This is a genomic window from Clostridium sp. UBA1056 (assembly GCA_002316385.1).
GTDB lineage: Bacteria > Bacillota > Clostridia > Clostridiales > Clostridiaceae > Clostridium_J.
The window spans coordinates 1-57,671 of record DCDL01000024.1 but is presented as its reverse complement, the minus strand read 5'-3'; the positions used below and the strand labels follow the sequence as shown (position 1 = coordinate 57,671).

Annotated in this window: 61 protein-coding genes and 2 tRNA genes (1 of these 63 running past the window's edge); 17 read left to right on the top strand and 46 right to left on the bottom strand. The window is 29.5% G+C overall.

The annotated features are described in order from the left end of the window. The 10 genes from B3W71_RS07230 to B3W71_RS07185 form a co-directional block, all read left to right on the top strand. A protein-coding gene (locus B3W71_RS07230) for an RnfABCDGE type electron transport complex subunit D (RefSeq protein ID WP_346888267.1) crosses the window boundary here: on the top strand, positions 1–618 show its 3' portion. 318 nt of this gene lie to the left of the window's left edge; only the last 618 of its 936 coding nucleotides appear in the window; its start codon lies off the left edge, out of view; it ends in the stop codon at positions 616–618. Next, entirely contained in the window at positions 618–1,157 is a 540-nt protein-coding gene (locus tag B3W71_RS07225; protein WP_346888266.1) for an RnfABCDGE type electron transport complex subunit G, read from the top strand. Before B3W71_RS07230 ends, B3W71_RS07225 begins: the two co-directional genes overlap by 1 nt. 1 nt (position 1,158) lies before the next feature. After that, positions 1,159–1,776: an electron transport complex subunit E gene (locus B3W71_RS07220; protein ID WP_346888265.1), complete on the top strand. Its 618-nt coding sequence runs from the start codon at positions 1,159–1,161 to the stop codon at positions 1,774–1,776. Positions 1,777–1,791: 15 nt separating this feature from the next. Continuing rightward, complete coding sequence (locus tag B3W71_RS07215; RefSeq protein WP_346888264.1) at positions 1,792–2,370, top strand: electron transport complex protein RnfA; 579 nt, start codon at positions 1,792–1,794, stop codon at positions 2,368–2,370. Between the two features lie 14 nt (positions 2,371–2,384). After that, positions 2,385–3,275 carry an RnfABCDGE type electron transport complex subunit B gene (locus tag B3W71_RS07210; protein WP_346888263.1) on the top strand — a complete coding sequence of 297 codons (891 nt, stop codon included), beginning with the start codon at positions 2,385–2,387 and terminating at the stop codon, positions 3,273–3,275. Positions 3,276–3,342: 67 nt separating this feature from the next. Beyond that, on the top strand, positions 3,343–3,759 hold the full coding sequence (locus B3W71_RS07205; RefSeq protein ID WP_346888262.1) for a SoxR reducing system RseC family protein: 417 nt from the start codon (positions 3,343–3,345) through the stop codon (positions 3,757–3,759). Between the two features lie 115 nt (positions 3,760–3,874). After that, positions 3,875–4,543 (top strand): deoxyribose-phosphate aldolase, encoded by a 669-nt coding sequence (gene deoC, locus B3W71_RS07200; protein ID WP_346888261.1) that lies wholly within the window; start codon positions 3,875–3,877, stop codon positions 4,541–4,543. A 236-nt stretch (positions 4,544–4,779) separates the two neighbouring features. Then, complete coding sequence (locus B3W71_RS07195) at positions 4,780–6,267, top strand: Na+/H+ antiporter NhaC family protein (protein WP_346888260.1); 1,488 nt, start codon at positions 4,780–4,782, stop codon at positions 6,265–6,267. Between the two features lie 456 nt (positions 6,268–6,723). Then, positions 6,724–8,214 carry a Na+/H+ antiporter NhaC family protein gene (locus B3W71_RS07190; protein WP_346888259.1) on the top strand — a complete coding sequence of 497 codons (1,491 nt, stop codon included), beginning with the start codon at positions 6,724–6,726 and terminating at the stop codon, positions 8,212–8,214. Between the two features lie 328 nt (positions 8,215–8,542). Then, positions 8,543–10,033, top strand: a complete 1,491-nt coding sequence (locus B3W71_RS07185) for a Na+/H+ antiporter NhaC family protein (RefSeq protein ID WP_346888258.1) — start codon at positions 8,543–8,545, stop codon at positions 10,031–10,033. Between the two features lie 97 nt (positions 10,034–10,130). On the opposite strand, the gene B3W71_RS07180 is transcribed toward B3W71_RS07185, so the two are convergent. The 11 genes from B3W71_RS07180 to glsA form a co-directional block, all read right to left on the bottom strand. After that, a complete protein-coding gene (locus B3W71_RS07180; protein ID WP_346888257.1) occupies positions 10,131–10,388 on the bottom strand; it encodes a DUF1292 domain-containing protein in 258 nt (85 codons plus the stop codon). 173 nt (positions 10,389–10,561) lie between these two features. Further along, positions 10,562–10,759 (bottom strand): hypothetical protein, encoded by a 198-nt coding sequence (locus B3W71_RS07175; RefSeq protein WP_346888256.1) that lies wholly within the window; start codon positions 10,757–10,759, stop codon positions 10,562–10,564. Between the two features lie 55 nt (positions 10,760–10,814). Next, positions 10,815–11,054 (bottom strand): DUF1292 domain-containing protein, encoded by a 240-nt coding sequence (locus B3W71_RS07170; RefSeq protein WP_346888255.1) that lies wholly within the window; start codon positions 11,052–11,054, stop codon positions 10,815–10,817. A 152-nt stretch (positions 11,055–11,206) separates the two neighbouring features. Further along, complete coding sequence (locus B3W71_RS07165; protein ID WP_414631999.1) at positions 11,207–12,571, bottom strand: replication-associated recombination protein A; 1,365 nt, start codon at positions 12,569–12,571, stop codon at positions 11,207–11,209. Positions 12,572–12,792: 221 nt separating this feature from the next. Then, positions 12,793–14,160, bottom strand: a complete 1,368-nt coding sequence (locus B3W71_RS07160; RefSeq protein ID WP_346888253.1) for a sodium:alanine symporter family protein — start codon at positions 14,158–14,160, stop codon at positions 12,793–12,795. Between the two features lie 366 nt (positions 14,161–14,526). Then, the gene (locus tag B3W71_RS07155) at positions 14,527–15,891 is read right to left on the bottom strand and encodes a sodium:alanine symporter family protein (RefSeq protein ID WP_346888252.1); all 1,365 of its coding nucleotides are present in this window, start codon (positions 15,889–15,891) and stop codon (positions 14,527–14,529) included. A 152-nt stretch (positions 15,892–16,043) separates the two neighbouring features. Then, positions 16,044–16,129, bottom strand: a tRNA-Leu gene (locus B3W71_RS07150). Positions 16,130–16,283: 154 nt separating this feature from the next. Continuing rightward, entirely contained in the window at positions 16,284–16,868 is a 585-nt protein-coding gene (locus B3W71_RS07145) for a lytic transglycosylase domain-containing protein (RefSeq protein WP_346888251.1), read from the bottom strand. Then, complete coding sequence (gene coaE / locus B3W71_RS07140) at positions 16,858–17,472, bottom strand: dephospho-CoA kinase (protein WP_346888550.1); 615 nt, start codon at positions 17,470–17,472, stop codon at positions 16,858–16,860. Before coaE ends, B3W71_RS07145 begins: the two co-directional genes overlap by 11 nt. A gap of 1 nt (position 17,473) precedes the next feature. Beyond that, entirely contained in the window at positions 17,474–20,107 is a 2,634-nt protein-coding gene (polA, locus tag B3W71_RS07135) for a DNA polymerase I (RefSeq protein ID WP_346888549.1), read from the bottom strand. A 769-nt stretch (positions 20,108–20,876) separates the two neighbouring features. Then, positions 20,877–21,791 (bottom strand): glutaminase A, encoded by a 915-nt coding sequence (gene glsA, locus B3W71_RS07130; RefSeq protein WP_346888250.1) that lies wholly within the window; start codon positions 21,789–21,791, stop codon positions 20,877–20,879. Between the two features lie 193 nt (positions 21,792–21,984). Here glsA and B3W71_RS07125 point away from each other — a divergent pair. After that, positions 21,985–22,071 (top strand) — tRNA-Leu (locus B3W71_RS07125). Positions 22,072–22,344: 273 nt separating this feature from the next. On the opposite strand, the gene B3W71_RS07120 is transcribed toward B3W71_RS07125, so the two are convergent. The 7 genes from B3W71_RS07120 to B3W71_RS07090 all read right to left on the bottom strand — a co-directional run bounded on the left by B3W71_RS07120 (position 22,345) and on the right by B3W71_RS07090 (position 29,801). Beyond that, the gene (locus tag B3W71_RS07120; RefSeq protein ID WP_346888249.1) at positions 22,345–23,796 is read right to left on the bottom strand and encodes a methyl-accepting chemotaxis protein; all 1,452 of its coding nucleotides are present in this window, start codon (positions 23,794–23,796) and stop codon (positions 22,345–22,347) included. A 205-nt stretch (positions 23,797–24,001) separates the two neighbouring features. After that, positions 24,002–25,171 carry a SpoIIE family protein phosphatase gene (locus B3W71_RS07115; protein WP_346888248.1) on the bottom strand — a complete coding sequence of 390 codons (1,170 nt, stop codon included), beginning with the start codon at positions 25,169–25,171 and terminating at the stop codon, positions 24,002–24,004. After that, positions 25,164–26,858, bottom strand: a complete 1,695-nt coding sequence (locus B3W71_RS07110) for a [Fe-Fe] hydrogenase large subunit C-terminal domain-containing protein (RefSeq protein ID WP_346888247.1) — start codon at positions 26,856–26,858, stop codon at positions 25,164–25,166. Before B3W71_RS07110 ends, B3W71_RS07115 begins: the two co-directional genes overlap by 8 nt. Positions 26,859–27,110: 252 nt before the next feature. Beyond that, on the bottom strand, positions 27,111–27,428 hold the full coding sequence (locus B3W71_RS07105) for a P-II family nitrogen regulator (protein ID WP_346888246.1): 318 nt from the start codon (positions 27,426–27,428) through the stop codon (positions 27,111–27,113). A gap of 14 nt (positions 27,429–27,442) precedes the next feature. Further along, positions 27,443–27,796 (bottom strand): hypothetical protein, encoded by a 354-nt coding sequence (locus B3W71_RS07100; protein WP_346888245.1) that lies wholly within the window; start codon positions 27,794–27,796, stop codon positions 27,443–27,445. A gap of 15 nt (positions 27,797–27,811) precedes the next feature. Next, entirely contained in the window at positions 27,812–29,320 is a 1,509-nt protein-coding gene (locus B3W71_RS07095) for a DUF1538 domain-containing protein (protein WP_346888244.1), read from the bottom strand. 271 nt (positions 29,321–29,591) lie between these two features. Then, the gene (locus B3W71_RS07090; protein WP_346888243.1) at positions 29,592–29,801 is read right to left on the bottom strand and encodes a DUF3006 domain-containing protein; all 210 of its coding nucleotides are present in this window, start codon (positions 29,799–29,801) and stop codon (positions 29,592–29,594) included. 223 nt (positions 29,802–30,024) lie between these two features. Here B3W71_RS07090 and B3W71_RS07085 point away from each other — a divergent pair, with 223 nt between their 5' ends. Next, positions 30,025–30,492: a DUF4883 family protein gene (locus tag B3W71_RS07085; protein WP_346888242.1), complete on the top strand. Its 468-nt coding sequence runs from the start codon at positions 30,025–30,027 to the stop codon at positions 30,490–30,492. A 73-nt stretch (positions 30,493–30,565) separates the two neighbouring features. On the opposite strand, the gene B3W71_RS07080 is transcribed toward B3W71_RS07085, so the two are convergent. From B3W71_RS07080 to B3W71_RS07070, 3 genes are all read right to left on the bottom strand, one after another. Continuing rightward, positions 30,566–31,972: an aminopeptidase gene (locus B3W71_RS07080; protein ID WP_346888241.1), complete on the bottom strand. Its 1,407-nt coding sequence runs from the start codon at positions 31,970–31,972 to the stop codon at positions 30,566–30,568. 215 nt (positions 31,973–32,187) lie between these two features. Next, complete coding sequence (gene hprK, locus B3W71_RS07075; protein ID WP_346888240.1) at positions 32,188–33,099, bottom strand: HPr(Ser) kinase/phosphatase; 912 nt, start codon at positions 33,097–33,099, stop codon at positions 32,188–32,190. Between the two features lie 58 nt (positions 33,100–33,157). Further along, on the bottom strand, positions 33,158–33,373 hold the full coding sequence (locus B3W71_RS07070) for a DUF896 domain-containing protein (RefSeq protein ID WP_346888239.1): 216 nt from the start codon (positions 33,371–33,373) through the stop codon (positions 33,158–33,160). Positions 33,374–33,711: 338 nt separating this feature from the next. On the opposite strand from B3W71_RS07070, the gene B3W71_RS19270 reads away from it, so the two are divergent. Further along, on the top strand, positions 33,712–33,900 hold the full coding sequence (locus B3W71_RS19270; RefSeq protein ID WP_414631998.1) for an aspartyl-phosphate phosphatase Spo0E family protein: 189 nt from the start codon (positions 33,712–33,714) through the stop codon (positions 33,898–33,900). Here the strand turns inward: B3W71_RS19270 and B3W71_RS07065 are convergent. The 6 genes from B3W71_RS07065 to B3W71_RS07040 all read right to left on the bottom strand — a co-directional run bounded on the left by B3W71_RS07065 (position 33,892) and on the right by B3W71_RS07040 (position 40,507). Beyond that, a complete protein-coding gene (locus B3W71_RS07065; RefSeq protein WP_346888238.1) occupies positions 33,892–34,464 on the bottom strand; it encodes a flavodoxin family protein in 573 nt (190 codons plus the stop codon). The two genes, B3W71_RS19270 and B3W71_RS07065, sit on opposite strands and share 9 nt — an antisense overlap. A gap of 6 nt (positions 34,465–34,470) precedes the next feature. After that, positions 34,471–34,863, bottom strand: coding sequence for a hypothetical protein (locus tag B3W71_RS07060; protein ID WP_346888237.1), 393 nt, complete (start codon positions 34,861–34,863; stop codon positions 34,471–34,473). 449 nt (positions 34,864–35,312) lie between these two features. Continuing rightward, a complete protein-coding gene (gene def, locus B3W71_RS07055; RefSeq protein ID WP_346888236.1) occupies positions 35,313–35,786 on the bottom strand; it encodes a peptide deformylase in 474 nt (157 codons plus the stop codon). Between the two features lie 151 nt (positions 35,787–35,937). Next, positions 35,938–36,279 (bottom strand): hypothetical protein, encoded by a 342-nt coding sequence (locus tag B3W71_RS07050; protein WP_346888235.1) that lies wholly within the window; start codon positions 36,277–36,279, stop codon positions 35,938–35,940. Positions 36,280–36,436: 157 nt separating this feature from the next. After that, positions 36,437–38,440 (bottom strand): S9 family peptidase, encoded by a 2,004-nt coding sequence (locus tag B3W71_RS07045; RefSeq protein WP_346888234.1) that lies wholly within the window; start codon positions 38,438–38,440, stop codon positions 36,437–36,439. A 90-nt stretch (positions 38,441–38,530) separates the two neighbouring features. Next, positions 38,531–40,507 carry a cell wall-binding repeat-containing protein gene (locus tag B3W71_RS07040; RefSeq protein ID WP_346888233.1) on the bottom strand — a complete coding sequence of 659 codons (1,977 nt, stop codon included), beginning with the start codon at positions 40,505–40,507 and terminating at the stop codon, positions 38,531–38,533. 1,012 nt (positions 40,508–41,519) lie between these two features. Between B3W71_RS07040 and B3W71_RS19265 the strand changes: the two genes are divergently transcribed. Then, positions 41,520–42,077, top strand: coding sequence for a metal-dependent hydrolase (locus tag B3W71_RS19265; RefSeq protein ID WP_414631997.1), 558 nt, complete (start codon positions 41,520–41,522; stop codon positions 42,075–42,077). Here B3W71_RS19265 and B3W71_RS07035 read toward each other — a convergent pair. Further along, positions 42,074–42,220 (bottom strand): hypothetical protein, encoded by a 147-nt coding sequence (locus B3W71_RS07035; protein ID WP_346888232.1) that lies wholly within the window; start codon positions 42,218–42,220, stop codon positions 42,074–42,076. The two genes, B3W71_RS19265 and B3W71_RS07035, sit on opposite strands and share 4 nt — an antisense overlap. Before the next feature lie 107 nt (positions 42,221–42,327). Continuing rightward, the gene (locus tag B3W71_RS07030) at positions 42,328–43,251 is read right to left on the bottom strand and encodes a DMT family transporter (protein ID WP_346888231.1); all 924 of its coding nucleotides are present in this window, start codon (positions 43,249–43,251) and stop codon (positions 42,328–42,330) included. 261 nt (positions 43,252–43,512) lie between these two features. Between B3W71_RS07030 and B3W71_RS07025 the strand changes: the two genes are divergently transcribed. Further along, a complete protein-coding gene (locus B3W71_RS07025; protein ID WP_346888230.1) occupies positions 43,513–43,776 on the top strand; it encodes an ATP cone domain-containing protein in 264 nt (87 codons plus the stop codon). Positions 43,777–43,832: 56 nt separating this feature from the next. Here the strand turns inward: B3W71_RS07025 and B3W71_RS07020 are convergent, their stop codons facing one another. The 7 genes from B3W71_RS07020 to B3W71_RS06990 form a co-directional block, all read right to left on the bottom strand. Beyond that, complete coding sequence (locus B3W71_RS07020; protein ID WP_346888229.1) at positions 43,833–44,357, bottom strand: biotin transporter BioY; 525 nt, start codon at positions 44,355–44,357, stop codon at positions 43,833–43,835. Positions 44,358–44,582: 225 nt separating this feature from the next. Further along, the gene (locus B3W71_RS07015) at positions 44,583–45,140 is read right to left on the bottom strand and encodes a DUF402 domain-containing protein (protein ID WP_346888228.1); all 558 of its coding nucleotides are present in this window, start codon (positions 45,138–45,140) and stop codon (positions 44,583–44,585) included. Between the two features lie 37 nt (positions 45,141–45,177). Further along, complete coding sequence (locus tag B3W71_RS07010) at positions 45,178–45,720, bottom strand: 2'-5' RNA ligase family protein (protein WP_346888227.1); 543 nt, start codon at positions 45,718–45,720, stop codon at positions 45,178–45,180. 124 nt (positions 45,721–45,844) lie between these two features. Continuing rightward, entirely contained in the window at positions 45,845–46,375 is a 531-nt protein-coding gene (locus tag B3W71_RS07005; RefSeq protein WP_346888226.1) for a 2'-5' RNA ligase family protein, read from the bottom strand. 364 nt (positions 46,376–46,739) lie between these two features. Beyond that, positions 46,740–47,834, bottom strand: coding sequence for a S66 family peptidase (locus tag B3W71_RS07000; protein ID WP_414631996.1), 1,095 nt, complete (start codon positions 47,832–47,834; stop codon positions 46,740–46,742). Between the two features lie 30 nt (positions 47,835–47,864). Continuing rightward, entirely contained in the window at positions 47,865–48,341 is a 477-nt protein-coding gene (locus tag B3W71_RS06995) for an NUDIX hydrolase (RefSeq protein WP_346888225.1), read from the bottom strand. 203 nt (positions 48,342–48,544) lie between these two features. After that, the gene (locus tag B3W71_RS06990; protein ID WP_346888224.1) at positions 48,545–49,426 is read right to left on the bottom strand and encodes a CAP domain-containing protein; all 882 of its coding nucleotides are present in this window, start codon (positions 49,424–49,426) and stop codon (positions 48,545–48,547) included. 247 nt (positions 49,427–49,673) lie between these two features. Here B3W71_RS06990 and B3W71_RS06985 point away from each other — a divergent pair, with 247 nt between their 5' ends. Both B3W71_RS06985 and B3W71_RS06980 read left to right on the top strand, forming a co-directional pair. Then, positions 49,674–50,285: a histidine phosphatase family protein gene (locus tag B3W71_RS06985; RefSeq protein WP_346888223.1), complete on the top strand. Its 612-nt coding sequence runs from the start codon at positions 49,674–49,676 to the stop codon at positions 50,283–50,285. 33 nt (positions 50,286–50,318) lie between these two features. Continuing rightward, on the top strand, positions 50,319–50,849 hold the full coding sequence (locus B3W71_RS06980; protein WP_346888222.1) for a GNAT family N-acetyltransferase: 531 nt from the start codon (positions 50,319–50,321) through the stop codon (positions 50,847–50,849). An 84-nt stretch (positions 50,850–50,933) separates the two neighbouring features. On the opposite strand, the gene B3W71_RS06975 is transcribed toward B3W71_RS06980, so the two are convergent. The 10 genes from B3W71_RS06975 to B3W71_RS06930 all read right to left on the bottom strand — a co-directional run bounded on the left by B3W71_RS06975 (position 50,934) and on the right by B3W71_RS06930 (position 57,494). Continuing rightward, positions 50,934–51,671 (bottom strand): hypothetical protein, encoded by a 738-nt coding sequence (locus B3W71_RS06975; RefSeq protein WP_346888221.1) that lies wholly within the window; start codon positions 51,669–51,671, stop codon positions 50,934–50,936. Positions 51,672–51,769: 98 nt separating this feature from the next. After that, positions 51,770–52,450: an ATP-binding cassette domain-containing protein gene (locus tag B3W71_RS06970; protein WP_346888220.1), complete on the bottom strand. Its 681-nt coding sequence runs from the start codon at positions 52,448–52,450 to the stop codon at positions 51,770–51,772. A 101-nt stretch (positions 52,451–52,551) separates the two neighbouring features. Next, complete coding sequence (locus tag B3W71_RS06965) at positions 52,552–53,253, bottom strand: ABC transporter ATP-binding protein (protein ID WP_346888219.1); 702 nt, start codon at positions 53,251–53,253, stop codon at positions 52,552–52,554. A gap of 266 nt (positions 53,254–53,519) precedes the next feature. Beyond that, complete coding sequence (locus tag B3W71_RS06960; protein ID WP_346888218.1) at positions 53,520–54,263, bottom strand: ABC transporter ATP-binding protein; 744 nt, start codon at positions 54,261–54,263, stop codon at positions 53,520–53,522. Between the two features lie 204 nt (positions 54,264–54,467). Continuing rightward, positions 54,468–55,136 (bottom strand): class I SAM-dependent methyltransferase, encoded by a 669-nt coding sequence (locus B3W71_RS06955; protein WP_346888217.1) that lies wholly within the window; start codon positions 55,134–55,136, stop codon positions 54,468–54,470. Positions 55,137–55,425: 289 nt separating this feature from the next. Further along, positions 55,426–55,950 carry a hypothetical protein gene (locus B3W71_RS06950; protein ID WP_346888216.1) on the bottom strand — a complete coding sequence of 175 codons (525 nt, stop codon included), beginning with the start codon at positions 55,948–55,950 and terminating at the stop codon, positions 55,426–55,428. Continuing rightward, positions 55,892–56,023: a hypothetical protein gene (locus B3W71_RS06945; RefSeq protein WP_346888215.1), complete on the bottom strand. Its 132-nt coding sequence runs from the start codon at positions 56,021–56,023 to the stop codon at positions 55,892–55,894. Before B3W71_RS06945 ends, B3W71_RS06950 begins: the two co-directional genes overlap by 59 nt. A gap of 168 nt (positions 56,024–56,191) precedes the next feature. Beyond that, a complete protein-coding gene (locus tag B3W71_RS06940; protein WP_346888214.1) occupies positions 56,192–56,731 on the bottom strand; it encodes a GNAT family N-acetyltransferase in 540 nt (179 codons plus the stop codon). Between the two features lie 49 nt (positions 56,732–56,780). Beyond that, positions 56,781–56,951, bottom strand: coding sequence for a hypothetical protein (locus B3W71_RS06935; RefSeq protein ID WP_346888213.1), 171 nt, complete (start codon positions 56,949–56,951; stop codon positions 56,781–56,783). A gap of 66 nt (positions 56,952–57,017) precedes the next feature. Then, positions 57,018–57,494 carry a GNAT family N-acetyltransferase gene (locus tag B3W71_RS06930; RefSeq protein ID WP_346888212.1) on the bottom strand — a complete coding sequence of 159 codons (477 nt, stop codon included), beginning with the start codon at positions 57,492–57,494 and terminating at the stop codon, positions 57,018–57,020. Positions 57,495–57,671: the final 177 nt, after the last annotated feature.

Genomic DNA, 57,671 nt, shown 5'->3' with positions numbered 1-57,671 from the left:
ATTATTGTTGTTAAATGCTTTTTTGGTGGTCTTGGTCAAAATATCATGAACCCTGCACTAGCTGGAAGAGCTTTCTTACTTGCTGCTTACCCAAGTCAAATGACTGAGTGGACTTTAAATGGAGTAAGTACAGCTACTCCACTAGCTATTCTTCGTAACGGTGGTGGAGTACTTCCTAATACTCTAGATGCATTTATAGGATCTAACGTAGCTGGATGTATCGGAGAAGTTTCTGCTTTAGCATTACTTATTGGTGGAGCTTATCTTTTATATAGAAAAGTTATAACATGGCACATCCCTGTTACATATATTGGTACTGTTTTTGTAATTACTACAGTACTAGGTAGAGATGGATTTATGACTGGTAATGGAATATATGAAATTTTCATTGGTGGATTAATGCTCGGTGCTATATTCATGGCTACTGACTATACTACTTCTCCTATGACTAAAATGGGTCAAGTTATCTTCGGTGTAGGTTGTGGTTTATTAACATCACTAATTCGTTTATACGGTGGTTATGCTGAAGGTGTTTCTTACTCAATCTTAATAATGAACTTATTAGTTCCAATGATTGATAAATGGACAAGTCCACGTGTGTTCGGAGGTGCAAAATAATGAAAGAAAATTTAAAATTAGGAGCAACTTTACTTGCAATTACTGCAATCGCTGGCCTAATTCTTGCATTTGCTCATGATATTACTAGAGCACCAATTGAAGCTAAAGCTAAAGCTGACCAAGCTGCTGCTATGAAAGTTGTATTAGAGGCAGAAGAATTTACAGACTTAGATGATATTACTAATGAAAATATAACAGGTTTATTTGAAGCCAAAACCGGTGGAAATGCTGCTGGCTACGTTTTCCAAGTTAACTCTTCAGGTTATGGTGGAGAGATTGAATTAATGGTTGGTATTAACGGTGAAGGAGCCGTTTCTGGAATTAAAATTTTAAGTCATACTGAAACTCCAGGTCTTGGTTCCAAAGCAGAGGATCCAACATTCACAGAACAGTTTAAAGGGCTTCCTTCTGAAACTGAACTTGCTGTTGGTTCAGACATTCAAGCAATTACTGGTGCAACAATTACTTCTAAAGCAGTAACCAATGGTGTAAACACTGCTATAAACTACTACAATACAAACTTGAAAGGAGCAAAGTAGAATGAAAGAGTTAGTTAATAGATTAAAAACAGGTATTATTACTGAAAACCCAGTTTTCATACAAGTACTAGCTATGTGTCCTACTCTTGCTGTTACAAGCAGTGTAAATAATGCTGCAGGTATGGCTCTTGCTGCTACCGTAGTATTAATTGGATCAAACGCTGTTATATCTTTAATTAGAAAACTTGTTCCTGATAAAATCAGAATACCAGCTTATATCGTAGTTATTGCTACCTTCGTTACTTTAATTCAGTTCCTATTACAAGCTTATATTCCTGACTTATATAAATCTCTTGGAATATTCTTACCTCTAATAGTGGTTAACTGTGTTATCTTAGGTAGAGCTGAAGCTTATGCATCTAAAAATAAGGTATTACCTTCAATTTTTGATGCTATTGGTATGGGACTTGGATTTGGACTTGCTATAGTTATTTTAGCAACATTCAGAGAAGTTCTTGGTAATGGAACATTCTATGGATTCCAAGTACTACCAAAATCTTATATTCCAGCTATGGTTATGACATCTGCTCCTGGAGCTTTCATAACTCTTGGTATACTTTTAGCAAGCTTAAATCAATATAAGATTTCAAAAGCTAAGAAGTCTAAAACTACAAAATAAGGAAGGTGAAATTTAATGAAAGAATTATTTACTATATTTATAGGAGCCCTTCTAGTTAACAACGTAATATTAGGGCAATTTCTAGGTATATGTTCCTTCCTTGGAGTTTCTCAAAAGACAGAAACTGCCAAAGGTATGGGTGCAGCTGTTACCTTTGTAATGTTACTCGCTACTCTTATTACCTTCGTGGTAAATAAGTTAATTTTAATTCCTTTCCATATGGAATATCTATCAACATTAGCTTTTATCCTTGTTATCGCAGCTCTAGTACAATTTGTTGAGACTGTTATTAAGAAAATCCAACCAGGTCTTTATAGATCTCTAGGTATATTCTTACCTCTTATCACAACTAACTGTGCAGTACTTGGAGTTGCTGTTACAAACATAGATAAAGGTTATGGATTAGCTCAATCATTATCTAACACTCTTGGATCAGCTCTTGGATATGTACTTGCTATAGTAATTCTTGCAGGCCTAAGAGAGCGAATGGAAGATAATACTGATATGCCTGCTGCATTTAGAGGATTACCAATATCTTTAATAACAGCTGGGTTGATGGCTATTGCTTTCTATGGATTTAGCGGTTTAGTTTAAAGGAGGGAATTTAAATGGATTTATCAAATTTAGTGGCTCCTGTAGTCAGTCTAGGTGGTCTTGGATTAGTATTTGGTGCCCTATTAGGATATGCAAGTAATAAGTTTAAAGTAGAAGTTGATGAAAGAATCCCTCTAGTAAGAGAATGTTTACCAGGTGCTAACTGTGGTGGATGCGGTTTTGCTGGATGTGATGCTTATGCTGAAGCTGTTGTTGTTGGTACAGCTCCTACTAATAAATGTAGCCCTGGTGGAGCTGAAGCAGTTACAAAAATAGCTTCAATCCTTGGAGTTGAAGCTGAGACTTCTGAACCAATGGTGGCTTTCGTAAGATGTAAAGGAACTTCTGATGTTGCAAGAGAAAAATACAACTATATAGGAATTCTAGATTGTAATCAAGCTTCTATAGCTCCAGGTGGTGGTTCTAAAACTTGTGAATTCGGATGTCTTGGTCTTGGTTCTTGTGTTAAGGCTTGTGAATTCGGTGCACTATCTATAGTTAATGGTGTGGCTTCTATCGATGAAGAAAAATGTGTGGCTTGCGGCGCTTGTATATCAGCTTGCCCTAAATCATTAATTCATCTTGTACCTAAAAAATCTAAGGTTAGAATAGACTGCAATAATAAAAGTAAAGGCAAAGATGTTATGGATGCTTGCGATGTAGGATGCATCGGTTGTGGTATCTGCATGAAAAATTGTCCTAAAGATGCTATTGAGATAGTTAATAATATTCCTGTGTTTGACTACAATAAGTGTGTTAATTGCGGAATATGCGCAAATAAATGTCCAAAAAACTCTATACTAAATCTTAGAAAACCAGTATTAAAGAAAGAGGCAGTACCTGCTCCTACTAAAGCAGTTAGTGAGTCTATTTCTTCTCCAGAAAATAATAATGCTACAGTATAATAAAATTTAGTTTTATGTTATAATATAGAAGGCTTTTAGCCTTCTATATTTATTTGGAGGTGGTTTCATGCAAGAAGAAGGTATTATTAAAAAGATTAACGGAGATATAGCTACTGTTGCCTTCGTAAAAAAAGGTGGTTGTGGTGGTGGATGTTCCTCTTGTAAATCTGGATGTCCTAAAGATACTATACTAGTGGATTTAGAAAATACAGAATCTGCTACTATTGGAGAAAAAGTTTTAGTATCAATGGACAATAAAGTTTTTAGCAATATGACATTTTGGGCCTACGCCTTTCCTACCATCATTACAGTGATTACCCTTGTAATATGCCTTTACATATTTAACAAGCTTAATTTAGCCAATTATGAAGTATATTCAGTGCTTACAGCTTTAGCTGCTATGGTAATTTCTTATATGATTAGTGCTAAGCTAAATAAGAAACAAGATAAATATTCCTTCAAAATGATAAAAAAATTAAACTAACTTATCATTTTAAGTTTAAATTTCTATTAATAAAGATATATTAATCTATATAAAGTCAGTATTATTTACTGATAGATCATTATGAAATCAAAATTAATCACTAGGAGGTAAAAAAATGAATATAGCATCAATGATTGATCACACTATTTTAAAACCTGAAGCAACTAAGGACCAGGTTATAAAAATTTGTAACGAAGCAAAGGAATATAAATTTAAATCTGTATGTGTAAACTCTTGTTATACTGAATTAGTAGCAAAGGAACTTAAGGGCTCTGATGTACTTGTTTGTACAGTGGTAGGCTTTCCTTTAGGTACCATGGATACTAAGGCCAAAGCCTTTGAAACGGCTAGAGCTATTGAACTTGGAGCTAATGAAATAGATATGGTTATAAATGTGGGCGCTTTAAAAGATAAGGACTATGACTTTGTAAAAAACGATATAAAAGAGATTGTTGATACAGCTAAAGGTAAAGCCATAGTTAAAGTTATTTTAGAGACTTGTCTATTAACTGAAGAAGAGAAAATCAAAGCTTGTGAGCTATCTCAAGAAGCTGGTGCTGACTTTGTAAAGACTTCTACTGGATTTAGTACAGGTGGAGCTACTACTGAAGATATATCGCTAATGAGAAAGGTTGTAGGACCTAATATGGGCGTTAAAGCTTCTGGTGGAGTTCGTACTACTGAAGATGCAATGGAAGCTATAAATGCAGGTGCAAATAGAATTGGTGCTAGTGCATCTATAGCAATTGTAAACAACTTGTCGAATATTAAATCAGACTATTAAAACTTAACATTACTTTATACATTAATTAAATAATATTTTATTAACAGATAAACATCTATGTATTCATAAGGTTTATCTGTTTTATTTTTCGACTATTATGTTAAGTTCTTATTAAGTACGTTAATTTTGTTAAAACTTTGTCGTTTTTGTTGATATTAGTCACAAAATATTTAAAATTAAGATATGGTAGAATATTTAATTAATTCTATCAAATATTTTTATAGGGGGATATAAAAATGAAATTTTTAAAAGGACTGTTTAAATTTTTACCAATCTTCGTATTAGCAGGGTTAATGATGCTTAAGGTTAATGTACTTACGGCAGCACCTATAGCAACAATAGTTGCTTGCTTTGTAGCCTACATCACAGAAAAAATTAAAATGAATGATCTAATTGATGCTGCTGTGGATAATGTAAAGGGTCTCATCCTAGTATTCTTTATATTAATGTTTGCCTATGCAATGGCAAGTGCATTTATGGCAACAGGAGTTGGTGCTTCTATAGTTAACATGTCACTATCTCTTGGATTAAACGCAAGAACTGTTGCCGTAACTGGCTTCTTGGTAACTTGTGTACTTTCAGTGGCTACTGGAACTTCATGGGGAACTTTTGCTGCATGTGCACCTATTTTCTTATGGCTTAACCATATAGTTGGAGGAGAGATTCTTCTTACAACAGCTGCAATAGCTGGTGGTGCTTGCTTTGGAGATAATATCGGTCTTATTTCTGATACTACAGTTGTAAGCTCTGGTATTCAAGATGTAGAAGTTATAGACAGAGTTAGAACTCAAGGTGCTTGGTCTCTTATCTGTATGATAATTACTGCAATTCTTTTCTTTGTTGTTAGTTTAGCGATGAATTTACCTACTGATGTAGCTAATGCTAAATCAGCTATTGATGCTATTCCACCAGAAGCGTGGTCTGCTATCGAAGCTAAAAAACCTGCAGCTGTTGAACTTTTGAATCAAGTTAAAAGCGGAGTACCTTTTTATATGATAATTCCTCTAATACTTGTTATAATTGTTGCAGTTATGGGTGTCCCTACTCTACTTTGCTTATTCTTAGGAATTGGTTCTTCTTATATCTTCGGTTCTTTTGCTGGAACTGTAGAAAGCTTATCTTCTTTCTTAGGTTTAGTAGAAAGCGGGTTTGGTGAAGCGGGTTCATGGGTTATAGTAATGATGATGTGGGTTGGCGCTTTTGGTGGTATCATGGCTAAAATGGATGCCTTTGCTCCACTATCAGCTCTTGTTCTGAAAATATCTAGAAATGTAAGACAATTAATGTTCTGGAATGGTGTTCTATGTCTAGGTGGTAATGCTGCCCTTTCTGATGAAATGGCTCAAATAGTAACTATTGGACCTATTACTAAAGAATTAGTTGATAAAAACGTTGAAGGAAGCAAAGAGGATATGTATAAGCTATATCTTAGAAATGCAACCTTCGGCGATGCTCTTGGAGTATTTGGATCTCAATTAATTCCTTGGCACGTATATATTGGCTTCTATATAGGAATTGCTTCTTCAGTGTATCCACTACATCAGTTTGTTGCTACAGATATAATTAAATATAACTTTATGGCTTTCGTAGCTGTAGTTTCAATCCTATTACTTACTCTTACTGGATGGGATAGATTTATTCCTAAATTTGGTCTTCCAACTGAACCAGCCGTTAGACTAAAAAAAGGAAACAAAACTATAAATAGTAAGATTACAACTCTATGATCAATAGATAATTAAAATAACTATTTAAATTTTAAAACATGCCATCAATATAATAAAAATATTAATGGCATGTTTTTATTATATATATGTTATTTTTTTAACATTAAAATTTTTTTCATACATATTTCCTCATAATTTAAAATACTTTTTTCTATTTTACTTAATTTATTATTTATATACTAAAATTTTTAAAATTAATTTTAGTAAACATTTACATAGTTTTTAGGAAATAATTGTTTTATTGAAATTTTTTTCTACCTATTTCTACTTTTTGATTTTAAATTTTAATATATTAACTCAAAATTTTTAATTTTTCTATAAAAAATCGTATAATTTATGTGTTTTTTCTGAAAAATGCTTGATATTTTTGTGAAAAGGTTTTAAACTAATAAAAGTAAAGAGTTTGGTTAAAAAAATAACCATATTCACTTTAATTTATTTATAGGGGGATCATAAATGAAAACTTTTAAAGGATTTTTAAAATTTGTACCAATCTTTGTATTGGCCGGTCTAATGATGCTTAAGGTTAATGTACTTACGGCAGCACCTATAGCAACAATAGTTGCTTGCCTTATAGCCTACATCACAGAAAAAATTAAACTGAACGAACTTATCGATGCTTCCATCGATAATGTAAAGGAGCTTATTTTAGTATTCTTTATACTAATGTTTGCCTATGCAATGGCAAATGCATTTATGTCAACTGGAGTTGGTGCTTCTATAGTTAACATAGCATTATCTCTTGGAGTAAATGCAAGAAGCGTTGCTGTATGTGGCTTCTTAGTAACTGGTATACTTTCTGTTGCTACCGGTACCTCTTGGGGAACCTTTGCTGCATGTGCTCCTATCTTCTTATGGCTTAACCACATATTAGGAGGAAACATTCTTCTTACTACAGCTTCAATAGCTGGTGGTGCTTGTTTTGGAGATAACATCGGTCTTATTTCTGATACTACAGTTGTAAGTTCTGGTATTCAAAAGGTTGAGATACTTGAAAGAGTAAAATCTCAAGTTGTTTGGTCTGTCATTTGTCTTGTTGTGTCTGCAATTATTATTTATGGTATGAGTATAGCACTAAAACTGCCTACAGAAGCTGCTAATACTGCACTAGCAATTGATTCTATTCCAGCAGAGGCATGGTCTGCTATTGAAGCTCAAAAGCCTGCAGCTGTTGAACTTTTAAATCAAGTTAAAAATGGAGTACCTGTCTATATGGTAATTCCGCTATTACTTGTTATAGGTGTCGCTGTTACGGGTGTACCTACTCTACTTTGTTTGTTCTTAGGAATTATTTCTTCTTATATCCTTGGTTCCTTTGCAGGAACAGTAGAAAGCCTACCAGTTTTCTTAGAATTAGTTCAAAGTGGATTTGCTGAAGCTGGTTCTTGGGTTATAGTAATGATGATGTGGGTTGGCGCCTTTGGTGGTATCATGGCTAAAATGGATGCCTTTGCTCCACTATCAGCTCTTGTTTTGAAAATTTCTAAAAACGTAAAACAATTAATGTTCTGGAATGGTGTTTTAAGTATAGGTGGTAATGCTGCTCTTTCTGATGAAATGGCTCAAATAGTAACTATTGGACCTATTATTAAAGAATTAGTTGATAAAAATGTTGAAGGAAGCGAAGAGGATATGTATAAACTTCGTATTAGAAATGCTACCTTCTCAAGTTCATTAGGTGTTTTTGGATCTCAATTAATTCCTTGGCATGTATACATAGGATTCTATGTAGGAATACTTTCTTCAGTATATCCACTACATCAATTTATAGCTACAGATATTATTAAATATAATGTCATGGCTTTTGTAACCGTAATTTCATTACTTCTTCTTACTATTACTGGATGGGATAGATTTATTCCTAATTTTGGTTTGCCAAGAGAACCTCAAGTAAAACTTAAGAAGCAAAAGTCTAAAGCAGATTCTAATGATGAAGTTTGTGCATAACAAACTATAAATTCAATCTCACAATAATTATTTAATTATTGTGAGATTTTTATATTTTACAATAACATATCTTTTAATCATTATTCATTATTCTATTATATTTATAAATATAACTTCAAATTCCTTTTACACATAATTCAATTTATTCATTTATAATACAAATTCTAAGGATAAAGTCTTATATTTCTACATAAAATTGCTTAATTTATGTGTTTTTTCTGAAAACTACTTGATATTTTATAGAAAACGTTTTACACTAAGTTTATAGAAAATTGAGTTAAATAAATAACTATGTTTTCTATAAAATTTTTTATAGGGGGATATAAAAATGAAATTTCTAAAAGCGACCTTTAAGTTTATACCAATTTTTGTATTGGCGACACTTATGATTATGAAAGTAAACGTACTCACAGCGGCACCAATAGCAACAATAGTTGCTTGCTTTGTAGCCTACATCACAGAAAAAATTAAACTCAGTGAACTTATCGATGCAGCAGTAGATAACGTAAAGGAACTTATTTTAGTATTCTTTATATTAATGTTTGCTTATGCAATGGCTAATGCATTTATGTCAACAGGAGTTGGTGCTTCCATAGTTAATATGTCACTATCTCTTGGATTAAACGCAAGAACTGTTGCCGTAACTGGCTTCTTAGTAACTTGTGTACTTTCAGTTGCTACAGGAACTTCTTGGGGAACTTTTGCGGCATGTGCACCTATTTTTTTATGGCTTAACCATATAGTTGGAGGAAATATCCTTCTTACTACAGCTTCAATAGCTGGTGGTGCTTGCTTTGGGGATAATATCGGTCTTATTTCTGATACTACAGTTGTAAGTTCTGGTATTCAAAAGGTTGAAGTTATTGATAGAATTAGAAGTCAAGGGGTTTGGTCAATACTATGTCTTATTATTACTGCAATTATTATATTTGTTGTTAGTTTAGGAATGCATTTACCTACAGATATAGCTGATGCTAAATTAGCTATTGATGCTATTCCACCAGAAGCGTGGTCTGCTATCGAAGCTAAAAAACCTGCAGCTGTTGAACTTTTGAATCAAGTTAAAGCTGGAGTTCCTTTCTATATGGTAATTCCTCTAATACTTGTTATAATCGCTGCGGTTATGGGTGTCCCTACTCTACTTTGCTTATTCTTAGGAATTGCTTCTTCATATATCTTCGGTACCTTTGCTGGAACTGTAGAAAGCTTATCTTCTTTCTTAGGTTTAGTTGAAAGTGGATTTGGTGAAGCTGGTTCTTGGGTTATAGTAATGATGATGTGGGTTGGTGCCTTTGGTGGTATCATGGCTAAAATGAATGCCTTTGCTCCACTATCAGATCTTGTTTTGAAAATATCTAGAAATGTAAGACAATTAATGTTCTGGAATGGTGTTCTATGTCTAGCTGGTAATGCTGCCCTTTCTGATGAAATGGCTCAAATAGTAACTATTGGACCTATTACTAAAGAATTAGTTGATAAAAACGTTGAAGGAAGCGAAGAGGATATGTATAAGCTATATCTTAGAAATGCAACCTTCGGTGATGCTCTTGGAGTATTTGGATCTCAATTAATTCCTTGGCACGTATATATTGGATTCTATGTAGGAATTGCTTCTTCAGTATATCCACTACATCAATTTGTTGCTACAGATATAATTAAATATAACTTTATGGCTTTCGTAGCTGTAGTTTCAATCCTATTACTTACTCTTACTGGATGGGATAGATTCATTCCTAAGTTTGGTCTTCCAAAGGAACCAGCTGTTAGACTAAAAAAAAGAAATAAAACTATAAATACTGATAAGAGTACAGCTATATAAAATAAGAAGATAACCTTGATAATTCAAGGTTATCTTCTTATCTATTAAATTGTAATTATGCACTTTCATTAACGTACACAATCTAAGTTGTCTTTCCCTACTTATCCATCTCTTCTTCAAAGATTCTATTATATTCTTCAACAACTCTATTAAATTCATCTTCATCGTCAACCATTTCATATGAAGCTTTTTCGCCTTCTCTAATTACTTTATACACATAAGCATCATCTTCTTCATCAAGAGGTGCTAAAATAACATAGTGCTCTCCATCTATAGTTAAATCTTCAACAATTTCTAGTTCCACCTTTTCCATTGTTTCTGCATCAGTGAGTGTTATTATATTCATTTCTTCCATTTCCATGTCCTCCTAAATTACTCAAAATAGATCTTATTACATTATTATTACATTATATAGTATATAACCTTATAATACAATGCGATATTAGAAATATATATTTACTGTATTATTTTATTGCTATAACTATTTATTTATTTAGACATGTATAAATTTCTTTATATTTTAATTATTTATATATAAAATTTTGTATCTGGATCTATAAGACTATCTTTTATTTCTATTCCAAATAATCCATTCATTAAAGTAGCACTTTCAATATGATGTGCATCCTGTACATCTCTATTTAAAATTTGTACTTCGTCTATAGTACTCTTTTGTGATGGTTTAATTTGATTATTTTTCTTATTTTTATTCTTAGATTTACTCATGTTAATTTTCCTTCCCTTCTTACATAATGCTAATTATTTAAGATAAAAAAGACGGTTAACTCTGTTTAGCATTGTAAGCAGTTAAAACTTCATTGAATTCTTTGCCAGCTCCTATAGAAGCATACTCAACCATTCCATTTTCTCTACTTACAACTTTATAAGCACAAGCCTCATCTGAATCCTTGGGGCCTGCAATTACATATTCATTCTTTCCTACATTAACCACATCAATAAATTCTAATTCTATTATTCTTCCATCTGCTCCTGAAACCTTTATACACTTGCTACTGCTCATCTTATAACCTCCAACTATTTCTATAATCATTAATAAAAATATGCTTAATTTAAATAGTATATTTTTTAGCTTTTAAATTAAAGTTATTTAAAAGCTATGTTATCTATTTATAAGATGTGCATAAAATGAAAAATTATTTATGTTTTTTAAATTTATTTCATATTTTTTAATATGTCCAATCTATCTTTTATACGCTTCTCATAGCCTATTGAAGTTGGAATATAATATTTTTTGTTAATTAGTTCCTTAGGCATATATTGTTGCCTAACATAATGATTTTCATAATCATGAGGATATTTGTACTTGGCCCCTTCATTTAATACCTGAGAACCACTATAATTACTACCTCTAAGATGAAGTGGAACTCTACCTATTTCTTCTTTCTCTACATCTTCAAGAGCTAAATTAATGGCATTATAAGCTGCATTACTTTTAGGTGCTCCAGCTAAATAAGTAACTGCTTGAGCTAGAGGTATTCGCGCTTCTGGCATTCCTATAAACTTTACTGCATTTAAAGCAGCATTAGCTATTAAAAGTGCATATGGATCTGCATTTCCTATATCCTCAGCTGCTGATATTACAATCCTTCTAGCTATAAATTCAGGATCTTCTCCACCATATAGCATTCTAGCAAGATAATGTACAGCGGCATCAGGATCACTTCCTCTAATACTTTTTATAAAAGCAGAGATTATATCATAATGATAATCTCCTCCTTTATCATAGCTAACTTGCTTTTTTTGCATACATTCTTCTACTACATCCAAGGTTATATGTATTGTTCCATCTTCTCTTTTATTAGTAGTTAATACTGCTAACTCTAAAGCATTTAGTGCCCTTCGTCCGTCACCACCAGCATTGCCACATATAAATTCTTTTGCTTCATCATATAACTTTATATTAACGTTTCCATACCCTAACTTTTTATCCATAAGTGCTCTATTTAATAATGACATTATATTTTTCTTTGATAAAGGCTCTAATTTAAAAATCATAGATCTAGATAGAAGCGCTTTATTAACCTCAAAAAAAGGATTTTCTGTAGTTGCCCCTACTAATGTTACTATACCTTTTTCTACATGAGGTAATAAACTATCTTGCTGGGTTTTATTAAATCTATGTATCTCATCTATAAAAAGGATAGTTTTCTTTCCACTCATAGAAATCTCTTTTATTGCTTCATCTATTACATTCTTTATGTCTTTAATACCAGAAGTTACAGCATTTAGTTCTACATAATTACATTTTGTAGTTTTAGCAATAATTTTTGCTAAACTTGTCTTTCCAACTCCAGGTGGTCCATAAAATATTAAAGATGTAATCCTATCTCCTTTAATACTCCTATATAACAACTTATCTTTAGCTAATATATGCTCTTGCCCTATAAATTCATCTAAAGTACTTGGCTTAAGTCTTTGAGCTAAAGGCTCATTAGTATCGGTATTTAAATTTACCTTTTCATCCTTTCCTTTTATCTCTTCCAAATCAAATAATGAAATATTATATCCTTTTTCCATCTTCATCATCCTTTAATAAATACTTATACTTAGTATATCATATGAACTAACATATTTTATAATATATTAAATAATAGCATAAAGCCTTCCAAAGTAAAATCTTTAACTCTGGAAGGCCTTAGCTCTATATTCTTGAAAGTATTAAGGTAATAAGCTGTGTATTTTACATTAGTAATCTAATATTACCATCAACTAAATTAATTCATAAATATTCTTTTAAATCAAAGTAAATTCTTACTTTTCTTTTCATTATAATCATCTAAACTTTTCTTAACCCCTTTTGATAATGCTAATAAAGCAACTAGATTAGGGAATACCATTAGCCCATTAAAAGTATCTGCAAGCTCCCAAACTAAATCAACTTGCACACAAGAACCTAAGAATATAAATATCATAACCAATATTCTATAAGGATTTACTCCTTTTTCACCAAACAAAAATTTTATGTTAGCTTCTGCAAAAAAATACCAACCAACAATTGTAGAAAAAGCAAAGAAGAATAAAGCGATTGAAATAAATATTCCTCCAAATTCTCCACCCATACCAATAGCAAATGCATTTTGAGTTAATACAATTCCTGATGCTCCGCTATCTAAAGCTCCAGTAGTTAGTATTACAAGAGCTGTTAATGTTAATATAACAAAGGTATCAATAAACACTCCCATCATAGCTACTAGGCCTTGTTCTGATGGATGCTCCACCTTTGCAACTGCATGGGCATGTGGTGTTGAACCCATACCTGCTTCATTTGAAAATAATCCTCTAGCAACACCATATCTGATTGCTTGTTTAACAGTAACTCCTACAACACCTCCAGCTATAGCTTGCGGATTAAATGCTCCAACTATAATCATTTCTAAGGCTGGCAATATGTTTTTATAGTTTATAAATATAATAAATAAACTACCTACAATATATAATAATGCCATTACTGGAACAATCTTTTCTGTAAAAGATGCTATACGTGAAACTCCTCCTATAAAAATAATACCTGCCAGTACTGCAATTATTACACCTACTATTCTAGGATCAATTCCAAAGGATTGCTCAAAGGCACCTCCTATAGAGTTTGCTTGTACCATATTTCCAATAAACCCAAGAGCAAGTATAATAGTTATTGAAAAAAATACAGACAATCCTTTTGCTAATTTTTTATTTTTTAATCCATTTTTAATGTAGTAAGCTGGACCACCAGTAACCTGCCCATTTACTACAGTCTTATATTGCTGAGCTAAAGTTGCTTCAGCAAATATAGTTCCCATTCCAAAGAATGCACTAACCCACATCCAAAAAATTGCTCCTGGTCCCCCCATTGTAATAGCCGTAGCAGCCCCTGCTAAATTACCAGTACCTACTTGTGCAGCTATAGATGTTGCTAGTGCTTGGAATGAAGACATTCCGTCTGCTCCTGCTTTTTTACCAAATTTTATTTTTCCAAAAACAAGCTTAAAGCTTTCCCCAAACTTTACAACCTGAACAAATTTCAGCTTAAAAGTAAAATAAATCCCCGTTCCGCATAATAAAAAAATCAACATATAGTTCCAAATAACTCCGTTGATACTCTTAACTATTTCCAGTAAATTATCCATAATATCCTCCCCATGATATTACAGCTTACTACCTTACGTTCATTATAGGCTTTAATTGTTAATTCTTCAACAATTCTGAATAATATTGCATATTTGAATATGTAATGATACTATTTAATATTCAAATAGATAAAATAGTAATCATTTAATTACAGTATACTTTTCTTTTACAATACAAAATTAATATTCTGTTATTATAGGTAATCGAACTATACACTTAACTTAATATGTGAACTTAATTATAGATTATAAAATAATTTAATGGTTTATCTATTAGAGATATAAATCTGTCTCACCGTTTAATCTATAAAATCTAAGGTACAATTATAATTTATACCTTAGATTTTATATAAATCTTATTAAGTTCTACAACATATTATTTTTCTTATGAGATATATAATCATCACAACTTTTTTTAACTATGGCAGATAGTGCAAGAAGTGCTATTAAATTTGGTAATACCATAAGTCCATTAAATGTATCAGCAAGCTCCCAAACTAGATCCACATGAACACATGAACCTATAAATATAAATATTATTACTAAAATTCTGTATGGAGTGATGCCTTTTTTACCAAATAGATATTTTACATTTGCTTCTCCAAAGAAATACCATCCTATAATTGTAGAAAAAGCAAAGAAAAATAATGAGATGGCAACAAATATTGCACCAAAGTTCCCCATCCCAATTTTAAAAGCTTCTTGAGTTAAAATAATTCCTGAAGTTCCTGTTTCTAAAGCTCCAGTAGTAAGTATAACTAGAGCTGTTAAATTTAATATAACAAAAGTATCAATAAATACTCCCATCATAGCAACTAAACCTTGTTCTGAGGAGTGTTTTACTTTTGCAATAGCATGGGCATGTGGTGTAGATCCCATACCTGCCTCATTTGAGAATAAACCTCTTGCTATACCATATCTAACAGCTTCCTTTACTGTGGCACCTATAACTCCACCCATTACTGCTGAAGGTTTGAATGCTCCTACAAATATCATTTTAAACGCGGGTAATATATTCGCATAATTCATTATTATTATTATTAGACTTCCAATAATATAGAATAAAGCCATAACTGGTACAATCTTTTCAGCAAAAGAAGCTATTCTAGATACTCCTCCAATAAAAATAATGCCTGCAAGTATTGCAATTATTATTCCAACTATCTTAGAATTAATATTAAATGCTGATTCAAAAGCACCCCCAATAGAGTTGGATTGAACCATATTACCTATAAATCCAAGAGCAAGTATTATAGTTACAGCAAAAAATCCTGCAAGCCATTTGCCTAGAGTTTTATTTTTTAATCCCCTACTAATATAATAAGCAGGACCACCTGTAATTTGTCCATCAACTTCTTCTTTAAATTCTTGCGCTAAGGTTGCTTCTGCAAAAATTGTACTCATACCAAAGAATGCACTAAGCCACATCCAAAATATTGCTCCTGGTCCTCCTGAAGCAATGGCTGTAGCAGCTCCAGCTAGATTTCCTGTGCCTACCTGAGCTGCAATAGCTGTAGCTAGAGATTGGAATGATGACATGCCATCAGCACCTGCCTTATTTCCAAATTTAATCTTACCAAAGGTAAGTTTAAAACTCTCCTTAAATTTTGTTACTTGTACGAATTTTAGCTTAAAAGTAAAGTAAATCCCAGTACCACAAAGTAAAAATATTAAGATATAATTCCATAATACTCCATTGATACTCTTCACAATCTCAAGCATATTCTCCATAATCGTCCTCCAATTTTATATTTCGTATTACATTGATATTCTTATTTAAAATCTTTAGAACAACTTTTTATTAAATCTTTAATAATATATATATCTATATGAAACGTCAAATTACAAAAAGAGAGCAATGAAAGTTATTTTCATTGCTCTCTTGGTGCAGATGGCGGGATTTGAACCCGCACGAGAGTTCTCTCACTACCCCCTCAAGATAGCGTGTCTGCCGTTCCACCACATCTGCATGATAAATTATATAATCTACTTTATCATTATATCACTATCTATTAATTGATTCAATAACCAGTGCTAACTTTATTTAAATGAACTTAATAAATAAAATCCAATTTAGTTTATACCAAATTGGATTTTACTAGTGTATCTATTCAATATACATTTTACTTTTCACTATGACCTAGATTATATAAATATCTATACATTCTATGATTAAATCTAACCCTTTGAACATAATTTTTAGTTTCCTTAAAAGGAATTTTATGAAGATTTTCACCATCACTAGAATACTTCTCATTCTCAAGCCACTTAGTAACATTTCCTGGTCCTCCATTATAAGCAGCTAATGTAAGAGTATAATCCCCCTTAAAATCTTCACTTAATTTACTTAAATACCAAGTTCCCATTCTTATGTTCAATTCAGGATTTTTAATCATCGCTTCATTAAAATCCTGTAGTTGTAAGGTTTCTGCAATCCATTTACCTGTGTCTGGCATTATCTGCATCAATCCTATTGCGCCCTTTGAGGAACTTGCATCTTCTAAGAATTTACTCTCCGTGTTAATTACTGCTGCCACTAAATTAGGATCTACATTATACATATGGCTATATTCTATAATACTTTTTTCATACTCTAGCGGAAAAAAGCTTTTAAGTATAACTTTAAAATTAACAATAATAATTATAATTATAGTTATAACTACTATTAACATGATATTCCTAGTTCCTTTATTAGATTTATAAGTCATTTTTCCCCCTAATCCTTTTAAGCTTGCTTATAATTTTCATTACTTCAATCTGCGTTTCTTGCAGATCTCCACTATTATCAATGATAAAGTCTGCAAACTTACATTTTTCTTTTGTACTCATTTGATTATTTATTCTTATAGTTGTTTCTTCCTTAGAAAAATTATCTCTCTTCATAACTCTTTCTATTTGTATTTCATCTCTTGCAATGACAACAATCACTTTATCCATATGAGTATGAAGTTTATTCTCTATTAATGTAGGTGCATCTATGATGCATATTTCCTCTCCCATATCATTATATCTATCTATTTCATTAAATATATCCTGAAAGATATTAGGCATTATTATATTTTCATATTCAAATTTTTTACTTTTGTCTGAAAATATTAAATTTCCCATTTTACGTCTTAAGAATTCTCCATTCTCATTAAAATACTCATTCCCAAAAGATTTCCTTATTTGAAATAGAATCTCTGGATGTTTTACAAGCACTTGTCTTGAAATTTTATCTGCATCTATAACAGGAATATTATTTTCTTTAAAAATCATACTTATAGTACTCTTTCCGCATCCAATTCCTCCCGTTAATCCTACCTTTAATATATTATTTTGCCTCATACCAGGTATCTCCTATGGAAATATCTACATCTAACGGAATTTTAAGATCTAGTACATTTTCCATTTGATTCTTAACTATAGACTTTACAAAATCAATTTCGTCTTTATGCACATTAAGTATAAGTTCATCATGAACTTGTAAAATCAATCTACTTTTAAGTTGCTTGGATTTAAGTTCATTAGCAACATTCACCATAGCAATCTTTATAATATCTGCTGCACTACCTTGAATAGGTGCGTTCATAGCTAATCTTTTTCCTAAAGCCTTTACAATCTTGTTAGAGGATTTTATTTCTGGAATATATCTTTTTCTATGAAGAAGTGTTGTTACATAAGATCTCTCTTCTGCTTCTTCAATTACTCTATCCATGTACTTCTGTACATTTTCATATCTCTCTAGATATGTATCAATATACTTCTTAGCCTCTAATCTTGTAATTCCTAAATCCTGAGCTAGACTAAAATCACCTATACCATAAACAATTCCGAAGTTAACAGCCTTTGCATTACTTCTCATAGTTTTAGTTACTTCCTCAATCGGTACATTAAATACTTCTGAGGCTGTAGAAGTATGAATATCTACATTATCTCTAAAAGCTCTTATCATATTTTCATCTCCAGATATATGAGCAAGAACTCTAAGTTCGATTTGTGAATAGTCCGCTGATAAAATTACAGAATCATTATTATGAGGTATGAAGACCTTTCTTATAGATCTTCCATTTTCATTTTTTATTGGTATATTTTGAAGATTAGGCTCTGTACTAGACAATCTTCCCGTAGTAGTTACAGTTTGAGTGAAGTTAGAATGTATCCTTCCATCTTCATCTATTACATTTCTTAAACCTTCTATATAAGTAGAATATAGTTTTGTAATTTGTCTAAAATATAAAATTTTATTTATTATTTCGTGTTTATCCTTTAAGGCATCTAGAACTTCTGCATTAGTAGAGTAGCCAGTCTTAGTTTTCTTAATTACTGGTAAATCTAATTTCTCAAATAATATCTTTCCAAGCTGCTTAGGTGAGTTTATATTAAATTCTTCTCCTGCTAAATCGTATATTTCTTTTGTTAGAGTTCCGATTTCTCCGCTAAATTTATCTCCCAGATTTGATAATTCATCCTTATTAATGTTAAATCCTTCATATTCCATATATGATATAACCTTAGTAAGTGGTTGTTCTACATTAAATAATAATTCTTCCATATTGTCTTCTTTAATTTCTTCTTTTAAAATTGTATATAACTCTCCAATAGCTATAACCTCATTAGCTTTAAAAGAATCATCGTCTCCACCAAAGGTTTTTCCTAGATTTTCTTCATAAAGTGTTTTTATAGAATACTCTGACCTGGATGAATCCAATAAATAAGCTGCTATTTCTACATCAAAATTTACTAAATCTAAATCAATACCAAGCTTTAGGAATGCTGTGTACCCATATTTAATACCATGAGTAATCTTTTCAATATTGGGATTCTCAAAAATTTCCTTCATAGACTTTATAAAACTTTCCTTATCTTCGCCAATGAGCTTATCACAGCAAAGTATATATGCCTGGCCTTCTGACAATACAGCTATGGTCTTCACATTAAGTTTAGAAAAGCTACTTGTATTCTCTACATAAAACTTTACAAATATTTTATTTTTTACGTTAGCTATAAACTCATTTAAAGTTTTAATTTTATCTACAACTTTAAAATCAATTACTTTTTCACTTTGTTTTTCAGATACTTCTGAACTATCTTCTGAAATATTTTCAAACTTGCTAAGAAGGGATTTAAATTGTAGTTTTAAACACATATCTCTAACTTCACTATTATTAAAGTCCCCCTTAGTTTTTAACTGTTCCATAGGTATTTCTACTGGAACTTTAGTAATAATTGTAGCTAATTTCTTACTAAAAATTGCTTGTTCACTATACTCTTGAAGGGATTCTTTAAGCTTTTTACCACTTACATTAGATATATTCATCAGAACAGCTTCTATGCTTCCATATTCTTTAATTAACTTAAACGCTGTCTTCTCTCCGATTCCCGGAACCCCTGGAATATTATCTGACTTATCTCCCATAAGTCCCTTTACATCTATATATTGGGTAGGTGTAACTCCAAAATCTTCAATAAACCTTTCCCTATTATATATTTCTTTTTCAGTAATTCCTTTTTTATTTATAACAACATTTACATTATCTGTAGCAAGTTGAAGAGCATCCTTATCACCTGTTACCACATAAACTTCCATACCGTCTTCTTCTGCTAAAACAGATATAGTACCTATTAGGTCGTCTGCCTCATATCCCTCTAATTCAAATACACTTATTCCCATCTTGGATAGTATTTCTCTTATTATAGGAAATTGCATTGAAAGCTCTGGCGGAGTTTTCTTTCTTCCTGCCTTGTAATCTTCATATTCCTTATGTCTAAATGTATTAGATGACTTATCAAAGGTAGCTACAATATAATTCGGATTTATATCTTCTTTAATTTTAAGAAGCATATTTAGAAATCCATATACTGCATTAGTGTAAACCCCTTCTTTTGTTGTAAGTTCTGGTATAGCATAAAATGCTCTATATAATAAACTATTTCCATCTAAAACAGCTAGGCTTTCTTTATTAATCTTAACCACATCCATTCAAATTATTTTAGCAACCCTATTAAATTGCCTTTTATTTTTATATCTTCCTCTATATTATTCTTAACTTTTTAACACTTAAAGTCAAGTAAATAAACATGAACCTTTTGATAAATGATTATAACATTACTTCATCATATTAACAATAAAACTTAATGTTTTAACAATAAATTTTCATCTACCATAGTATAACTATAATATATAAGACGTCTTTACTAAATAAATTTTAACAAAACCTTCTAATATAGATTTTACTCTCTATTAGAAGGTTTATACATTAACCTGTTGTGTTAGGTAAAGACACTATAGATGACACTATCAACATTCCGTACTTTATTATGAATTTGAATGATAAATCTAATCAAGCATTAATGAATAAAGCAACATTTTAACTTTTTAAAATGTCAAATGGTTTTCTATATAACTTTTTAAAATGTTAAAATATTAAAATGTTAAAATATTAAAATGCTCATATATAACTAAATAGTCATATAAATACTGATAAGAAAACTGTTGGAACATAATTCATAACTTTAAATTTTGTAACCCTCATCATGTTTAAGGCTAAGACAATAATCAAAAGCTAGCCAATACGGGTCATTTATGCAATAACTATATCCCCTGAATAATAAGAAATAAATCGTGCTAATAAAGTTATGGCTCTTTTGTATATGAATATAAATCTACTCTGCAAATATCCAACTACTGCCATAGCTACTCCAAATTACAGTTCCCAGCATCAACTTTTCTCCTTTTAAAATATACTTAAATCTAGTTCATGGGATAATCTTTCAAGAATCTTAATTCCACCTATACTATTTCCTTCAGCATCAAGGGCAGGACCTACAACTCCAATTCCCATTCTTCTAGGTACTGCAGCCATTATTCCACCACCTACACCACTCTTAGCAGGAATTCCTATATGCACAGCAAATTTTCCGGATGCATCATACATTCCACAAGTAACCATTATGGTCTTAACAATTCTACAAGCTTCCCTAGATATAATTCTTTCATTAGTAAAAAGAACTCCATCATTAGCAAGCATAGCTCCTATTCTAGCTATATCCTTACAAGTTATCTCCATAGAACAAGCTTTAAAATATACATCTAAAATTTCCTCTACATCGCCTTCGATTATGCCGTTCCCCTTCATATAGTAAGCCAGTGCTCTATTTCTATCAGCTGTTTTCTTTTCACTCTCATAGACATTATAATTTATACCTATATCTTCATTTCCAGTTATCTTTCTTGTAAATGTAAGTATCCTATTAATTTTATCCTCAGCTGTTTCTCCATTAATTAAGGATACCGTTGCAATAGCTCCTGCATTTATCATAGGATTTAATGGCTGTTTTTGTTCATGAATTTCTAAATTAGTTATTGAATTAAAACCTGACTCTGTTGGCTCCATCCCCACTTTGGTAAAAACGTATTCTGTGCCATTGTCTAAAAGAGCTAACATTAATGTTACTACTTTAGATATGCTTTGAATGGTAAATTTAACATCCCAATCCCCTGCAAAATATTCTTCACCACCTAAGTTAGTAACCCATATACCAAGAGCTTCAGGATTAGCTTTTGCTAATTCTGGAATATAGGAAGCCACTTCCCCTTTGCTTGTCCATTTTTTACAATCCTCAATTATACTATCCAAGATTCTCCTCATCATCATGTCTCCCATCTGATTTTACTTCATATAATTTTATTATAGTAATCACTTGTCTGTTTTTCAATACTTTAAATATTTACTTGTAATTATTATAAACCCTTAAATATTATTTATTATAATATACTATCTATATATAGTAAAAATACTATTGTAATCCTTAGGATATTGTGGTAAAATATTAAATGTACTAGCCGGTGTGATGGAATTGGCAGACGTGCGGGACTCAAAATCCCGTGGTGGCAACACCGTACCGGTTCGACCCCGGTCACCGGCACCAGTTTTTAAATAGAAACATCTTGATTAATCAAGATGTTTCTATTTTTTTTATTTTATTTACTATACATATAAATAATTGTTTTCACATAATAATGAGATGATAATTATAATAGAAATATTTTGGATATCAATAATTTTTGTAATAGATAGCACATTATCTATTATCTCCCTTAGAATTGAATATATTCTCAAAAAAATTTAAACGAATTAAATCTAAAAGAGCTGTTGCTCTTGACTAATTTTTAATCAAGAGCAACAGCTCATGCTTAAATTTTTAATTTTCATAAATATTTTTGTTTTCTTTATTTATTCTTTCAGTAATAGTTATAATCATTTTAAAATCATTAATTAGCTCCTTTGATAGAGTCTCTGCTTTTTTATATGTTTCTTCTGCTTCTCTATTATTATCTCTATTAATAGCATCTATACCTACTTGTCCAAATTCATGGAATTTTCTATGCTTCTCTTCTAACCTATTCCAAATAGAAAATATTTCTTTATTTTTAGGTTTCATAGAATAATAAAAATGTCCAAATCCACATTTACGCTCATCTACTTGTAGAGGTGTTATAATCCCTGTTTCAACCATATGCTTTAAGTTACATAACCAATTTTCATGGGCTACTATTGCTTTATTTATAGTATCTATGAATACTTTATTATCTATCATATAGTATCTATCATTAACTAAAGTTCCTATTGTTTTTGCAGCTCTGTCCAAATCTGATTCTATAGCAGATACTGGAATTATAACTTTACTTAAACTATCACTTACATCTCCAAGTATATCTCCACTCTCTTTTAAATAATCAATATCACCTTCAAGATTCTTTATGCTAGTAGAAACCTCATCCATAGAAGCATTTATTTCTTCACTATTAGTAGCAACGGTGCTTATTGCTTCAGTAATATTATTAATCTTGTCTCTATTTTCTTTACTAGAATCAACTACAGAATCTAAATTTTCATTTATTTTATTTAAAAATTCTACTGTGTTATCTACGCTTATATTACTCTTATTAGATGCTGTTTCTATGGCAGCTACAAATTCGTCCATACTTGAAGTTAAAGTTTTTGTCTCATCAGCTAACTTTCTTATCTCATCTGCAACTACCGCAAAGCCTCTACCGCTTTCTCCAGCTCTAGCAGCTTCTATAGAAGCATTAAGAGCTAAAAGATTGGTTTGTTCAGAAATATTATTAATAGCACTTATTACACTTTGTATATTCTCAATAACATGTATAAGGTTACCCATATCTGCTTTCATGCTATTAGAATGACTTATAGCCTCATCCGAAAATTCCTTTATTTCCGCCAATTCATCTTCATTCTTTTTAGTTGCCTCTAATAACATTGAGGAATTCATAGATAGAGTGCTAATTGCTAATGTCATATCAGCATGAGCTGCAGTAACTTCTTCTGATGTATGGGATGTTATATTTGTTGTTTGTGTAATCTTATCCATTAAGTTTATAATTTCTTTACTAACAATATTTATCTTTTCCTCTTTATCTTTTAACAATAGATCTAAACTACTCATTTGAATAACAGAGTTTAATACTAACTCTGAAATTTCTTCAAAACTTGACTTTCCAATATTTAATCTAGAATATATACTTTTTAATTTTTCTAAATTATTACTACTAATCTTTAAATTTAATTTTGGTTTTTCTAATAAGGATATATTGTTTATTACTTGATCTATTGTTGAATTATTGCTAAACATATGTACACTTCTCCTCTTTTTCAAATATATTATTTAAATTCATTTATTGACCTAATAATACTATATTTTACACAAATGATGCAATTTTATTATATCATTTATTATATTTATATAAATACTTAAATAGAATTTTTGTTAAAATCAATAATCTATATAATATATTTTTAAGTAATTAATAGATAGAAGTATATTCTGAACTTTTTATTCAACAAAGACTCATTTTAACATTTTTACCCATATCATTTAGTATTTTTTCCAACTCTCTAATAATTCCTAACTTTATAGTATAGCTAACATCACTATTTAACTCATTATGTGAAGGATTTATTGCCTTACCTATAAAAAAATTTATATCCGTTGCTTCTTCAAATAACATTTTAGAAATCATGGATGCTCCATCTATTTTATTTCTTAAATCTAAGGAAATATTTGAATTAATAGTATATTGCCTTGCAATACATAGAACCTTTTCCAAAGTTAGAACCCCTTCTGTAACTAAATCTATACCTTCAATACATGCTGTTGAAGGTATATCCTCATTACCTGTATTATTATTTATTATTATAGGTTTGTTTAAGTACCTACTTACTATCTGAGCTGTAGTACCACCACAAACTATTTTTTTACCTTTCTTTGAAAAAAATAGTTTTAACGTCTTTCTATCATCTTCTTTATGCTCTGGTGGTCCTACAATAATGTTAACTACCTTCCTCTCACAAATTTTAAATACAGCAACAGTTATATCATCATCTGGAGAATTCACATATAAGTCCATTGATGCATTTGCTATAGTTGCTGCCATCCTTTGTGGTGACATATCTGAAGTGTGCCATCTCTGAACATATTCAATAATACTTTCTCTTTTCCAACCATTTTTTGTAGTTCTTCCAAGACCAGCACTAGTAACTCCATCAGTTACTATTATAATCATATCGCCTATACTAAGTCTAAGACTACTCTCATGTATCTCCTTTTGATGAATAATTTTACAGTTTGAACTATAATCTATATTTCTGCCCTCTCTTATTAATATTGCTGATGGATTATCAAACTGTGCTAAATAAGCATCACCTCGATGATTAATTTGTAGTATGGTAAAAGTAGAATATGCCATGTTTCTAACCTTACAAACAGGCAAAGTTCTAGCCATTGTATACACACTTTCTTCTATAGACATATTACTAGACATCATGGTACTTAATATTTTTGCTGTCAATGTCGCTAATATGTTAGCTTTAATACCACTTCCTAAACCATCAGATAATACAAATGTGGTTTTATCTTTTCTTTTGACTGTAGTATAAAAATCTCCAGAAATAGATTCGCCATGTTTATTAAAGCTTACAAAACCACTCTCTAAAAATACATTAGTCATAATCCTCTTCCTCCATAAGTATTGCTTCTTTAAGATCTGTAAGAACTATTTTAGTTTCTGCTGCCGTCTCTCCAAGTAATGATGCAATCTCATGTGCAATACACATATGTTTTTCAATAATATTATCAGTTATATCAGCTCTACGATTCTTTTCATTAATTAGCTTTTCTCTTTTTAATTTTAACTTAGTTATATCTTTCATAATGCAAATGACAATTCCATTATTTTTGTCATATATAAAATTCTGTTTAACAAATTTATCATATTCAGCTAAGTAAGCATTTTCATTGACAATATTCTCTTCTGTACTTATGGCATTTATAAAATCAAAGTCATCCATAATTCTAGATATGGGAAATCCGATAATATCTTTAGAGTCTTCAATTTGAAATATTTTACAGGCTGACTTATTTATTTGTTGAACTATTAAATTAACATCTACCGTAATAATGGCATTAGGTGTAACACTTATAATTTTATCTGAAAAAGATTCTGCTTTTTCCTTCATATAAGGTAAACACATACTTATTTCTGCCTTCCCTAAAATTACTGCTATTGCTTTCTCTCTACAAGTTGAATATCCGCAAGTTCCACAATTTAATTCATCTTCAATACTGCTTTTACCCATCTTTTTTAGTATACTGGTTATTTCCTTATCATTAGGTGGTTGTAAAACCACTTGCTCATCTTTAATTGTTCTACTTGTATCAATATCATATTTAAAATTAAAATCAGTAGGCGTATTTTTGTCTAATGCTATATTTTCTACTTTATTTATTGAAGATATTAATGAAGATTTATTAATGGATGATGCTGGTCCATTTACGCAACTGCCATTACATGCACTCATTTCAATAAAACAATTACTTAGCTTATCGTTAATTATCTCTTTTAATACTTCTATGCAATTATCAATACCATCAATAGCAATATAACTATAATCAGATTTCTTATTCATGGTATTTAAAATTCCTCCACTAATGGGAAAAAATCTTGAAATATATGTGTTACCATCTAAATTCTTATCATCTTCAAATTTTAGTCCTTCATCTTTTATCCAAAGGTCTAACTCTTCAAAGGTAATTGTTATATCGTTGAACTCTTCACATTTTTCGCATTCTTCTTTTTTAGATATGCAAGGACCAATGAATACAACAATGGCATCTTTTATATTATTTTTTAGTAATATACTATGGGCCTGAATAGGTGAAAGTACAGGTGCTAAGTATTTTAATGCTTCTGGATAATACTTTTGAATTAATTTAACAACTGTAGGACAACATGAAGATATAATTATCTCTCTCCAATGACTTTCAATTAACTTTTCATATTCACTTTTAACTATATATGCCCCTTCTGCCGTTTCAAACACGTCACTAAATCCCAGCTTTCTTAACATATCAGCAAATTCTGAAAATTTATCAACATCATAATTTGAAATAAATGAAGGAGCTACACTAGCGATAACAGTCTTTCCTTCTCTGATCAAATTTTTTATAGTTAAAACATCATTACGAACCTCTTTAGCGTTTTGAGGACAAACAACCATACAGTTACCACATAGAATACAATCTCTTTCAATAATCTGAGCTTGACTATTCTTTACCTCAATAGCCTTAACAGGACAATTTCTAATACATTTATAACAATTTTTACAATTAGCTTTTTTAAATTTAAGTATACTCATTAAAAACCCATCTCCTATTATAATATGAATTATAAGCTACTCAAAAATTTTGATAAACTTTTAACAATTATAATTGTATATCTTAACTCAATAATTGTCAATTACACCAAATATTGAACATGTTTTATTAATTCACCTAAATTTTTAACTACTATAATAAAATAAATAGAATAAAAATAAGATGAATTATTGAATAATTCACCTTATTTTGTACTTATATTGAATTTTAATTTACCTTTTACAGTAAGCAAATTATATAGATAAACCTGCTACTTCATCTACAGGAAGTGAAAAACATATGCCTTCTCCTGGAGTTTTAATTCCAACTTCCTTTCCTATTGCTTTCATTATTTCAGTTTTACAGTTATGTCTAGTTAAAATAAGTACCACTTCTTTTTCTGACTGCAAACATATTCCAAAAAATTTCTTAGCCTCATTCACTCCTAATCCACGACCATTAAGTATAGTTCCTCCAGTTGCGCCTACTAGTTTTGCCGCTTCTATGGTCTGGTTTCCAAAACCATTATTCACTATTGTTATAATTAAATCAAACTTTCTTTCATTTTCCATTTGACTGCATCCTCCTAATTCATTAATCCAGTTAATAATTGAAGCGTAACCACTCCAGCCACACTACTTATAGGTATTGTAAATACAATTCCATTTCCAGGCTTATCAAGCTGTAATTTCTTCGATAACTCTCTTACAATAGAAGTAGCCCTGTCTTCTGGGACCGAACTCATCACTATATCTTTCTCCGTATCCCCTATTCCAAGATATTCTAATATTTCAGAATTAGCTGTTCCCTTGCCTAAACAAATCAAATGAAAACTAATATTATTTTCCTTGCATATATCTGTAACCTTTTCACCTTTTCCACGATCAATAATAGTAACCATTAGCTTTATCCCATCACAAATGGATAGTTTATCTGTCATACATGCTTCCTCCTTTTAAAAATCAATTATGTCATTATCCTCATCTACTGACATATTCTTAGAAGAATTTCTTTTCTTAGTCCTTATACTATATATAAGTCCTAGTATTTGTATAGTAACAAGAGGCGTCATAGCAACCATCGCAACAATTCCAAAGGCGTCTGTAAGAATATTCCCACCTATGGCTTCACAGGCTCCCATAGCAAAAGGAAGTAAAAACGTCGCTGTCATAGGTCCTGATGCAACCCCTCCTGAATCAAATGCAATAGCCGTAAATATCTTAGGCACAAAAAATGTCAGTGATAATGCAATTATATATCCAACAATTAAGAAATACCATATACTTATACCTGTAATAACTCTAATCATTGCTAAACCTACTGATATAGACATTCCAATAGCTAAGCTACCTAACATAGATTTTTGAGAAATTGTTCCACCTGTAATTTCTTCTACTTGCTTATTTAGTACATGAACGGCTGGTTCTGCTGTAACAATAAAAAATCCTATAACCATTCCTAAAGGCACAAGTATCCAATGATAAGAAAGAGATGCTATCTTCTTACCTAAATAATTTCCAGCTGGCATAAATCCAACATTTACACCAGTTAAGAAAAATACAAGTCCTAAGTATGTTAGCAACATTCCTATAGATATTTTTCTTATTTGATGTCTGGACAATTTAAATGAAAAGAATTGAAATATGAGAAAGAAAATTATAATAGGCAAAAGGGCAATAGCTACTTCCTTTGCATAGACTGGGAAACCCTTAATAAATAATCCTATAAGTTCTTTTATACTATGAACCTCTGCTGGGTTTATTTTCATATGACTACCAGAAGATGAATCATAAAACATACCTAGAATTAGCACGGCTAAAATTGGACCTATAGAGCTTAATGCAACTAGACCAAAGCTATCATCTAATGAACTTTTATCCCCTCTAACCTTAGCTACACCAATTCCTAAGGCAATTATAAAAGGAACTGTTATGGGACCTGTAGTAACTCCACCTGAATCAAATGCTACTGCAATAAAATCTTTTGATGTGAAAGCTGCTAAACCAAAAACGACTAAATAAAATACAATTAACAAATAAGACAACTTAACTTGAAAAACTATACGAAGTAGTGATACTACTAGAAAAAACCCTACTCCTAGTGCAACTGCTGCAACTAGAACCATATCTGGCACTGCAGGAACCTGTTTTGCTAATACCTGTAGATCAGGCTCTGCAACTGTAATCATGATTCCCATTAAAAAAGTTATTATTACTAAAATGCTAATTTTTCTAGATTTAGTAATATGACTTCCTATTTTTTCTCCCATGGGCATCATTGCCATGTCAGCTCCTAATGTAAACATTCCCATTCCAAATATGAGTAATACAGCTCCTATTAAGAATAGTGCTAAGGTTCCAAGGGGCATGGGTGAGATTGTAAAGTGTAGCAGTAGCACAATGATTGTAATTGGAACTACAGCTACTAAAGACTCCTTGATTTTTAATGCTAAATTTTTATTCAATAGATTTCCTCCTTACATTATTGATGTTAAAGCTTTAAATCAATTGATAATCATTTCTATTTAATTATAACATATATAAAACCATATCTCTATGCATATTACAGAAAATTCTTTATATTTAACTTTTTCTTAACTTAATATTAACTCAATTTTAATTTATTCATATAATACCTATTACTTATTACTATTATATAGGTTATTAGTTATCATTAAATAAAGATACATATAAAAAAAAGATATGCATATACATATCTTCCAGCTTATAATATTGCTATTTCCATAAATTTTCTGTAAGTTTTTCAATTTCCTTTCTAAGTCTTTTCGTTTCTTTATGATTAATAATATACTTTCCATTTATTAATTCTATACAATCCCCCTCTTTTACACCTTGAGGTAATTCTGAAATATGTATATTAATCATTTTCTTATACTCATTTTCACATACAGCATATTCTTCTTCAAACCTATCTATAATTAACATAAATAAGACTCCTTCCTTTATACTATTTATTTTATCATTTCTTTATGTTTTTACCATCATAAATAATATATAATTTCATAAATAATATATACTTATGGATTACTACTTACATCTTAAATTAACATACTATTTTTAGTTACATATAATATATAGTTTTTCATTATAAATAGTAATAAAATCACTTTAATTTTCATAATTTATAAGGAATAGAGGGGTTGATATTTTGAAAAATAAACTACTAATTTTAATTATAACTATAATACTAATAATTAGTACTGGTTGTACAAATATAAAGCTATCATTGAATAAAGAAAAATCACAAATTAACTACTATAGTCAAGAACTTATAAGTAATATTAACAAAACTGAGCCAACACGCATCTCTGTTTTTTATAGAGAATTTTTTAAAGAATTTGATTTTCCTGAGACAGAATCTAAAGATATAATTAGCTTTTTAAATACCTTAGATGAAAGTTACTTTATTGAAAAACCTTCTGATTTACCTGAATCATATAAATACAAAGTATATATTGAATTTGTAGATAAAAAATATGCTATCAATATATTTAACGAGAAATATATATCTATATATAGCTGGGATGGTAAATATGAAGTGGATTATGTAAATATAACTGAAGTACCTACATCCTATAATTTATATGGCATATGCAAATATTTCACAGAGGAATAACTAATAATAGTATAAAAACAAAAAGGTAGAAGAATTAGTCTTCCACCTTTTATGTTTAATATAGTAACTTAAATTAGATATCTAATAAAAATGCTTCATAAGCTCTGCAAGTTTCATATATATCTGCTTTACTTGCAATTTCCCATGGTGCATGCATGTTGTGTAAAGCCACACCTGAATCTATAACTTCCATTCCATACTCAGCAAGAATATAAGCTATAGTGCCGCCGCCACCTTGGTCAACCTTTCCAAGTTCTGATGTTTGCCAATAAATATTATGTTTATCCATTACTCTTCTTAATTGGGCAATAAATTCAGGGTTTGCATCGTTACAGCCACCTTTACCTCTTGCTCCAGTATATTTATTAAATACTACACCTTTACCAAAGAATGCATTATTTTGTTTTTCACTTACTGATGGATAGTTTGGATCGAAAGCAGCACTTACATCTGAAGAAAGCATTTTAGAATTTGCAAGAGCTCTCCTAACTTTAAGTTCACTGTAGTCTTCAACAAGATTTACAAGTTCTGCTACAGTATTTTCGAAGAATCTTGATTGCATTCCAGTTGCACCTTGGCTTCCAACCTCCTCTTTATCTACAAGTAGCGTTATACAAGTTTTATCTGTGCTGTTTATTTTCATCATTGCTTCAAAAGAAGTATATGCACAAATTCTATCATCATGACCATATGCCATAACCATTGAACTATCTAAACCATAGCTTCTAGCTCTTCCTGCTGGAACAACCTCTAGTTCAGCTGATACAAAGTCTTCCTCTATAATTCCGTATTTTTCATTAAGAAGTCTTAGTATGTTAAGTTTAACTCTATTTTTAGCTTCCTTATCTTCTACTGGTATAGAACCAACACATACATTTAAGCTTTCTCCTTCAATTCCTTTAGCTAAAGTCTTAGTCATTTGATCTGCAGATAAGTGAACTAATAAATCTGATATTCCAACTACTGGGTCTCTATCATCTTCACCTATAACTATATTTACTAAGCTTCCATCTTTTTTGATTACAACACCGTGAATTGCTAATGGTATAGTAACCCATTGATATTTCTTAATTCCACCATAGTAATGAGTTTTAAGCATTGCTAAATCAGAATCTTCATATAGTGGATTTTGTTTTAGGTCAAGTCTTGGTGAATCAACGTGTGCACCTAGTATTTTAAATCCTTTTTCTATAGGTTCAGTTCCAATTAGGAATAAAGCAAGAGTTTTTCCCATACAATTTGCATAAACTTTATCTCCAGCTTTAAGTTTTTTTCTTTCAGTTATGCATTGGTTTATATCTACATATCCCTCTTTTTCAGCTAATTCTACGAATTCATTAACGCATTCTCTTTCAGTTTTGCACTTTGACATAAAATCTATATATCTATCTGATAGCTCAAATGCTTTATTTAGGTCTTCCTTTCCATATTTATCCCAAACTGATTCGTATTTCTTTTCTAAATTTTTTAAATCATCCACGAAAATCCCTCCCGATAAAATTTATAGTTATAGAATTCTACTTTTATATTACTCTAAATTCAATTCATTTACAATTTAAATTTTAGAAAATTTAAATTATATATTATATTTAATATAATGAATTTTATTAACTAATACCTAGTATAAATAAATTTTTTCTTGAAATTTTTATTGGAACTATATTTCTCCCTTTAGATATCCTAAGAATAGATATACTAAGAATTTTGACTATCCATAATTCTTTTTTCAATAGTTTCTACAGCAGTGCAGTTAGAAGTAGCATTGTACCTAAAATTGGCTGCTGCAGCCTCTATAATAACAGCTATATTACGTCCTGGCTTTAAAGGTAATACTATTTTTTCCACTTCAACACCTAATATATCCGTATATTCTCTATCTACTCCAAGTCTTTCATACTTATCATTTCCATCCCAATTAACTAAAGAAATAACTAAACTAATTTTCTTCTGAGAAACTATACAACTACTTCCATATATTGCTGATACATCGATAATTCCCATACCTCTAACTTCAAGCATTCCAGTAGTTATATATGGGCAAGCTCCATACAAGTTCCCATCTATTTCTTTTATATCTACCGCATCATCAGCTCCCAGCCTATGACCTCTTTTAATAAGCTCTAGAGCTGCTTCACTTTTTCCAATTCCACTTTCCCCTATAATCAAAATTCCAATACCATATACATCTACCAAAACACCATGAAGCCTAGTCTCTGGTGCTAGCTCTGAATCTAAGAAATTACTGACCCTATTAATAAATTTTGTAGATTTGTCACTGCTTCTAATCACACTGACGTTTTTAATTCTTGCTTCTTCTAAAAATTCCTCATGTACTTTCAAGCCACTTGTTATGATTACTCCTGGTATAGGAAATGAAAAGTATTTTTTAATTCTGCGTATCCTTACTTCCGGATCAAGACACTTTAGATAGCTCCACTCAGTTTTACCTACTATTTGAATCCTCTTATTATCAAAATAATCATAAAATCCAGCAAACTGTAATCCAGGCCTATGGATATCACTCACCGTAATATTTGATTCTAAATCTCCTTCTACTAGAACTTCTAAATTATAGTTATTAACCAAGTCTAAAACTTTTACTCCCATCTTACTCCTCCACCTAGCCTAAATTATCCTCTATAATTGTTTTTTAATTTATCCTTTATTAATTATTTTTTTTTGGATCTAAAGGCTTATATCCATTAATTTGAGCTCTAAAATTCTTTTTAACATTATCTATATACCTTCTCCTTAAAACTTGTTGTCTATTTTTTTCTTCTTCTGTTAAACCACTCTCTTGGCTCTTTTTATATAGTGCATTTATTTCTTCAATAACTTCTTCTATTTTCATATCATCAATATTTTTATATAATTTACTCATTATTTTCCTCCTGCTATAATAATTAAATCATTGTCTTATAAAACATTTTTCTTTACAAAGTACTTTTATGACGATTTTAGTATTATTTTTATATGTTTTTTAATTATTTTGAATATATATTCAGCATATGTCGCAAAATATATTATTACATTTTTTCCCAAATAACTCAAAATCGCATTAAGTCATTTCCATATATTTCCTGTTTGGTCTTTCATGATATATCCATCCCTTTTATGGAGATTTTTGTAAAACCAAATATGAATTTGACTATTAATAATTGTTAACATTGGGTTGTCTGTCTGTTAAAATAAAAATATAAAGTTTAAGGATGTGATTGTATGTTATCAAAATTTAATTTCCTAAATCAAAAAATTAAATCTTTTAAAATACTACTGCATGTACTGCTTAGATTTAAGAGACCTACAGATACTATTGTTGTAATATGCTCTCAACATTTAGACGAATACATTGTGGAATATCAAAAGCTAAATCATGATCCACATAAAAAACATAAGAAGTTAGCCTAATATTCGCTCCTTATTTATTAGATCCTGACATTTTAAAATTTCATTATGACACTCGTTAATATAATTATGATTTAAATCTGTATTGTCTATATATAACTTAAATACAATATCACAATTAATGGTATTAAAAAAATACTTACCTATAGTTTCCATAGTACTAAACATATTGTTCCAGGAGCTACCCCCATTAAATATAAGTATACCTTGTTTTCTTTTACTTGTATTTTGATTAAATATAAATTTTCTACTCCAAATCATTTGACATCTATCTATCAATGACTTTAATGGTGACGGGAACATTCCAAAATACATAGGAGATGCTAAAAGAATTATATCACTTGTTTCTATTTGTCTATAAATCTTGGTCATAGAATCCTTAATTGAACACTCCCCCAATACCTTGCTACAATACTTGCAATCAATACAAGGATTAATATTTACTTCATAGCAATTGATATGCTTTATCTCTATATCACTCTTAATTCCCTTTAAAAGTGCATCCAAGATTTTATTTGTATGACCTTCAGCATTAGGTGAACTATTTATTATAAGTAATCTTTTCATAATGAATTATAACTCCAAAATTAGGTCATCTATATCTACTGGCAAAGTTTCTCTATAGAAAGCAACTAAGAAATCCATAGCATCATATCTCTCTTCTGAAAGCTCATAGGATAACATTTCATAATCTAAATCATAGGATTCTGAAATCTCATCTATTATATCATTAATATTATCTATAGCAATATCGTTTAAATATGGTAGAAAATACTCTTGATACCACTGTTCCCCTTCTTTTTCATCCTCACACTCTTCATTTGCAAATTCTCTAGCTCCTTCAAGCTCTAAATCATCAAACTCGTAAGAAAATTTAATTATAAAACACTGATCATGTTTTTTTATTTCTTTAATATTTTCTAAAGCATTATCTTCTAAAATTTCTATAATTCCCTTTTTATTCATACTATAATACTCCTTCATTTTTATTTTCTAAATATTTATTTTATCTTCATTACATTTTCTTAATTTTTGCATTTCTAAGCTTCTATATGCAAAATTTCTTTAATAAATTATATATATTATTTAGACATTTCTTTATCTTATATACTCTCCCTTATCATATAAAATAAAGCATAAATTTTACCTTTATTATATAATAATCTAAATCTTATTATAAATCCATATAAAAGTTTTTAAGTAAGTCTATATAGGCATTTAAATTAATAAAATATGGTACTAGTTTAAATTATAGGTGAATAGAAAACTTTAAAAATCCTTGCTATGATTTCACTAATTATCAATGATATAGAATGGCTTTATAATAAAGTAAATCTAATAAAAAAATAAAAACTGCTAAAAGGTCATAACCTATTAACAGCTCTTACAATTTTAATATTGCTATTTAGTAAATTTTATTCTTCAACCAATTCATACATTTTATCAGCTTTTTCCATGTAAAGAATTCCTTCCAAATGATCCATTTCATGACAGAACACTCTTGCCATAAAATCCTCTACTTCGTACTTTATAAGCTTACCTTCTTCATTCAAAGCTTCAACTACCATTTTAACAGGTCTCTCAACTACTCCTTCATATCCAACATAGCTAAGGCATCCTTCATAATCACTAGCTGTTTCCTTAGACACTTTAACAACTTTGGGATTTATTAATATTATAGGAGAAGTATTATCAGGTGTTACATCAATTAATATAACTCTTTTATTTACAGCTATTTGTGGAGCTGCAAGTCCAACACCTTCAACCGTTGATAATGTATCTTTTAAATCTTGAATTAATTCTCTTATTTCTTCATTTATTTCAACTACAGTATCGCTAATTTTTTTTAAGTGTTCATCTCCATATTGAACTATTCTTTTCACTGCCATCTTAAGTTACCCCTTTCATATTCCTTTTCTAAGTATATTAAATCATATTTTTATATATTTTTCATTATGCATATATAAAAAATTCCTAAAAGATTATATAATAGATGAAGAATATAAAATATATTGAATCCCTTAATGCTTTATATATATATTATAATAAAAATCCTATATAATAACATATTAGAATTATCATAGAAATACATCCTCGTAGTATATGATGTTTTAAATTTAGTTGGTTAAATAGCTTATATCCATGAATTATTGCAGCTATGTGTATTAGTATCAATCCTATTAGAAGAATATATAACATATTATTCCCTCTATTGAATTCCGTAATGGATGCAAATAAAATAACTATACTTCCTACAATCATCATGATATTAGGGAAAATATTATCTCTACTTTGTCTGATTGCCATAACACAAGCAAGGATAGATAATCCACCATATACTATTATTAAAATTAAAGTAATAAATTTAAATGCTATAGACATGATATTCCTCCCATATTTTCGTTAGTTAATTTATAGACCTATATAATTATTTTATATATTTCAGTAGTTTATGCTCCTAATATACTTATCATTCAAGTTAAGTTTTTCATATAAATAAACACCTCATAAAAAATTTTATAAGGTGTTTACTTATATACTATTTTAAATGTTCTTCAAACCAATTTGTTATCTCTGTAAGTCTTCTTATTCTATGCTTTGGTTTTCCACTTCTGCTAAGCTCATGATTTTCTCCTCTAAACATGCAAAGCCTAGTTTCAATACCATGATACTTTAATGCTGTAAACATCTGTAGACCTTCTGCTAACCAACATCTATAATCTTCTTCTGAATGTATAAATAGTGTTGGTGTTTTAACTTTATCTGCATATTTAAGTGGAGAGTGATACCATAATTTATCAATGTTATTCCATGGAGTACCTCCATTTTGATCATCCACAAAATAGAATCCTATATCTGTAGTACAGAACTTAGAAATCCAATTTGAGATACTTCTTTGCGATACAGCTGCTTTAAATCTATCAGTATGACCAATTATCCAGTTAGTCATAAAGCCTCCATAAGATCCACCAGTTACACCTACATTATTTACATCTATATTCTTATATTTTTCTAATACCCTATCTGTAAAAGCCATTATATCATCATAATCAATAGTTCCATACTTTCCTCGAATGTCCGCATAACCTCTTCCATGACCATCGCTACCACGCGGATTACAGAAGAACACAAAATAGCCCATATTAGCCCAAAGTTGCATCTCATGATAGAACACTTCACCATAAACAGTTTTCGGGCCACCATGAATATCTAGAATAGCTGGATACTTTTTATTTTCTTCAAAATCTATAGGTTTCAGTACCCAACCTTCTACTATTATACCTGGTTCCGTTTCAAACTCAACTCTTTCTGGTCTTGATATCTTTAATTCATCTTGTATCCATTGGTTAAACTTTGAAACTTCAGATTCATTACCATCTTTTAATGAATATATTTCTTGCAATTTTTGTTCTCTAAGACCTATAAATAATATATTACCGCTTTTTACATCAAAGGAATCTATAGATCCTCTAGTAGAACTTACTTTTTCTATATTTCCATTTATATCGATTCTATTTATATAAGAACTATCTATTTCTGTAGTTGTAAAGTATAAGTAGTTGCTATCTCTTACAGTAGACTTTCTTCCCCCATATCTACAATCTGAACCTACAGAATTCCTTGTACTTCTATCAAAGTTTGGTGTTAATAAGGTTTTACTATTATTATTTATATCTATTAAATAGAATTTGCCATCTTCGTTAACTCCATACTCCTTCATATCACTTCCAAGTACTATTAATGTATTTTCATCCATGAAACTTACATGAGCATAAGAAAACTTTTCTTCTTCATTAATTAGAGTAAGCTTATCTAATTTAATATCATAAATGTATAAATCATCATTAAGTGGTGCTCTATCTTTATAAGAACTTGCAGTAAATACTACCTTATTTCTATCTTCACTTAATTCTATTGACATAACTGAGTCATATTTATCAGTTATTAAGTTTATCTCTCCTGTACTTACTAAATATTTATATAGCCCACTTCTCTTTTTATTAATAAAGCCACTACCATTACTCCAAAATGGTATCTCATCTAAAACTTCATAGTCCTTTTCCTCTTTTTTTAATTTCAATTTCTCGCTTTTTTCTTCCTCTGAAAGTTCAAATAAACTTTTTTCTCCCACCTTATGAGTACCTGTAAATAAGAATGTATCTTCATCTACTTCAATTATAGCTTCAATGGCCATAGGAATTTTAAAAGCTTTAATAGCTTCTCCACCATGAATATTTAGCTTATAAAATTGAGAAAATTCCTCCCCTTCCTCAAGTTCCTTTTTATCCTTACTATCTCTTACTCCTTGAAATAATATAGTCTCATTATCTTGAAGCCATATAAAATTTTTCTCTTTATTAAAAGAAGTTAATTGATAATACTCATCTAAACTTAAATTATAAATCCATAGATTAGAATTATAGCTGTTATCTTCTACATTACAGCTAGATACTACAAAACAAGCATTATCTCCTTTTGGTGAAAATTTTAAATATGATAAAAACTTATACTTTATAAAATCTTCTAGTTGAATATTTCTCATTACACACTCCCCCAACTTCCGTTATAATTTTATATTGATAATTATACTATATATTCCAACATTTTGTAATAAATATTGGAATATTTTGCTTTAATTTCTACTATCTTTTTCTTCGGCTAACCCAATTCTCCATTGATTTGTTTTACTTCTTGCAGAATAATAAAGAGAATATTTATTCTTTACTCTTACTAAGCTAGATTTATACAGAGTGGCATTATCAAAAGCTCCTTCTTTATCAGATATATTTAATATGTTTTTCATTGGTGAAAAATTCACTCCATCTTGTGAAAAGGTATAATAAAGATTTTGTTTTGCAGAATTTGAATCTTCATATCCATTTATAACCATTTCATATCCTAAATCTGTTTTAATTAAATCATGATGCCATAAGTGAAAATTAGATGGCTTATCTTTAAAATTACATACTTGGATGTTCTTAAAACTCTTCCAATCTTTAGTTTCGGTGTAATATAAATCACTACTATAATTAGAAAACCATATTTTATATAATCCCTCATCATAAATTATGATTGGTGATACATAATCATACTTTTTATCAAAGGTATTTGTAGTTAGAACTAATTCTTTTTCACTCCAATTTATACCATCTTTACTTTTCATTACATAAAGCATATTAGTACCATTATCTGGTTTTTTACCCGACTTATCAGCTGGATTATATCTAAAATAAACTTCTAATGTATCATCAACTAGACATATATCTATATCAGAATAGTGTCCACCACTTTTAACATCTTTAGGAACATCTAACGGATTCTTCATACCATCTAGGTAATTAAAATTAATGCCATCATTACTAACTAATATTTGTGGATTTTCATAATCATCATCACCATTTGGATAAGGTGTCAACCCCATTAAATATTTATATCCATTCCAACCATTTTCAACATACAATACATCTGGATGAACCGCTTGGTTACTTCCATCATAGGTTGGAGTTACTAAAGGTTGTCTTGCATTTGTATAGAATTTTCCCCAGTAGTTTACATTTAGTAAATCGTTACTAATTTCTTTTTCGTTACCAACAGCAATAACATTCTTTATGTTTTTTCCATTCTCAATCATAAATTCTTCTATTGATTTATTTAATATATCTGAACCAATATCAATTAGAGGCATGCCTAAGACTCCACTCGCTGATCCCGCAGATATAAATTCTAAAGGATTGTTACTTGAAGTCATAATAACTTGCTCATCTTTGTATAAACTTTTATTCTTATTTAATAAGTTTATATTTACATCTTTAAAATGTTTGGATATATCTATTTTCTTCATATGTATATTAGAAAATGTTCTATACAGTATATCTTCATCTCCAGCAAAATATACAGTTGAATCTTTTTTATCTTTTAGGAATCCATATGTTAATAAATAATTGTCTGATATTATTATTGGTGTTTTATCCCTCATAGCAATATATGATAATAACATCATTTCTTTAGGATCATCACTATTTGCAAGAATATATGTATTATTATCTTTAAATTCTCTTGCAATACTAATACTAAGACTAGTAATGTCTTTTCCTTCAATCCTATTTACTTCTAGCCCTTTTTCAATAAGTTCATTTTCTATATTATTTGAAACTAAATTCACATCACCAATTAGAATTACCTTAGTCGCTTTTAATCTTGTAATCTCTTCCTTTAATGAATCATTTAGAGTTTCGCCTGGTGATAAAAGTATAGGTGCATTATACTTTCCACTTAACGGTAATGATATACATCCATCCTTGAAATAATTCTGATTTACTATAATTGCCACATCAGAATTATTCCATATTTGCTTGGACATATTTATAGCCATTTCCTCAGGATTTTCTCCCGTAATTCGGCTTATATTTAATAAATCATTACGATTCACTGAATTCATATTACTAGCATTAGCCATAACATCTGAAGTTGGCTCATTACTTTCCAAATTACCATTAAAATTCTTAATAAAGTATACACCTATAAGTATAATAATTATTCCCAATATTGATATAACTATCTTAATGCTAGCGTTTTTGATAAATTTTTTATGTCTCTTACTCTTACTCATACTCATACTACACTCCAAATTAATTTTATTTATACATTTTAAATCTAATTTTCGTATAAATTTCATTCTATACTATATAATAAGTTCCAATAAATAAAATTCATTAATACTCCCTAGTGTAATCTAGGATTGTAAACAAATTTAATGTATAAACTTTATTAAAACTTATATATTAAAAATAGCTTCTAATGCTTAATATTATTTTATAGCAGTGTACTATAGTTAAACTTAAATATAGATAACTATTATTAATAAGTATTAAAATTTTATACTTAATTGTATTTTTTTGTATCACTTATATAATACTACTATTATGCATATAGTCAATAATAATTCTTAATTATGAATAAAAATTAAAAATCTTTACACTGGATTAATCTTTTAACTACACTATTTGATTTCTTTCATCTTAGTTTTATCATCAGATTTAGCACTAGACATAACTACAAGCTCTGGAGAGTACCTTTGTTTAGACTAAATTTAGTATGAAGCTTTATTCCTGATTTTGTAGAACAAATTTTGCCTACTCAAAATAAGTTTTAACCATATTTATATCTGAAGAGTCTATAAGCTTTATACCTCAAAACTTTTTTAGTTTCTCATTTACAGGAAGTTATTCTAAAGCAATAGAAACTAATTCATTTAATATTAGAATATAAATATCGTAATCAATATGAATATTATAATTATATAATATTCCCAAACTGACGCTTTTTATTGCTTCTCTTAATTTGGAGTCAGACTGCATAAAATCATTAATCTCTTAAATTATACGCTTTACTAAATGGAGGTATGGTAGAAATACAAATTTACTACATAGAATTATTGTCAGTAGTATTTTCAGTCTAATAATTAAACACTAGTGATACTATTTATATCGTATTATTAAATATGTTATATATACTAAAACATATGTACGTAGCTCAATAATTAATATATAATATACTTAATTATTGAGTATTTATTATACTTTTAATAATTAATATTTAACCAAAAGATAAAAGGTGAAAAAATGACAAAACAAACCCATGAGTCTGGTGGATTTTTAATCGCTACTATAACTATTTATCTAATAATCATAAAGAATTTAAGCAGTTACTTATTAATCTATCAGTTACTATTGACAATCTTATATTTTCATTCTGCAAATATTGGAGCACTCTTTCCTGACATAGATCTTAAAAGCTCATATGCAAGTAAAAGATATCCCTTAATGGCAAATACATTAGGTAGAAAATGTAGGCATAGGGGCTTTACCCACAGCCTACTATCTTTAATAATTCTTTATACCGCCTGTGTGTTTTTTATTTTCATAAGTGATTGGAACATTGTAATAGAAGTATTATGCTATGGCTTTTGGTTTGGATATGCCTCACATATATTTTTAGATTTATTTACTCACCAAGGTGTAGAGCTACTATTTCCACTTAAACTTAAGATTAAAATACTTAATCTTAAGACTAACTCCATCGGTGAAAAAATCTTCAATAAAATATTGAAAATTCTATCGCTACTGTTATTAATATATTATACTTATAAAATGTCTAATTATTTATTAATGCATCTTTAAATAATTAGACTTATTCCTGAGATTAACAAAAGTATATATGGCAGTTTTAAAAATGCTTCTTGTCTTAATTTTTTAGCCAGTATATTTCCTATCCTAACTCCTATTATTAAAGCTGGTATTCCTATAACTACTACATTAATCATTGTAGTAGTTATAATCCTACCTATAATTTATTAAATTAATAAATTATACTTACCATGATTTTCCTACAAAGAACCCCTGATAATAATTTCACAAGTGATCTTTTCTCTTAAATATCCTTGCTAAGCTCAACAATATTATCCGTAGCAGGCTTTAATTGAGAAACTATTATAGCTATAAAAATCAGTACACATCCAACTAAACCTCTTGAACCAATTCTTTCACCTAAGAACATAGCTCCACCTATGGCGCCAAATACAGATTCCATGCTAAGAAGTATAGCCGCATGAGATGGTTTTGCATTCTTCTGTGCTACTACTTGTAGTGTGTATGCAACTCCCACAGATAAAAGTCCACCATAAAGTATAGGCACAAGTGCCGCTGATATACCTACCATATTAATGTCCTCAAATATAAATGCTACTAATAAACTTAAAATTGAACATGTTGCAAACTGTATACTAGATAACTTTAGCGGATCTATTTTCTTAGTAAAGTTATCAATTAATAATATATGTATGGCCCATCCTACTGATCCGATAAGTACTAATAAATCTCCTTTGGATATAGAAAAATCTTCATTAATACTCAATAAATATAATCCTATAATCGCTATAACTATTCCAATCCAAGTGGTGTTATTAACTTTTTGTTTTAAAAATAACCCTAATATAGGAACTATAACCATATAAAGTCCCGTAATAAAGCCAGCTTTTCCTGCAGTGGTATACATAACCCCAGTCTGTTGAAGACTTGTTGCTATAAATAAAGCACATCCAACTATTATTCCGGCTCTTATAGTATGTTTTAAAGAATTTCCTCCTTCTTCTTTTTTTACATCATTATTCTCCTTCTTCTTATTTAAAAGCAAAATTAATGGTATTAATGAAATACTTCCAAGGGCAAATCTAATGCCGTTAAATGTAAATGCGCCCACATATTCTGCTCCCACTTTTTGAGCAACAAATGCTAATCCCCATATTGCCGCTGTAAGTAGAAGTAAAATATTTGCTTTTAATTGAGTTTTCGTCATATTAATTCTCCCTTCTAATAAATCTCCTCATTTACAACTAGTGTTAGTGAAATTTTTCCTCTAATTAATAATATGAGTAAGTTTTTAATATATTAACAATTATTAAATTCTATAAACTTCTCATTAATCCTCTTTAAAATAATAATTTAATTATCTGTAAATAATATTAATGAAATCTATATTATAAATATTTATTTCAGTGATGTAATTACTTTAAATAAACTTATATGTGAATAATAACCATAGTAAGGAGTTATGTATATGAAATTTATGAAAAAAAATGGAAAAATAGTTTCCTTTGAACCACTCAAAATTAAGACTAGTGTTGAAAACGCTGGTTCTGACTTAGGCATTCAGCTTAATTCAAAAGAGCTAGAATTAATAGTTTCAGATGTGGAATCAGTTTTAGTATCATTATCTAGAGAAGTAACTACTGGCTACGAAGTGAGAAGTATTGTAGTCGAAACACTGATTAAATATGGATACAAAAATATAGCTAAATCCTACATGCTAAACATACTTTAATTTTAGATTAGCAATAAAGCACAGTAGTAATAACATCTACTGTGCTTTATTGTTAACTATACATATTTTTTTAATTTTTTGACTAAGAATGCTGATAATATAATCTTTAATATATCCCCAAATAAAAATGGTACTACACACATGAGTAGTGCCTCTATTAATTCACTTTTAGTTAAATACATAAACCATGCTGTACCAACAAAGTAACATCCTAGAATACCCACTGACATAGCAACTATATATGAATATAGATTATCACCTAGTTTTTTTACTATAATTCCAACTATGATTGCAGATACTATGTATCCTGCTATATATCCTCCCGTAGGTCCTACAACAATACTAAGACCTGCAGTAAAGTTTGCAAAAACAGGAACTCCAATAGCTCCAATTATTACATATATAACTTGACTAATTGCTCCCTCTTTAGCTCCTAATAAGCCTCCTGCCATAAAAACTGAAACTGTTGCAAGATTTATAGGAACTGGTGTAAATGGCAGCGGTATTGATATCTGTGAAAGAACAGATGTTAGTGCTGCAAAAAGAGCACATAATATAATTTTTTTAGTTGTAATTTTCAATGCTGTACCTCCAATGTTAACACTTATATATTTTAATTTTTAAAATTCTTCCTTCATATATTAACATATGTGTACATCCATTTCTATAGATTTCACGAAAATTGTAATCTTTTTTTAACTGTAAAGTTTACAATTTCTTTTATAAATTGCTCTAGGTACAATTTTACATCTAAGTTATTCAAAAATATTAAGTGATAGCTTCTATATTTTTATACAAATTTTATCTTATATCCAATTCATTTCCTGAGGAATATCTTTTAAATAATAATAATATTTCTTGGTAAGTTCATTTAATTTCTCAAAATTTTCATTTATCCATACTATAAGCTCCTGTGCTTGTCTCATCGCATTATTATATTGTTTTTCTGTTATTTCATTTTTATCTAAAGCATCATTCAATTCATCTTCGTCTAACAATATTACTTCTCCTGTAGTCAATACTGCTATATCTAAAAATAAATCATCATAAAATGGAATTCCATCCTCAGTAAGCTCATATTTTTCTGAAATATCAAAATACCACTGAATTACATTATCCTTTTCATCAATCATAACTGTTAATACGAAATTCTTACCTTCTGGGAAATATTGAATCCAATAATATCCTTCGTCAACAATACAATAATCCACCCCCTTAGTTTGTATTGTTAACGATTCTGTTATATCTTTAATCTTTATACTAGATATATATCCCCTTAACTCTTCATTATCAACGAATTCAATCTTAAACTCTCTTTTCAATACTCTACTCCAGTCTGGTTTATGAGCAAATCTTCTCTTCATAATATATAGTCCTCCTTATAAAGCTTATCCTTGTAAATTATTTTAGTAAATCTACTTCTATCTCCCTAATTGCTGCATCATTCTCAATCACAATTTCTACAGATACCTTGTCCACCTTTGAATGAAACTTTTCTTTTAAATTGCTGATTTCTTCATAAGCACTATTTAGTTCTTCTGCATTGGTGAATTTTCCAATAGTCATATGAGGTATGAACTCAACATGATTTAGCCATTTTGGTTTATATTCTTTTAATATTCCCCTATACAGTTTACTACTAATTTTTTTTATTTCTTCTCTACCTTTTTTGACTTCTAAGCATAGATAGAACATTGAATCACTACTAATTTTTATTACATCTTTTAGTTCTACCTCAAAACACCTGGTGTTCTTTAATGTCACAGTTAACCACTTTCTCAGTTCATCTTCTCCAATACTGCTTTCAAAAGGAAATACCAATGTAATATGTGGCTTTACATTATTGACAACAGGATCATATATTTCTCTAATCTCATTAATTATCTGTATATTTTCGAATTTAGGAAATATCATTATGCATCTTTTTTTAATATCCTTACCCATATCTACTCCTTTCTAAATATATATTACTTAATGAAATTTATGCTAACTTCTATTTTAAAAATTTACTACATTTTTAATCTAAGATATAAAATTATAACTCTATATATTTCTTTTTTCATGATAGCTACTGTTGGAAGAGATACTCTTTATGTAGCACCCACGTATTATTTTCCCACCTATAAATGCTCACATTATCAAAATAGCTTTGAAAACTACATGGATATTTATTTACATAATTCCAAAGATCATAATATATGCTTTTTATTCTTTTAGAGCTTATGGTTATATGAAATATTTTATCCTTACCATCCTTATTTGTAAATTCAATATAGGGAACCTTACTCATTTCTTCAATTAATCCATCATGCAAAATTCTTCCTTCCCTACTCATTGCCATATCCATATATATTACTCTATCATCAAAGTGATTATATCCTTTAATCTCTAAAGGCTCTCTTCTATGCTGTATACAATAATCCTCTATTGACTTCTCTATTTCTGTAATATCGTCATCATATTCAAATGGAGCCTTTATAGTAAAATGTGCAGGTAATTTTGAGGATTTAGCTTTAAACTTTTCATAAACTTCTTTTCTAAGATTATTGTTAAAATCTCCCGCTTCTCCCTTTATAACTGAAACAATAACATATCTCATTTTATCACTTCCTTATTATATTCCATGTACATCACACAAGATACTGTGTTTATAATTTATTTCCTATTCCATCTACTCATAACTTCTTATAACTTCATAATAAATTATAGATATGTGTTTATCTTTATTAATAGCATCTTTAAAATATCCTTCTTTATATAGTTTTTTCCCAAGTTCTACTCATTCTATACAATATATCTTCCAGGACTCTAATTCCCTTCTAAATTTTTATTTCTTCGCTTAGAAATAGCCTCATCCTTATCATCGATAGTGGCAGTGCCTATGGGAGTTTAATTTTTCTTAAAAAATTTCCAGTCTAAAGAAAAAGCTTCCTATCAATGTATTTTTAAATCATCCCACATATTTATTTCCCTACTCTAACTCCACTTTCTACTATTGAAAAATTTTTCTCTTCACAGTTTATTTCTGCCTTTGCTCCATAAGGAATAGTAATTATAGGAGCTGTATGCCCGAAATTCACATTAAATAAAATTGATAAATCCTTTAGCTTCAATTCTTCTCTTATTACCTTAATGAATACTTTTCTATATTCTTCATAATAAACATTATCATAAGGTTTACCAAATATTATTCCATTTATATTTTGTAAAATTCCTTGTGCTCCATAGTTTCGTAACCAGTATTCTACATAGGTAGGTTCCGGCTTATCTTCTGAGGTTTCCAAAAATAATATACCATTCTTCCATAGTTTAATATCTGGCCATACTTCAGTTCCTTTTAGCATTTCTAATACATCAATACAGCCTCCAATTAAATGCCCTTGAACCCTGCCACTTCCTTGCAATAATTCATATCCTGTATTACTACTAACCTTTCTTGAAATAAATTTATTCTTTACTTCCCAAGGTAAGTATTCACTTGTCCAAATTTCTGATGATTTAATATTACCTATTGGAGTATCATTAAATAATGCCTTATTAATGTGCTCTTTTGTATAGTCAAACATTTTTATATTTTCAGCAAATTCAGAAAGGATTGCAGGTCCATAGAAACTGGAAATTCCAGCCTTCATACATATAAAATGTGTAACTGTACTATCAGAATATCCAATAAAAATCTTAGGATTTTTCCTTATTATCTCATAATCAATATAAGGTAAAATTCTTATGCTCTCATCTCCTCCAATACAAGAAAAGATTCCTCTAATTGAAGAATCCTTAAAGGCCCCCATTAAGTCCTTTGCTCTCTCCTCTGGATGGTTATATACATACCCAGTTCCCTTAAGGGTTGAGTTAAGCTCTATAACTTGAAGCCCAAAATCCTCTTCTAGTCTTTTTTTACCAACTTCATATCTCCAAAGTATATCTTCATCTCCTGCTCCACCCCAAGATAAACTTATAGCTGCAATCTTATCTCCCGGCTTTAACATAACTGGTTTTATAAGTCCTAATGAGTTTAAATCACCTCTTTTATTTTCTTTATAATCTAATTCTCTCATAACTTCCCCATCCTTTTTTATTTACATTTGTTATATGATACTTATAGGATTATTAAATTCTGATTTATTATCTAGAGTATAAACTCTGCTAACCTTGTCAAATAAGTAAGGTTGTATTAATGGATAAGTAAGATTTTTAGGTTGATTACTAAATAAGGAAACTTCTTTAATTTCTAAATTAGGAAGCTTTCCTAATTCTTCAATATCGGCAAAGAAAAGTGCCCCATAGGATTCATCATAATCTTGTATATCATTACTCTCTCTTACTACAGAATATATACTCACTGCATTGAGTTTAAATTTTACAGCCCCCGTTTCTTCTCTTAACTCTCTCTCTGCGGTTTCCTTTATACTTTCATCTGCTTCTCTATGTCCACCTGGAATCTCCCAAGTATCTCTTTCCTTATGCTTTACAAATATCCATTGATTCTTATATTTAGCCATTATTACAGCAAATTTTAATCTACTTTCATCTATCTCATTAAATTTATAGAAATTGACTTTCATCACTACTCCTCCTACTTATATCCATTACTAGACAAGTCTTTATTATATACTACAATAAACTTACAATTTTAACAAATGTACCGCACTATTTTCCATAAATATTTTTATACAAAATAAAAGCACTAAAGAAGTTTTTTCTTAGTGCCTTTTTAAAATTAAGTGTTCTGTTATGTATTTACAATCTAATTTTTTAACGCTTGTACTTATTTATAAAACTCTTGAGTAGCGTAGTATCTATTTCCAACTTTATATACTCCTACACCTATACTTGTAAAATTAGGAGATAATATATTTTCTCTATGTCCTTGTGAATTCATCCAATTTGTCATAAACTGATTAGCAAGTTCATTTATATCAGATACTCCCCCTATATAAGCTATATTTTCTCCCCAAGATCTATATGAAATACCATCTCTATCCATTTGAGCTGTTATAAGTTCTCCTTCTGGATTTTTATGATCAAAATAGTTTCTATCTCCCATATCTTGAGATTTTATTCTTGCATATTTCTCCATAAGACCACTATAACTTAAGGTATTCATACCAGCTCGAACTCTTTCTTCATTCACTTTTGTAAATATAAACTGCTCTATTTGAGATGAGAAATCTCCTTGAACAGTAGATGATATAGATTGATTTGGTTTGTTAGCTTGTCCTTGAGATGGTGTTGATGTTTCTTGCCTATTAGTATTGTTAGAAGGATTACTATATGTTATTTCTTCTTCATTACCAACTGAAGTACTATTTTTTTCTGTTTTGTCTAAATTATCTCTTTGGTTATTGGTAGCTACTGTTTCATTACTTTTCGAATTTGTATCTTGTCCACCTCTTGAAAATCTAGTAGTATTCTCATTTCCTCCATCATTATTGCTACCTACAGCCTCACTATTTTCTTCATTATATGAACCGACTTTATTAGTTTCCTTTTGTTCTACCTCATTTTCCTTATCTACACTTTTAATTATTGATTTATTAACATTCTTAGAATTATTAGCACTTTCTATGCTATTTTGAAAGGCTAGTCCCACTAGTGCAGTACATGCTAATGCTCCACATATAATTAGTGCAATAAACTTTTTCTTCATTAGTATCACTCCTTATAACTCTGCTATTACTTATGTATACCATAAAATTCATGATTTTTTCATAGTGGAACAGTTCCTATGATTCTATAATAATGTATAATTACATATTTTATCCTACTATTATCCAGTCACATAGATTCTCCACTTAACTCCAGCTATCTTTAACCAAAAATTCACATAATTCATCCTATTTATATAATATAATTATTTTATAATATATTGTTACTATTAGGGGGGAACTATTAATTTGAATATTATTGTAACCAGACATGGACAATCGGAAGCAGATATATTAAACGTACATGAAGGGAGGGCAGATTTCTCTTTAACAAAGCTTGGACGTAAACAGGCTTTATCCATGGCAAATTTTGTATCATCTAATTATAATATTAATAAAATTTATTCTAGTCCATTAAAACGTGCTAGTGAAACTGCTAAATTACTATCTAGCTTAACTAATGTTCTTATTACATATGAAGATGAACTTATGGAATTTAATAATGGATTATTAGCGGGCTTATCTAGAGAAGAAGCAAATAAACGTTATCCCGAGCCTTCCGTAAGATGGCTTCACACCTCCATTCATGGAATGGAGAGTATGATAGAATTTAGGTCTAGAGCTGAGTCAATACTATCCAAAATAATTAGTGAAAATGACTATGATTCCACTGTAGTTATTGTAGCTCATGGTGGCATAATAAATATGCTCTTTAGAAGCTTTTTAGAGCTCCCTTTAAATTCAAGAATGTTTATATCTACAGGGGATACTGGAATACACCACTGGCAGATAACTAGCTATTGTTATAAAATAATTTATACAAATAAGTTATCTCATCTGGATATCCTAGATAATAAATAATCTATTAATATAAGTTATGAAAGGAAATAAATGATGATATATAAAGAACTAAAAATAACTGACTTAGTTCCTGAACTATTGAAGGATTTTGATAGACATGAGAAAATATATAGAGCTTGGAGATTAAGAGAAGATGGAAGTGAATATCTAAAAGATATCTATTATGAAGAGAACTGGGATAATAATGATTTATTATCAATATGTAATGAATTAAAATCTACCTTAGAAAAAGGTGGCTCAGTTTTTGCAGCCTTTGATGAAAGTAAATTAGTAGGATTTGCTTCATTAGAAAATGAATTCTTTGGAAGTAAAAACCAATATATTCAATTATCTAATCTTCACATTACAAATAACTACCGTCATAAAGGTATTGGAAAAACACTATTTAACATGTGTACTCACAAAGCTAGAGAATTAAAGGCTAGAAAAATCTATATATCTGCATCGTCTTGTGAAAATGCTCAAAACTTTTATAGAGGTATAGATTGTGTGTTAACTAAAGAAGTAAATAAAAAGTTATATAATCTTGAGCCCTTTGATTGTCATATGGAATATATCTTATAAAATATATTATATTTAACTCAATACACAAAGCCTAAAATGGATGATATTAATTAAGTTTTTAATAATATCATCCATTTTAGGTTTCTATATATTCTTCTTGCTAATTAAGCTCCTGTTCATGTTTCTATCTTTTACAATACTTAATAATTTTAATTCACTAACCCTATTAATAACATAATTTATCTCAATAGCATTGAGATGCCCTATAATTGATACTTCTTTAGTAATAACTCTCATATTACCTTCCGCCCTCTCCTCCACTATTCTTTCAATAGGAGTATGAGCTCTTGATGTAAAATTACCAAACCCTAAATATATAGCAGCAATTTCTAAAAGAGTTTCTCTACATGGATTATTACTTATATTAATATCACTACAACTAATATAATAATAGATGCATTGATAACTAGTTAAAGTTACTATATGCTCTAATGCATAATATGACTTTATATTTAGTCGTATTTCATTTTCATCTCTGATAAATTTACTATAGTTTTTATCACTATTATCAGTGATATGTAAATTATCATCATTATACTCTATAATTACATCTACTCCAAACATAGAAATATTCAAATGTTCCATGATACAACTAACTAACTTCCTTATGGACATGGGATCAAAATTTCTATCTAATAAAAGTTTCTTTAATTCAACGGGTAAAATAAAGTTTGATTTTGGATATCCAAAGTTTTCTTTTAGATAATCTATTTTCTCTTCTAAATCATTGTCCTTAGTAAGATGATATGATTTATGCCAAAGAATAGTTAGAAATCCTATAAGAATAATAGCTAAATAAAATTTTGTTACTTCTATGCTCACGTATTTCTCCTCCATATACAACAAATTTAATTATTCAAACCTACTATTCCCAAAGAATTCCTATCTTATACTAAACCATAATAATTTAAAACTACTCCCTAAGCCTCAAGACCCCATATCTGCCTCATTTCTTCACAAGTTTCAAGAAGGTATTCAAGCTTTCCTTCCCCTTCAATTTTTCCATCCTTCATAACTAAAATTTTATCTGCATTTTTTAAGGCCACATGTCTATTAGAAACTACCATGGCAGTTATATTTTTTCTTTCAAACATTCTATCCCAAAGCTTTATTTCAGTTTCTATATCTAAAGCACTAGATATATCATCAAAAATATATAAATCAGCCTTTCTTGCAAACATCCTTGCCACAGCAACCCTTTGTCTTTGCCCTCCAGAAAGCTTTACTCCTTTAGAACCTATTACAGTATTCACTTCATCCTTAAAGTTACTAATATCCCTATCCAGAGCAGCAGAATATATGGCTTGATTTAAGTTTTCTTTTTCCTCCTTTAAGCCCAAAAGAACATTGTTTTTGATAGTATCACTAAATAGGTTGGGATTCTGAGATGTATAAGCTACCCTTGGAGGAACAAATTTTTCACTATTTTTCTCAACTTCTTCATTATTAAAATAGATTTTTCCATCATCCATAGGAAGCATACCTAAAATAGATTTAATAAGAGTTGTCTTTCCAGCACCAATCCTTCCTGTAAATACTACAAACTCACCTTGATTTATCGTAAAATTTATATTTTTTATACCATTGGTTTCATTATACATATAGGTTAAATTCTTAATTTTCAGAGATCTTAACTCTGTATGATTCTGTTGTTTAACCTCTTCATCAATTAATTCTCCTTTTAGCTGTAATGAATTATGTGCTAATAGCTCCTCTCCATATTTCCATCCAATAACTTAAACATTCGTTTAAAGGCAATTCCTCCTTGCTGATATCTAGCAAAAATTTCTCCAAGAAAACCAGCAAAGTCAGCTACAAAGGGAAGATAATATACAAATAGTGAAAAATCTCCTACGGAAAAACTTCCTTCTAACATATATCTACCTGTTAATAGCAATATGAATCCAGTCCCAATAGTTACAGCATTCTCATATATAGCATCCATAATGTTTACAAAAATCTTATCTCTTACCATATACTTCATTCTTTTTTCATTGAGACTATTTAGATTATCGATAATATATTCTTCACTACCTGATATCTTTATAGCTTGTATTCCATTAAATATCTCTCCTATTGCTCCAGATACATCCCCTGTAGCTTCCCTAGCAGTTGTTCTATATTTTGAGATATATTTCATAGCTTTTTGTGATAATATTATAACTACAACTAGAGGAGCAAAAATAAACAACGTCACCTTTACATTTATAGTTAATAAAATAATTAATGCACCTAAAGCAAATAATCCATCTCCCATTATATCTAAAGTAAAGCTTATAACATCTTCAATCTCCCCTATATCATCTCTAAAACAGTTCATAGACTCTCCTAAGGAAGTTTTGTTCTCAATTAGTGGATTATTTAGAATACACTCTAGTAGATTTCTTCTAAGTAGTGCACTCATAGAAAATCTATGGTTGGCATCTACTCTTCCCCCAATAGCTATAATAATTGACCTAGTAAAAGCTCCTTTACACGCTTAATACTGGCTTCTGATCTTTGAAGCCTTTGCATTTGTGACCTTATCTCCTCTAAAGGACTAGCCATAAGCTCCACATAATAAAATATTAAATATACAGTTCCAAAAGTTATTAATGAATTTCCATAAAAATATGCTGAAAGTATTAGTGCAGCAGCGTTTCCTAAGGCAAAAACAATTATATTAACTATCTACATATAATAATGTCCTAAAGATGCTTTTACTTCTATAGGTAGCATCTTTCTATATAGCTTATATAAACTATTCATAGTGTAATTTTTAGCACCACAAGTGTTTATATCCTCTACACTAGTAATTTGCTCCCCTAAAAATCCATATAACTGAGCATTATATGCTCTTGATTTCTCCCAATGCTTTAATGATTTTTTCTCTATATATTTCATTACTACCATGTCTAAAATAGCAATCACCGTTAACGTTAATCCAATTCTCCAATCTTCTCTATAAAGCAATAAAATTATTCCTATCAAAAGTCCTAGATTAGATAGCAATTGTAATACAAAAGTAGAGAAAAAGCTAAATAATGCATTTATATCTCCATCAACTCTTTCAAGCATTTCTCCTGATTGATGAGCTTTATGAAAATCCATATCTAAATTTATACAATGCTTTATTAAATCACTTCTTAATGCATTAGTTGCTGTCCATCCAACCTTTTCACTAATATAAGTAGATACAATTTTAAATACTTGTCTTATAATTCCAAAGCCTATGAATAATAAGGCTGCTATTAATAAATTTTCAATTCCTTCATTTTGTGTTACAGCATCAATATAATATCTCAATATCTGCGGATTCACTAACTGTATCACTAAGTTCATAACTAATATAAAGAATAATAGGATTACCATAAATTTTTGTCTTTTTAAATACTTATATAATAACTCAAAGTAATCTTTCAATGGTAACTTCATAGTCATCACCCCTTTCAATTGATTATTGCGATACCAAATTTTCAATTAAGTTTATCTTATGACTAACATTTCTTGTCTACTATTTTTATACAGTTTTAAATTATAGGTGTTAGTTACAGTTTAAAAATAAGTAATCCCTACCCATTTTTCTCTTATATTCTTATATTGTATAAGTAAAATATAAACGACTTTGTATTAATTATTTTACTTTACCTCATAAATTAAGTGCTCACCTTTTTCAAAGATAATATGAAGACTTTTAAAACCTGCTTCTTTGAATAGCCTTCTTTGTGTAGTTAATGTAAAAGGAATATCTATATGATAAAGTTTAATTTTTTCATCACCTTGTTCTTTTAATAAGTCAACTCTTTGTTTAAGCCACTTTTTTTCATAGTATTTACTTACCACATAATCACCCTCTATATAACTTCCATCATCCTTCAAAGCTAATTTAATCTTTTTATAAATATCTAACTTTTCATCATATAAGAAGTGATGCATAGTCATTATTCCAAACACATAATCATATTTCTTTATACCGAAGTCTTCTTCTAGGTAAGAGGCAATAGCTATATTTATTTGATTCAATTTATCCTTATATTTTTCTTTAAGAATTTTTAGCATTTCTTCTGATAGGTCCATACAAGTTATTCTAGCATTAGGCGCCTTATTGAATATTTCTTCTAACTCAAGGCCTGTACCACATCCTAAATCTAAAATTTCAATAGCATCTTCAGTGTATTCTAGCGTAGAAGAAACTAACTTGTAGTATTCTTCAAATGAATTTATGGCGTCTTCCATATGCTTTTCATATCCTTCGGCCCTTAAATTGAAAAAGCTCCCCATTTCTTCTATTTCATAATTTTCACTCATATTATTTTATTACCTACTTTCTGATTTCTTTAAGTCTTTCTAGTATTAAATCTACATTTGAATAAGGTGGTATAATGAATAATTCAATATATCTTTTGACCACTTTTCAAATTTCATAGATTATTTCCTCCTTGTTTTTGTTAGAAATATCAACATATGCGCTTGTATATTGAGCATTTTAACATTTTAAAATGTATAAAGAAAACTTTTTAAAATGTTAAATATTTATATAGTTCCATAGATAAATGTTTATATATGGAACTATATAAAATTTAACTTCAATCTCATACTAGATATTGCTTATATTTTTCAAATCAATATCTATACTAGCTTCAGATTTTATTGTAGTTTTACATTCAGTTTCATGATCATTTAAAGTAATTACTCCCATCCTTATAGCTCTTTCAATTTTACTTCTGGTTAAATCATATATATTATTTGATAAAAGCTTATCTACTCTAATCTTAGCTCGAAAGCAAATAACTTGAATCTCTATTTTGTCATATCCTTTCTCAATTGTTTCTTGCAAATTAATTACTTCTATACAGTTTTCAACCTTCTCAAGATTATGTGGAATATTTTCCATATCTGGTTTACTTTTAAAATCTGCAAGTTTTTTATTCCATGTGTGATCCTGAGGACATTTATATATGGCATATCTGCTTATATTTTTTCCATTGGCATTCTCTCTTCTTATGAGAGAATCTATAAATATAACTTTCTTACCACAGTTATGACAATATCTTAACTCCTCATTAGGACCACACTCTTTTAAACTCCAATTTATCTTTAATACCTTTAACTCTCTTTCCATCTTCCTCTTCCTTTCTAATCCTTAGAGGAAGATAGTTAAATATATTAAATATTCTTGGCAATGTTTTAATCATAGTACTATTTTCCTCCTTTACTAATTTAAAAACATCGCCTTGTAATTAGGTGTCATAAAACTTCACCTCCTTAAGTGATACTCCATTGGTTATTAGGACTTACTCCTTTCAACAAAGTGAAGAGGAGTTTCCTTTAAATTTATTGGCCTAACAAACTTAATTCTTCTACTATTTATAAGATTTAATATCCATTACTATAAATTTAAATTCTTCATCTTCCAAATACTCATCACATTTTTTAAAGCCTAATTTATTAAATAAAGCTAATGATGGCTTGTTATTTTCTTCAATTTCTACATATATTCTGTTGATATCCATGTTGTTAAATATATAGTTCATAGCAACTCTTATAGAGTCATAAGCTATACCTTTTCTCCAATATCTTTTATTACCTATAGTGACTCCCATTTCACCTTGCTTTACTACTGTGTCTATACTAAAGAAATTAACAAACCCTATAAAATTCTCTTCATTGTCAGTAACTATAAAATACCTATACATCCTATCTTCTTTATTATCATTGATTACATTTCTTTCAAAGTTATTGCAATAGATTCTGCATTCTTGAATTAACTCCTTACTATTGCTTGGTATTGGTCTTGGATCATACTTATTAATTTCCTTATCAATTCTACAAGAAAATAAGTTAATTATATCTTCTTGTTCTATATCTCTTATCTTAATTCTCCCATCTTCATGATAAATCACTATAAAATTCCTCCTGTTTCTCTAATAGATTTTAAAGCTATACTTGGCATCACCGATGATGCTCTGCAGTAAAAACTTTGAATCCAACCGCACTGTATATAGCTTCATTTTGTGATTTGTTAAATATTGTTGTAACTCTTGACTTTTTATGACCTAATACTTCTTTAAATTCTTTTATTTCCCTAAGTTGTTTCATATCTTTATTTTTATTAGATTTCATTTTGTATTTCTCTCCCTTATTGATTAAAATTTTCTTTCTATCTTTAACTTTATGATTATTAATTTTTCAATATAATTTTTTTGTCATTTTAATAAATTCATATTTCTCTTGATTTATGTTCTCAATGTATCTATCAGATTCTTTAAATCCAATTTCTTCGTATACCTTTATAGCTCTTTTGTTAAATGCAGCCACAGATAAAGTTATATATTTACCTATGAAGTTAAACTTTCTTATTCCGAAATTGATACCTTCTACTACAAAATCATATCCTACCCCCTTTCCTGTAAAATCTGGCCTTAAGCCTAAACCAATATTAACTGCATTATCGCTAAATTCAAACGAAAACATTCCTATAACTTCTTTTCTCTCACTCAAAACAACATAGTGATTTTCCCAATGATTACTCTTTATTTTTTCTAAAAACTCTTCTAAATCTTCTTTATCAAAATCCATATCATAAAAATAATACTCACCTTCATAGTGCCAATTTAAAATTTCTTTAGCATAATCACTATTTGTATTTACAAATTCAAATTTCATTTTTTCCCCCCTAAGTTATGCTCAAAATCTCTAATTTGCTCCTTTGCGCAAATCTAAATGAACTTTTTATTCATTTCTTTAATTTCACCTCCTTAATAATTAGGTTTTTAAGCTTTGCCACTTATTAATAAACAGAGTTCTTTGCTTTAGAGGTGGTTTTTACTCCCTCTGAAGCTT

What these genes read in the sequence shown, in the direction of transcription:
- B3W71_RS07195 (WP_346888260.1), top strand. Translation starts at nt 4,780, where the DNA reads ATGAAATTTTTAAAAGGACTGTTTAAATTTTTACCAATCTTCGTATTA.
- B3W71_RS06970 (WP_346888220.1), bottom strand. Translation starts at nt 52,450, where the DNA reads ATGTATAATGAAACCAATGGTATAAAAAATATAAATTTTACGATAAAT.
- B3W71_RS07050 (WP_346888235.1), bottom strand. Translation starts at nt 36,279, where the DNA reads ATGTCTATAGCATTTAAATTTATTACTTTAATTTTAATAATAGTATAT.
- B3W71_RS07030 (WP_346888231.1), bottom strand. Translation starts at nt 43,251, where the DNA reads ATGACGAAAACTCAATTAAAAGCAAATATTTTACTTCTACTTACAGCG.
- B3W71_RS07110 (WP_346888247.1), bottom strand. Translation starts at nt 26,858, where the DNA reads ATGAGTATACTTAAATTTAAAAAAGCTAATTGTAAAAATTGTTATAAA.
- B3W71_RS07225 (WP_346888266.1), top strand. Translation starts at nt 618, where the DNA reads ATGAAAGAAAATTTAAAATTAGGAGCAACTTTACTTGCAATTACTGCA.
- B3W71_RS07220 (WP_346888265.1), top strand. Translation starts at nt 1,159, where the DNA reads ATGAAAGAGTTAGTTAATAGATTAAAAACAGGTATTATTACTGAAAAC.
- def (WP_346888236.1), bottom strand. Translation starts at nt 35,786, where the DNA reads ATGGCAGTGAAAAGAATAGTTCAATATGGAGATGAACACTTAAAAAAA.
- glsA (WP_346888250.1), bottom strand. Translation starts at nt 21,791, where the DNA reads ATGAGGAGAATCTTGGATAGTATAATTGAGGATTGTAAAAAATGGACA.
- B3W71_RS19265 (WP_414631997.1), top strand. Translation starts at nt 41,520, where the DNA reads ATGACAAAACAAACCCATGAGTCTGGTGGATTTTTAATCGCTACTATA.
- B3W71_RS19270 (WP_414631998.1), top strand. Translation starts at nt 33,712, where the DNA reads ATGTTATCAAAATTTAATTTCCTAAATCAAAAAATTAAATCTTTTAAA.
- B3W71_RS07010 (WP_346888227.1), bottom strand. Translation starts at nt 45,720, where the DNA reads ATGGGTAAGGATATTAAAAAAAGATGCATAATGATATTTCCTAAATTC.
- B3W71_RS07045 (WP_346888234.1), bottom strand. Translation starts at nt 38,440, where the DNA reads ATGAGAAATATTCAACTAGAAGATTTTATAAAGTATAAGTTTTTATCA.
- B3W71_RS07120 (WP_346888249.1), bottom strand. Translation starts at nt 23,796, where the DNA reads ATGTTTAGCAATAATTCAACAATAGATCAAGTAATAAACAATATATCC.
- hprK (WP_346888240.1), bottom strand. Translation starts at nt 33,099, where the DNA reads ATGGGAGTAAAAGTTTTAGACTTGGTTAATAACTATAATTTAGAAGTT.
- B3W71_RS06955 (WP_346888217.1), bottom strand. Translation starts at nt 55,136, where the DNA reads ATGAGTGAAAATTATGAAATAGAAGAAATGGGGAGCTTTTTCAATTTA.
- B3W71_RS07105 (WP_346888246.1), bottom strand. Translation starts at nt 27,428, where the DNA reads ATGGAAAATGAAAGAAAGTTTGATTTAATTATAACAATAGTGAATAAT.
- B3W71_RS07065 (WP_346888238.1), bottom strand. Translation starts at nt 34,464, where the DNA reads ATGAAAAGATTACTTATAATAAATAGTTCACCTAATGCTGAAGGTCAT.
- B3W71_RS06930 (WP_346888212.1), bottom strand. Translation starts at nt 57,494, where the DNA reads ATGAAATTTGAATTTGTAAATACAAATAGTGATTATGCTAAAGAAATT.
- B3W71_RS07090 (WP_346888243.1), bottom strand. Translation starts at nt 29,801, where the DNA reads ATGTTAATTATAGATAGGTTTGAAGAAGAATATGCTGTATGTGAAAAT.
- B3W71_RS07190 (WP_346888259.1), top strand. Translation starts at nt 6,724, where the DNA reads ATGAAAACTTTTAAAGGATTTTTAAAATTTGTACCAATCTTTGTATTG.
- B3W71_RS07185 (WP_346888258.1), top strand. Translation starts at nt 8,543, where the DNA reads ATGAAATTTCTAAAAGCGACCTTTAAGTTTATACCAATTTTTGTATTG.
- B3W71_RS07000 (WP_414631996.1), bottom strand. Translation starts at nt 47,834, where the DNA reads ATGAGAGAATTAGATTATAAAGAAAATAAAAGAGGTGATTTAAACTCA.
- B3W71_RS06965 (WP_346888219.1), bottom strand. Translation starts at nt 53,253, where the DNA reads ATGAGTGCACTACTTAGAAGAAATCTACTAGAGTGTATTCTAAATAAT.
- B3W71_RS06950 (WP_346888216.1), bottom strand. Translation starts at nt 55,950, where the DNA reads ATGGAAAGAGAGTTAAAGGTATTAAAGATAAATTGGAGTTTAAAAGAG.
- B3W71_RS07210 (WP_346888263.1), top strand. Translation starts at nt 2,385, where the DNA reads ATGGATTTATCAAATTTAGTGGCTCCTGTAGTCAGTCTAGGTGGTCTT.
- B3W71_RS07070 (WP_346888239.1), bottom strand. Translation starts at nt 33,373, where the DNA reads ATGAGTAAATTATATAAAAATATTGATGATATGAAAATAGAAGAAGTT.
- B3W71_RS07155 (WP_346888252.1), bottom strand. Translation starts at nt 15,891, where the DNA reads ATGGAGAATATGCTTGAGATTGTGAAGAGTATCAATGGAGTATTATGG.
- B3W71_RS06995 (WP_346888225.1), bottom strand. Translation starts at nt 48,341, where the DNA reads ATGAAAGTCAATTTCTATAAATTTAATGAGATAGATGAAAGTAGATTA.
- B3W71_RS07060 (WP_346888237.1), bottom strand. Translation starts at nt 34,863, where the DNA reads ATGAATAAAAAGGGAATTATAGAAATTTTAGAAGATAATGCTTTAGAA.
- B3W71_RS07205 (WP_346888262.1), top strand. Translation starts at nt 3,343, where the DNA reads ATGCAAGAAGAAGGTATTATTAAAAAGATTAACGGAGATATAGCTACT.
- B3W71_RS07160 (WP_346888253.1), bottom strand. Translation starts at nt 14,160, where the DNA reads ATGGATAATTTACTGGAAATAGTTAAGAGTATCAACGGAGTTATTTGG.
- B3W71_RS07180 (WP_346888257.1), bottom strand. Translation starts at nt 10,388, where the DNA reads ATGGAAGAAATGAATATAATAACACTCACTGATGCAGAAACAATGGAA.
- B3W71_RS07100 (WP_346888245.1), bottom strand. Translation starts at nt 27,796, where the DNA reads ATGACAGATAAACTATCCATTTGTGATGGGATAAAGCTAATGGTTACT.
- B3W71_RS06960 (WP_346888218.1), bottom strand. Translation starts at nt 54,263, where the DNA reads ATGAAGTTACCATTGAAAGATTACTTTGAGTTATTATATAAGTATTTA.
- B3W71_RS06935 (WP_346888213.1), bottom strand. Translation starts at nt 56,951, where the DNA reads ATGAAATCTAATAAAAATAAAGATATGAAACAACTTAGGGAAATAAAA.
- B3W71_RS07145 (WP_346888251.1), bottom strand. Translation starts at nt 16,868, where the DNA reads ATGACTTATAAATCTAATAAAGGAACTAGGAATATCATGTTAATAGTA.
- B3W71_RS07025 (WP_346888230.1), top strand. Translation starts at nt 43,513, where the DNA reads ATGAAATTTATGAAAAAAAATGGAAAAATAGTTTCCTTTGAACCACTC.
- B3W71_RS06980 (WP_346888222.1), top strand. Translation starts at nt 50,319, where the DNA reads ATGATATATAAAGAACTAAAAATAACTGACTTAGTTCCTGAACTATTG.
- B3W71_RS07170 (WP_346888255.1), bottom strand. Translation starts at nt 11,054, where the DNA reads ATGAGCAGTAGCAAGTGTATAAAGGTTTCAGGAGCAGATGGAAGAATA.
- B3W71_RS07005 (WP_346888226.1), bottom strand. Translation starts at nt 46,375, where the DNA reads ATGAGATATGTTATTGTTTCAGTTATAAAGGGAGAAGCGGGAGATTTT.
- B3W71_RS07040 (WP_346888233.1), bottom strand. Translation starts at nt 40,507, where the DNA reads ATGAGTAAGAGTAAGAGACATAAAAAATTTATCAAAAACGCTAGCATT.
- B3W71_RS07165 (WP_414631999.1), bottom strand. Translation starts at nt 12,571, where the DNA reads ATGGAAAAAGGATATAATATTTCATTATTTGATTTGGAAGAGATAAAA.
- B3W71_RS07015 (WP_346888228.1), bottom strand. Translation starts at nt 45,140, where the DNA reads ATGAAGAGAAGATTTGCTCATAAACCAGACTGGAGTAGAGTATTGAAA.
- B3W71_RS07215 (WP_346888264.1), top strand. Translation starts at nt 1,792, where the DNA reads ATGAAAGAATTATTTACTATATTTATAGGAGCCCTTCTAGTTAACAAC.
- B3W71_RS07115 (WP_346888248.1), bottom strand. Translation starts at nt 25,171, where the DNA reads ATGACTAATGTATTTTTAGAGAGTGGTTTTGTAAGCTTTAATAAACAT.
- B3W71_RS06990 (WP_346888224.1), bottom strand. Translation starts at nt 49,426, where the DNA reads ATGAAGAAAAAGTTTATTGCACTAATTATATGTGGAGCATTAGCATGT.
- deoC (WP_346888261.1), top strand. Translation starts at nt 3,875, where the DNA reads ATGAATATAGCATCAATGATTGATCACACTATTTTAAAACCTGAAGCA.
- B3W71_RS07175 (WP_346888256.1), bottom strand. Translation starts at nt 10,759, where the DNA reads ATGAGTAAATCTAAGAATAAAAATAAGAAAAATAATCAAATTAAACCA.
- B3W71_RS07035 (WP_346888232.1), bottom strand. Translation starts at nt 42,220, where the DNA reads ATGATTAATGTAGTAGTTATAGGAATACCAGCTTTAATAATAGGAGTT.
- B3W71_RS06945 (WP_346888215.1), bottom strand. Translation starts at nt 56,023, where the DNA reads ATGATTAAAACATTGCCAAGAATATTTAATATATTTAACTATCTTCCT.